This window comes from Flavobacterium sp. PL002, assembly GCF_054165825.1.
Genome location: NZ_CM135110.1, coordinates 463872 through 521542 on the forward strand (window position 1 = coordinate 463872; position 57671 = coordinate 521542).

47 protein-coding genes (2 of these 47 cut by a window edge) are annotated in these 57671 nt (G+C 32.7%); 24 read left to right on the forward strand and 23 right to left on the reverse strand.

Going from position 1 to position 57671, the window contains the following annotated elements; genetic code table 11:
• The 13 genes from ACVEGE_RS01945 to ACVEGE_RS02005 all read right to left on the reverse strand — a co-directional run.
• Positions 1–324, reverse strand: the 5' portion of a protein-coding gene (locus tag ACVEGE_RS01945) for a GNAT family N-acetyltransferase (RefSeq protein ID WP_370566949.1). The gene continues 66 nt to the left of window position 1, outside the view; only the first 324 of its 390 coding nucleotides appear in the window; the start codon lies at positions 322–324; its stop codon lies off the left edge, out of view.
• 124 nt (positions 325–448) lie between these two features.
• Positions 449–805: a hypothetical protein gene (locus ACVEGE_RS01950; protein WP_173856343.1), complete on the reverse strand. Its 357-nt coding sequence runs from the start codon at positions 803–805 to the stop codon at positions 449–451.
• A gap of 130 nt (positions 806–935) precedes the next feature.
• Positions 936–2114, reverse strand: a complete 1179-nt coding sequence (locus tag ACVEGE_RS01955) for an AIR synthase related protein (RefSeq protein ID WP_173854098.1) — start codon at positions 2112–2114, stop codon at positions 936–938.
• Between the two features lie 186 nt (positions 2115–2300).
• Positions 2301–3797 carry a carboxypeptidase regulatory-like domain-containing protein gene (locus ACVEGE_RS01960; RefSeq protein WP_225738069.1) on the reverse strand — a complete coding sequence of 499 codons (1497 nt, stop codon included), beginning with the start codon at positions 3795–3797 and terminating at the stop codon, positions 2301–2303.
• Positions 3798–3848: 51 nt separating this feature from the next.
• On the reverse strand, positions 3849–5225 hold the full coding sequence (locus tag ACVEGE_RS01965) for a CsgG/HfaB family protein (RefSeq protein ID WP_192500131.1): 1377 nt from the start codon (positions 5223–5225) through the stop codon (positions 3849–3851).
• A 1-nt stretch (position 5226) separates the two neighbouring features.
• Positions 5227–5628, reverse strand: a complete 402-nt coding sequence (locus ACVEGE_RS01970; protein WP_173854100.1) for a curli production assembly/transport component CsgF — start codon at positions 5626–5628, stop codon at positions 5227–5229.
• A 15-nt stretch (positions 5629–5643) separates the two neighbouring features.
• Positions 5644–5958 carry a CsgE family curli-type amyloid fiber assembly protein gene (locus ACVEGE_RS01975; RefSeq protein WP_370566951.1) on the reverse strand — a complete coding sequence of 105 codons (315 nt, stop codon included), beginning with the start codon at positions 5956–5958 and terminating at the stop codon, positions 5644–5646.
• An 11-nt stretch (positions 5959–5969) separates the two neighbouring features.
• Positions 5970–6368, reverse strand: coding sequence for a curli-like amyloid fiber formation chaperone CsgH (csgH, locus tag ACVEGE_RS01980; protein WP_173856341.1), 399 nt, complete (start codon positions 6366–6368; stop codon positions 5970–5972).
• 7 nt (positions 6369–6375) lie between these two features.
• Entirely contained in the window at positions 6376–6912 is a 537-nt protein-coding gene (locus tag ACVEGE_RS01985) for a hypothetical protein (RefSeq protein WP_173856340.1), read from the reverse strand.
• Between the two features lie 64 nt (positions 6913–6976).
• Positions 6977–7831 carry a hypothetical protein gene (locus tag ACVEGE_RS01990; protein ID WP_173854104.1) on the reverse strand — a complete coding sequence of 285 codons (855 nt, stop codon included), beginning with the start codon at positions 7829–7831 and terminating at the stop codon, positions 6977–6979.
• A 598-nt stretch (positions 7832–8429) separates the two neighbouring features.
• Positions 8430–10619 (reverse strand): glutamine synthetase III family protein, encoded by a 2190-nt coding sequence (locus ACVEGE_RS01995; protein ID WP_173856339.1) that lies wholly within the window; start codon positions 10617–10619, stop codon positions 8430–8432.
• Between the two features lie 415 nt (positions 10620–11034).
• The gene (locus tag ACVEGE_RS02000) at positions 11035–11565 is read right to left on the reverse strand and encodes a hypothetical protein (protein WP_173856338.1); all 531 of its coding nucleotides are present in this window, start codon (positions 11563–11565) and stop codon (positions 11035–11037) included.
• A gap of 93 nt (positions 11566–11658) precedes the next feature.
• On the reverse strand, positions 11659–12144 hold the full coding sequence (locus ACVEGE_RS02005; protein WP_192501911.1) for a hypothetical protein: 486 nt from the start codon (positions 12142–12144) through the stop codon (positions 11659–11661).
• Positions 12145–12538: 394 nt separating this feature from the next.
• On the opposite strand from ACVEGE_RS02005, the gene ACVEGE_RS02010 reads away from it, so the two are divergent.
• Positions 12539–13072: a type 1 glutamine amidotransferase domain-containing protein gene (locus ACVEGE_RS02010; RefSeq protein ID WP_173856336.1), complete on the forward strand. Its 534-nt coding sequence runs from the start codon at positions 12539–12541 to the stop codon at positions 13070–13072.
• A 146-nt stretch (positions 13073–13218) separates the two neighbouring features.
• Here ACVEGE_RS02010 and ACVEGE_RS02015 read toward each other — a convergent pair whose 3' ends face one another.
• Complete coding sequence (locus ACVEGE_RS02015; RefSeq protein WP_192501910.1) at positions 13219–16659, reverse strand: methylmalonyl-CoA mutase family protein; 3441 nt, start codon at positions 16657–16659, stop codon at positions 13219–13221.
• A gap of 279 nt (positions 16660–16938) precedes the next feature.
• Here ACVEGE_RS02015 and ACVEGE_RS02020 point away from each other — a divergent pair, with 279 nt between their 5' ends.
• The 3 genes from ACVEGE_RS02020 to ACVEGE_RS02030 all read left to right on the forward strand — a co-directional run bounded on the left by ACVEGE_RS02020 (position 16939) and on the right by ACVEGE_RS02030 (position 19452).
• Positions 16939–17646 (forward strand): DUF4197 domain-containing protein, encoded by a 708-nt coding sequence (locus tag ACVEGE_RS02020; RefSeq protein WP_192501909.1) that lies wholly within the window; start codon positions 16939–16941, stop codon positions 17644–17646.
• Between the two features lie 32 nt (positions 17647–17678).
• Positions 17679–18533 (forward strand): formyltetrahydrofolate deformylase, encoded by an 855-nt coding sequence (gene purU, locus ACVEGE_RS02025; RefSeq protein WP_192501908.1) that lies wholly within the window; start codon positions 17679–17681, stop codon positions 18531–18533.
• A 196-nt stretch (positions 18534–18729) separates the two neighbouring features.
• The gene (locus tag ACVEGE_RS02030; protein ID WP_192501907.1) at positions 18730–19452 is read left to right on the forward strand and encodes a DUF4197 domain-containing protein; all 723 of its coding nucleotides are present in this window, start codon (positions 18730–18732) and stop codon (positions 19450–19452) included.
• 172 nt (positions 19453–19624) lie between these two features.
• Here ACVEGE_RS02030 and ACVEGE_RS02035 read toward each other — a convergent pair whose 3' ends face one another.
• From ACVEGE_RS02035 to ACVEGE_RS02045, 3 genes are all read right to left on the reverse strand, one after another.
• Positions 19625–20410 carry an alpha/beta fold hydrolase gene (locus tag ACVEGE_RS02035; protein ID WP_173854113.1) on the reverse strand — a complete coding sequence of 262 codons (786 nt, stop codon included), beginning with the start codon at positions 20408–20410 and terminating at the stop codon, positions 19625–19627.
• A 112-nt stretch (positions 20411–20522) separates the two neighbouring features.
• Positions 20523–21923: a di-heme oxidoreductase family protein gene (locus tag ACVEGE_RS02040; RefSeq protein ID WP_173856332.1), complete on the reverse strand. Its 1401-nt coding sequence runs from the start codon at positions 21921–21923 to the stop codon at positions 20523–20525.
• Positions 21924–21986: 63 nt separating this feature from the next.
• Positions 21987–23165 carry an imelysin family protein gene (locus ACVEGE_RS02045; protein ID WP_192501906.1) on the reverse strand — a complete coding sequence of 393 codons (1179 nt, stop codon included), beginning with the start codon at positions 23163–23165 and terminating at the stop codon, positions 21987–21989.
• A 244-nt stretch (positions 23166–23409) separates the two neighbouring features.
• Between ACVEGE_RS02045 and ACVEGE_RS02050 the strand changes: the two genes are divergently transcribed.
• Genes ACVEGE_RS02050 through ACVEGE_RS02065 form a run of 4 tightly spaced genes read left to right on the forward strand, consistent with a single transcriptional unit; the run spans position 23410 to position 29614 of the window.
• Positions 23410–24612, forward strand: a complete 1203-nt coding sequence (locus ACVEGE_RS02050) for a DUF4856 domain-containing protein (RefSeq protein WP_192501905.1) — start codon at positions 23410–23412, stop codon at positions 24610–24612.
• 59 nt (positions 24613–24671) lie between these two features.
• On the forward strand, positions 24672–25793 hold the full coding sequence (locus ACVEGE_RS02055) for an imelysin family protein (RefSeq protein ID WP_192501904.1): 1122 nt from the start codon (positions 24672–24674) through the stop codon (positions 25791–25793).
• 46 nt (positions 25794–25839) lie between these two features.
• The gene (locus ACVEGE_RS02060) at positions 25840–27198 is read left to right on the forward strand and encodes an HTTM domain-containing protein (protein ID WP_192501903.1); all 1359 of its coding nucleotides are present in this window, start codon (positions 25840–25842) and stop codon (positions 27196–27198) included.
• Entirely contained in the window at positions 27137–29614 is a 2478-nt protein-coding gene (locus ACVEGE_RS02065) for a TonB-dependent receptor domain-containing protein (protein WP_370567004.1), read from the forward strand. The genes ACVEGE_RS02060 and ACVEGE_RS02065 overlap by 62 nt, the downstream gene beginning before the upstream one ends.
• A gap of 108 nt (positions 29615–29722) precedes the next feature.
• Here the strand turns inward: ACVEGE_RS02065 and ACVEGE_RS02070 are convergent, their stop codons facing one another.
• The 4 genes from ACVEGE_RS02070 to prfA all read right to left on the reverse strand — a co-directional run bounded on the left by ACVEGE_RS02070 (position 29723) and on the right by prfA (position 35109).
• A complete protein-coding gene (locus ACVEGE_RS02070; RefSeq protein ID WP_192501902.1) occupies positions 29723–30529 on the reverse strand; it encodes an ABC transporter substrate-binding protein in 807 nt (268 codons plus the stop codon).
• Positions 30530–30661: 132 nt separating this feature from the next.
• Positions 30662–31489 (reverse strand): orotidine-5'-phosphate decarboxylase, encoded by an 828-nt coding sequence (gene pyrF / locus ACVEGE_RS02075; RefSeq protein WP_192501901.1) that lies wholly within the window; start codon positions 31487–31489, stop codon positions 30662–30664.
• Positions 31490–31791: 302 nt separating this feature from the next.
• A complete protein-coding gene (locus ACVEGE_RS02080) occupies positions 31792–33813 on the reverse strand; it encodes a DUF5723 family protein (protein ID WP_192501900.1) in 2022 nt (673 codons plus the stop codon).
• Positions 33814–34032: 219 nt separating this feature from the next.
• The gene (prfA, locus tag ACVEGE_RS02085) at positions 34033–35109 is read right to left on the reverse strand and encodes a peptide chain release factor 1 (RefSeq protein WP_173854123.1); all 1077 of its coding nucleotides are present in this window, start codon (positions 35107–35109) and stop codon (positions 34033–34035) included.
• Positions 35110–35346: 237 nt separating this feature from the next.
• Here prfA and ACVEGE_RS02090 point away from each other — a divergent pair, with 237 nt between their 5' ends.
• The 16 genes from ACVEGE_RS02090 to ACVEGE_RS02165 all read left to right on the forward strand — a co-directional run bounded on the left by ACVEGE_RS02090 (position 35347) and on the right by ACVEGE_RS02165 (position 56370).
• Entirely contained in the window at positions 35347–35841 is a 495-nt protein-coding gene (locus tag ACVEGE_RS02090) for a DUF6265 family protein (RefSeq protein ID WP_192501899.1), read from the forward strand.
• Positions 35842–36055: 214 nt separating this feature from the next.
• Positions 36056–36898, forward strand: coding sequence for a DUF4328 domain-containing protein (locus ACVEGE_RS02095; protein WP_192501898.1), 843 nt, complete (start codon positions 36056–36058; stop codon positions 36896–36898).
• A gap of 190 nt (positions 36899–37088) precedes the next feature.
• On the forward strand, positions 37089–37271 hold the full coding sequence (locus tag ACVEGE_RS02100; RefSeq protein WP_458008646.1) for a DUF805 domain-containing protein: 183 nt from the start codon (positions 37089–37091) through the stop codon (positions 37269–37271).
• Positions 37272–37582: 311 nt separating this feature from the next.
• Positions 37583–38089, forward strand: coding sequence for a hypothetical protein (locus ACVEGE_RS02105; RefSeq protein WP_192501897.1), 507 nt, complete (start codon positions 37583–37585; stop codon positions 38087–38089).
• 183 nt (positions 38090–38272) lie between these two features.
• Positions 38273–39118, forward strand: coding sequence for a formate/nitrite transporter family protein (locus ACVEGE_RS02110; protein WP_173856320.1), 846 nt, complete (start codon positions 38273–38275; stop codon positions 39116–39118).
• A gap of 202 nt (positions 39119–39320) precedes the next feature.
• Positions 39321–40022, forward strand: coding sequence for a hypothetical protein (locus ACVEGE_RS02115; protein ID WP_192501896.1), 702 nt, complete (start codon positions 39321–39323; stop codon positions 40020–40022).
• A 237-nt stretch (positions 40023–40259) separates the two neighbouring features.
• Entirely contained in the window at positions 40260–41675 is a 1416-nt protein-coding gene (locus ACVEGE_RS02120) for a carbon starvation CstA family protein (protein WP_173856319.1), read from the forward strand.
• A gap of 196 nt (positions 41676–41871) precedes the next feature.
• Positions 41872–44184: a type IA DNA topoisomerase gene (locus tag ACVEGE_RS02125; protein ID WP_173856318.1), complete on the forward strand. Its 2313-nt coding sequence runs from the start codon at positions 41872–41874 to the stop codon at positions 44182–44184.
• A 141-nt stretch (positions 44185–44325) separates the two neighbouring features.
• Positions 44326–45264: an alpha/beta fold hydrolase gene (locus tag ACVEGE_RS02130; RefSeq protein WP_192501895.1), complete on the forward strand. Its 939-nt coding sequence runs from the start codon at positions 44326–44328 to the stop codon at positions 45262–45264.
• 213 nt (positions 45265–45477) lie between these two features.
• The gene (locus tag ACVEGE_RS02135) at positions 45478–46698 is read left to right on the forward strand and encodes an IS4 family transposase (protein WP_192501455.1); all 1221 of its coding nucleotides are present in this window, start codon (positions 45478–45480) and stop codon (positions 46696–46698) included.
• A gap of 101 nt (positions 46699–46799) precedes the next feature.
• Entirely contained in the window at positions 46800–47813 is a 1014-nt protein-coding gene (locus ACVEGE_RS02140) for an IS30 family transposase (protein ID WP_173854735.1), read from the forward strand.
• A gap of 526 nt (positions 47814–48339) precedes the next feature.
• A complete protein-coding gene (locus tag ACVEGE_RS02145) occupies positions 48340–49002 on the forward strand; it encodes a DUF2306 domain-containing protein (protein ID WP_192501924.1) in 663 nt (220 codons plus the stop codon).
• Positions 49003–49026: 24 nt separating this feature from the next.
• Positions 49027–49905 carry a class A beta-lactamase, subclass A2 gene (gene bla / locus ACVEGE_RS02150; RefSeq protein ID WP_192501923.1) on the forward strand — a complete coding sequence of 293 codons (879 nt, stop codon included), beginning with the start codon at positions 49027–49029 and terminating at the stop codon, positions 49903–49905.
• 417 nt (positions 49906–50322) lie between these two features.
• A complete protein-coding gene (locus tag ACVEGE_RS02155; protein ID WP_225738188.1) occupies positions 50323–52632 on the forward strand; it encodes a TonB-dependent receptor in 2310 nt (769 codons plus the stop codon).
• A 75-nt stretch (positions 52633–52707) separates the two neighbouring features.
• A complete protein-coding gene (locus ACVEGE_RS02160; protein WP_173856313.1) occupies positions 52708–53829 on the forward strand; it encodes a PepSY-associated TM helix domain-containing protein in 1122 nt (373 codons plus the stop codon).
• A 318-nt stretch (positions 53830–54147) separates the two neighbouring features.
• The gene (locus tag ACVEGE_RS02165; protein WP_192501921.1) at positions 54148–56370 is read left to right on the forward strand and encodes a TonB-dependent siderophore receptor; all 2223 of its coding nucleotides are present in this window, start codon (positions 54148–54150) and stop codon (positions 56368–56370) included.
• Between the two features lie 123 nt (positions 56371–56493).
• On the opposite strand, the gene ACVEGE_RS02170 is transcribed toward ACVEGE_RS02165, so the two are convergent.
• Together ACVEGE_RS02170 and ACVEGE_RS02175 are read right to left on the reverse strand one after the other, a co-directional pair.
• The gene (locus ACVEGE_RS02170; RefSeq protein ID WP_173852981.1) at positions 56494–56880 is read right to left on the reverse strand and encodes a hypothetical protein; all 387 of its coding nucleotides are present in this window, start codon (positions 56878–56880) and stop codon (positions 56494–56496) included.
• A 255-nt stretch (positions 56881–57135) separates the two neighbouring features.
• Positions 57136–57671: the end of a valine--tRNA ligase gene (locus tag ACVEGE_RS02175; protein ID WP_192501920.1), read on the reverse strand. 2098 nt of this gene lie beyond the right edge of the window; 536 of the gene's 2634 nt are visible here — the last part of the coding sequence; its start codon lies beyond the right edge, outside the window; it ends in the stop codon at positions 57136–57138.

A 57671-nucleotide genomic window follows, 5' to 3' on the forward strand; every position in this document is an offset into this window, starting at 1 on the left:
TTGTTCGCCATACCAAGTAAAACCTAAAAGCAATGTTTTATACTGAAAATTAATCTCATAAAACCGCGTGCTTCCTGCGTAGGAATTTGTTCTTTTATCAAAAACAATAAAAGGAAACTCACTTTCATTGTCTCTTCCTTGTACAGCTGATTTTAAATATTGTGTTAAATTTTCTTTACCGTTTGCTCTAACTAAAGAATAAAACCACGTATCAGGTTCGTTTATAGAAAAAGGAAGCAGATTATCAAAGTCGGTTTCTTGAAGCGGACGTAGTATAACCACATCGTCCTCAAGAATAGTGTTTTGCATGAAATTAAAATCCATTTTATATATTGTTTAGTTTTACAATAATACTCATTTTTATCAATAGCATTAAAGAAAAAAAGAGACACTAAAGGAATAAATTACTTTATTCACCTAATGTCTCTTTCTACATAAATAAAACTAACTATTCGCTCATTTCATCATATCGTTCTGGAACTTGTGGATCGTATAAAGGACATTTAAATTCGTCCATGATATCTACCAATTTGTCCATTGTTTTGCCTTCAGTTCCATAGCAATCAATCTGTATACTTTGCGGTGTAGTTCTTACATGAAATGCACCTACTCCAGCTGTATTTTTCCAACTCGTATCATCTACTTTTTCCCATTTAGAAAAAACAGAAGCTATTCTATTTAAAATCACTTGAACAGGTAGTGCTTCTAAACCTTCAATTGTAGGTTCGACTTCTAATGCTTCATAAACCTCTTGATGATTGAGATAAACTCCTTCAAGGTATTTCCAAAAAAGTAATTCGTACATGGGTTTTATTTTTTAGCCCCGGTAGTAGCGGCATCCTTTTTATCTTGAATATTTTTCAGGATTCTGAAACATATTCAAGATAAAAAGATATAGCGTATAACGGGATTAGCTCCTAAAAATATAGCTGTTATTAATATTCAAAAGTACCGTATTCACTTGTTATCGTTAATTTCTTAGCATCGGCTGCTGCGACTCTTCCTACGATTTGAGCATCAACATTAAATGATTTTGAAATAGCGATAATATCCTGCGCAATCTGCTCTGGTACGTAAAGTTCCATACGGTGCCCGCAATTGAATACTTGGTACATTTCTTTCCAATCAGTTTTTGATTGCTCCTGAATTAACTGAAACAAAGGCGGGACTGGAAATAAATTATCTTTTATGATGTGTAACTTTTCTACAAAATGTAAAATTTTTGTTTGTGCTCCACCACTACAATGCACCATTCCGTGAATTGATTCTGAGTTATATTTATCTAAAATTTTCTTGATAATAGGCGCATAAGTTCTAGTAGGCGAAAGTACCAATTGACCTGCATCAATAGGACTATTAGGCACGGCATCAGTCAATTTTACCTGACCTGAATAAATTAATTCTTCAGGAACAGCTGCATCAAAACTTTCTGGGTATTTAGTAGCCAAATATTTCTCAAAAACATCGTGACGTGCCGATGTTAAGCCGTTACTACCCATTCCGCCATTATAGCTTTTCTCATAAGTTGCTTGACCAAAAGAGGCCAAACCTACAATAACATCACCTGCTTTAATGTTAGCATTATCAATCACTTTAGAACGTTTCATGCGTGCAGTAACGGTAGAGTCTACTATTATTGTGCGAACAATATCTCCTACATCAGCTGTTTCTCCTCCTGTTGAATGTATGCTTACGCCAAAGGAATCTAATTCTTTTATTAACTCCTCGGTACCATTGATAATGGCAGAAATAACCTCAGCGGTAATTAGGTTTTTATTTCGACCAATTGTTGATGATAGTAAAATATTATCTGTAGCACCTACACACAATAAGTCATCAATATTCATAATCAATGCATCTTGCGCAATTCCTTTCCATACTGAAACGTCTCCTGTTTCTTTCCAATACATATAAGCTAAAGATGATTTTGTACCTGCACCATCAGCATGCATAATAAGACAGTAATCCTCATCCTGGGTAAGGTAGTCTGGAACTATTTTACAAAAGGCTTGAGGAAACAATCCTTTGTCAATGTTTTTTATGGCATTATGCACATCTTCTTTTGATGCCGACACACCTCTAAGTGCATATCGTTTGCTAGTATCTGAACTCATTTAGTATAGTTGTGTAAGTCGCTAATCAGCAACTGGGTTGTTTGGCAAAGGTAAATATTTTTTTTGGGTTATTAAGCATTGCTTATCTGTAAGAATTGGGGTTTAATACTATAAATAAGTGCTATATAATATAAAAAGCACCTGTTTAAATAGGTGCTTTTAGGTATTCTTGACAATTTTTATTTATTATTCCCAATCAGGCATACTTGCATCTGTAAATAATATAGTCCTTGAAGCTCCTGAGCTATTGACTGATGGTGTAAATTTGATAATATTTTTTGTTGATAATCCATCATTTGAAGTATTCATAAAAATTAATTCTGCTTCATTAGGAGAATAACGCACATCTAAATCTACTGTTCCTATAGGTTTTTCTATTCCTATTTCAGTTGTTACTCCGCTACTGAATTCATATTGAAACACTCGAGTATCTAACTGTCTGTAATTAGCATTTTCATATCCTGACACATCTCTAGTGTAAATTACTTTTTGTCCCGTTACTGAAAAATTTAAACCTCCTACAGCTCCAAGAAAATTTGAAAGTACTTGATCAACCACAACACCTGAAGTATTTATCACAAAGACTTCAACATTATAACCACTTGCATCATTAACTTTCAAAGCAATTTTAGTTCCATCATTACTCCAGTCACATTCTGATATAAATTTTCCGCTTGTAGTTTGGTAAATCTTAGTTAAACCACTACCGTCTTTATTAATACGGTACAATTTATCAAAAGATGGATATATAATTTGACTCCCCGAAGTATTCCATGAAAAATTAAGCAACTCAGAGTTAAAACCTGCAATAGGAACCGAGTTTGTAATTTTTAAAACCCCTGATCCATCTGGATTCATAGTATAAATATGATTTTGAGCACCGCTAGATCTAATAAATGCTACTTTATTGGCTTGATTATTTTTCCTTGGTCTCCAGCTGTTCAAACTTAAACTAGTTAGTTGTTGTTTATTGCCATTATCATCACCCGAATAAATAACGTTATTATCATTAATTTTCTTTACAAATAGAAAACGAGTATTTGGAAAAGCAAGTGTCGTAAAAGATTGTACTGCACTTAAAACTGGAGGATTTATTCCATCAGTTGCTGAAACTTGCCAATAGTACTTTGTATTATAGGACAGTTCTTTTAGAGTATAACTTGTATCTGTAATATCCGAATATACGATTACTTCATCACTGCTACTTTTCCTTAGTGTAATTTCATACTTTAAGACATCTTTATCAGGATCAGTTGCTGTCCAACTTAAACCTAATTCTAACGCCTGATTGTTCACATTATCTAGTGGAGCAACAAGCGCAGGTGCAACCGGTGGTTTATTATTTGTTGTTGATAATTTTAATTCGAATACAACATTAGTTGTTTTGTCAACATTGATAGTAGCCGATTCAAATTTTGACAAATAGCCTTCTTTTTGTGCTTCAAAAGAATAATCACCAACTTTTATATTAGGAATTGAAAATTTGCCTTCTTCATTTGTAAAAACAATACTAGAATTTGGACTTGAAAAAACCTTTACATTAGCAATAGGCAGAAAATCTACAGCGCTAACCACCTTACCTTCTATAGCACCAAATTCTTCACCAGCAAATTTTTCCTCGCTACAAGAGCAAATTATTAATAAAAGAAAGCAACTAATTTTAAGATAAATATTTTTCATCATTTTTAATTATTGTTTATTGAAAAGGCTATGTTTTTGAGAATTATATTCTATTTATTTCCCAGAAACTGTATTCTTTTTATTTGGAAAATAATAAGTTAAACCCAAACCAAATCTGTAATAAAAATCATCTCTTACTCCTCTTTTTATATAATCTATATTGTCACTAAAATTCAAATTATGTTCTCCATAAATTTTAATTCCTATATTATCCGAAGCCATATATTCAAAACCTCCTCCATACTGCACTTTTACATGTTGATTTTCGAATTTGCGATTCATTCCATAACCTCCTCCTGCAAAAATATATGGTGTAAGTTTGTCTTTTGGCAAGAAAATAAATTCGGCATTAAGATCAAACGTTGCGTATCCTACATCTATAAGGTTTTTATTAGCAAGTTCTATAACATTTGTAGAAGCACTCAAATTAAATGAAGGTGAAAAAAAATATTTCAAAGCACCACGCCCCATAGGTCGCACTAACGGACTTTCATAATCTCCATCCATTAACGTTGCTCCTCCTGCAATTTCTATAGCGAAACGCGATCTCCTCTCTTTTAATTCTCTATTATATATTGCCGTTACATCAGCTTCTTTATTTTCTTCTTCATATTTTAAAAGCAAAGAGTCAATCTCAGGTTTAGGGGCATCTGCTTCCCAAATTCCTTCCTTAATTCCTTCTAAAACTAAAGTAGCAACTGCTTTTTCTATAGCCTCTGTAACTGCCATTTGTACGGGTTCATTAGTTGTATATCCAGTTTCGACTTCTAATAATCTTTTAAAACTCACATATTTAAAAAGACTCTGATCAATAGCTTGTGAAAGTATTGTTTTTGAAATATAAACTGATTTCAAAATTTTACCATTGGCAGTAGAAACCATTCTTAGATAAATAGTAACTCGGTCTTGCCTGTATTTTATAGCACCACCCGTACCAAAATATCTTGCTCCAAAACCTCCTGTAATAATATTAGTATCGTACGAAATAATTCCGCCTTCAAGCAAAACTCCAGCATAAAGCAAAGGAGTTATTTGCGGTACATTAGGATCAGCGTCTTTTGTATATTCTTGTCTTGTAGAGCGAATCAAATTTCTTTCTTGCAGAAGGTTTCCTATATTTTCCCTTTCGATAGGTACAAACCATTTTGAATCCTCTAGAGCTTTAATTAATATCGAAGTAGCCCCTTGCGTTACCGCAGTGCTAAAATTACTTCCATTTTCAGAAGGCTTATACTGTCCTGTTTGATCCCTAAATTTATAAAGTCCTACAACAATAGGCTCTTTAGGTTTAGGCAATTCTTTTAGTAATGTTGTTGCAGGTGTACTCTCGCCAATAACCGCTTTTTCAACTCCTGTAGGTTGATTATAGTAAGCTCCGCAACTAGAAATAATAAAAAATAGCAATAGGATAAAGTAGTTATATAATCTCATATTATTGATTTGGTATGATTACTTGTGTTTGCTCACCCGTTTTGGTATCTAATATATCAACTGTTAATCCTCCCGAAGAAGGATAAACCTCTACAGAAAGGCTTCCAAAAACGTAACTCCCAGCAGATATTCCTTCTGTTCCAAATTGTTGTGTGAATAAAGACCTTGAAACGGAACTCAGTAACTGTGAATTCAAATCCTTTGTGAACTGCTCTAATTCAGTCAGCTCTGTAGCTTGAGTGCTTGTATCTTTAAATTTATTTTGAGATTCTGCTGAACTAATCATCCACTGATAATTGAAGGTATCACCTCCAAAAGCTGGATTTTTAGGTTTATAAACTAAATCCTGAGCAAATATTGATAGTGAGAATAAAAATATTGATAAAGAAAATAAGAGTTTCATAATTTCTATGTTTAATTAGTATTGAGTGAAATATTCACTTTTCTTTTCTAAATCTTTTAAATGCAGGTAGGTTTCATAAATTGCTTTTTTAGCCATTGTATCAAGATAATCCTCATCAGGCCGAGATAAAAATTCATAAACAAGCTCATTGTTTATACTTATCATAATTTTTGTATTCCTTGAAAAGCTGAATTCTTCATTTACTGCAACTATTTCTTTAGAATTTATTCTATATTCATTATAGAGATAATAATACAAATCATAGAAATCTTTACCCATTCTAGTTTTTGTCTCATCTGAAACGATTCCTCTGAGCTCAAAGCCATCAATTGGTAGTACTTCTACTTTTTTTTTTCATCACCAAAAACTACTCTATCTTTTCCAATGAGTTTTTTATTTTCATCATAAAAAAGTAACAACACAATTACTTCATCTCCATTACTCAAATTTACCTGAGTTGTAGATAGGTTTTTATATTCATTAGCCTTTAAACTAAACAAACCTTCTTGTACGTTATTAGAGGAATTGTTATTAGAATTATTTTTTTTTATAACTGTCGAAGTATAAGAAACACTTTGTACTATTTCGGTCAAATTTTCAGCTGTTCCAGTTATTTTAATAACCCCATCATTTTCTTCAAATTCTATTTTAGCTTTTACTTTTGTATTTGTCGTTTGAGAATAACACATTACCGTAAATAGAAAAACTACAATTCCATTAAATAAATTACTCCATTTCATTATTCATTTATTTATGATTAAAAATAAAAACAGCTGCTCCGTCCCCTTTTTGTATAACCTTCATATCTTTTGAAATGGAATTTTCTCCGTAGTTATGGATAGTCTGGTTATTTCCTTTTTGAATAAACTCTGTATTTACATCATTACTAGTCCTATATAGAGAAATATCTTTAATCGTATTATTTTGTCCCTCTTGAATCACTTTTTGTTTCAAGTCGTTAACTTGTTTATCTAATTGTAATCTATTTTCATCTCCTTTTTGTAAAACATCAAGAGCTAAAACTTTAGCCGATATTTTTACATTAATAGAGTTATAGCTACCGATTTGATTAATATTTAAATTTTCGTTTTGATAATAATCCTTTTGTAGATTATTTTTTTCATTTTTAAAATTAATCTGGGATATCAAATGAAACCTCATTTCTTTAGAAAAGTCACTTAAGGAACTTGTCTTTTCACTACCTATACCCTCCAAACTATTCTGACTAATAGCCATTTGAGAAAATGAAAACACAATTAAAAGTATGTATATTTTAGTTTTCATAATATTAGTTTAAAAAAAAAGAGGTAGTTCATTACTAAACTACCTCTTTTATATATTTAATTAATTAGTCTTGATGAACGTTTACTGAATTACTGTTTCCTGTTTGAGAAACAATACTCATTTGCAATCCGTTTTCTTGTACAACTCTACCAAAGTTATTATCACCAAGTTGAGCAATAGTAGACCAGTTATCATTTCCAGATTGTCTAGTTATAGCCTCATTTTTGTCTCCTGTTTGTGTAGCCCAAGCTTTGTTACGATTACCGTCCTGACTAGTTATTGCGCTATTTTTATCACCTGTTTGAGTAGACCAAGCTTTATTTAAATTACCTGTTTGAGTAGTTTTAGCATAATTATCCTCCCCATTTTGAGTTTGTCTAGCCATATTTCTGTTACCATCTTGACGAATAATAGCTTCACTTCCTTTAGCTAAGTTAGACAAAGTGCTTTGAGTTTGAAAAGCGGTGTTTTTATCCCCATCTTGTTTAACAAAAGCTGTGTTTCTATCAAAGCGTTGTGTTTGAGTAGACTCATTTTTAGAACCATCTTGTTTAGCAGTAGCTTCGTTTTTTTCAGCATAGCCTACACCTTGGTCAATTGTAGCTAAATTGAATTCATCTTTTTGCACAACTGTAGCAATATTTTTATCACCATGTGATCCAATAATAGCTTTTTGATTATCTCCAGACTGCTTAACATATGCCTCGTTTTTAAAACCTCCAAAACCAAAATTCATTCCGTCTTGAGTTACTTCAGAAACATGTTTGTCTCCTGTTTGCATAATGTTTGCTGAATTGCTGTTACCTGTTTCTGTAACAATACTGTAATTTGCTGCATAGGTAGAAACTGGAGCTCCTTGAGCCAAAACCATTGCCGATCCGAATAGCATCGCTGAGACGCTTAAAATTACTTTTTTCATAATAAATATATTTAATTGGTTATTAATACAAGTTATTATGTAGGTTTTAAAAAAGTTGTGGGGAAACTTTTTTATTTAATGTAGGCCTAAAAAAGTGATTTGGGAATCTCTCTCATTAATATCTCGTAAAACATTAAACATAATGATTAACTTTTTCCGAATTATTACATTTCAAAGATATAAAAGTATTCCAGAAAAGACACCCGTATAAATACTTGTTTTTCAAATAATTAACTATTTTTCGATAAAAAGCAATTCTAATCCGATGAAATGCATTTATTTAAAAATCATGTATAAGAAAACAATTACCTATCTACTATTGAGCAATAAAAACAAAGTTTATCACAACATTTACAATAAAAAAAATAAACATACTGCAATCATTATCACTATTAAACAAGTTATTGCCATTTAAACAAAAAATATAATCAATAATAATTATGTCTTAAACTACATTAAGATTCCCTTATGCATCAACCCGTAAATTTTTATAATAGTGAGCTAATATTAAGCAAATTAATTCCTAAAACTGATTTTATTAAAAACAAAAAAACCGCCTCAATAATGAAGCGGTTAAAATTATAAAGCTGTTTAAGAATTATTTTGTAAACAACAATTCTCTATATTTAGTTAAAGTCCATAATTCATTATCAACTAAAAGTTCTAATTTATCACAGTGCTCTCTAATTATTTCAAAGTAAGGCTTAACATTATCACAATAAGCCTCAGCCATTTCCTGAGCATCTGTTAAAACATTTGCTTTCTTTCTTTCATTAGTCATTTCAAGAACCTTAGAATTGATTCCTTCAATATGTTTAGAAATAGATTTTATGATTATGATTTGCTCTTTAGCAATTTTTTCAAAATCATCTCCAAAGATATCTTTCAATCCTTTTACGTTTTCAATTAGTGTGTTTTGGTAACGAATTGCTGTTGGTATTACATGATTTGTAGCAATGTCTCCTAAAACTCTTCCTTCAATTTGAATTTTCTTAGTGTACTCTTCTAATTCAATTTCATAACGAGCTTCAACCTCTATATGATTCATGATTCCCATACTAGAAAATAAATCTAAAGCTTGTTTTGATGCTCTTGCTTTCAAAGCTTGTGGAGTAGTTTTAAAATTACTCAAGCCTCTTTTAGCAGCTTCAATTTCCCAAGCTTCACTATATCCATCTCCTTCAAAAAGAATTTTCTTAGAATGCTTGATATACTCTCTTAAAACGTTGAAGATAGCATCATCTTTCTTCATGTCTTTTGTTTCGATCAATGAATCTACTTCTTTTTTAAAGTCTTTTAATTGTTTTGCAACAATAGTATTTAAAGTAGTCATCGCGTTAGAACAGTTTGCAGTAGAACCTACCGCTCTAAACTCAAATTTATTTCCTGTAAAAGCAAATGGTGACGTTCTATTTCTATCTGTATTATCGAGAATTACTTCTGGAATTTTACCAACTACATTTAGTTTTAGATCTGTTTTTTCTTCAGGAGATAATTTACCTGTAGTAACACCTTCTAACTCTTCTAATACTTTAGTCAATTGTGCTCCAATAAAAACAGAGATAATTGCAGGTGGCGCTTCATTAGCTCCTAATCTATGATCATTACTTGCTGTAGCAATTGCTGCTCTTAACAACGCTTCGTGATCATTTACCGCTTTAATTGTGTTAATAAAGAAAGCTAAAAACTGTAAATTAGTCATTGGTGTCTTACTCGGACTCAACAAATTTACACCAGTATCAGTAGCCAGCGACCAGTTATTATGTTTTCCTGAACCATTAACTCCTTTAAATGGTTTTTCATGAAGTAATACTTTTAAATCATGACGTTCAGCCACTTTTTGCATTACATCCATCAATAGACAGTTGTGATCCACAGCTAGATTTGTCTCTTCAAAAATAGGTGCAAACTCAAACTGGTTTGGCGCTACTTCATTATGACGTGTTTTAACTGGAATTCCAAGTAACATACATTCTTGTTCAAGATCTCTCATGTACGTTAACGCACGAGTAGGAATTGAACCAAAGTAATGGTCATCTAACTGTTGTCCTTTTGCAGATGTGTGTCCTAATAATGTTCTTCCAGTCATCATTAAGTCAGGACGAGACTCTGCTAACGATCTATCGATTAAGAAATATTCTTGCTCCCATCCTAGAGTTGCAGTAACTTTCTTTACATTTTTATCAAAATATTTACAAACATCAGTAGCTGCTTCATCAATTGCAGATAATGCTCTTAATAATGGAATTTTATTATCTAATGCTTCTCCTGTATAAGAAATAAAAACAGTAGGAATACATAAAGTTGTACCATATATAAACGCAGGAGATGTTGGATCCCAAGCGGTATACCCTCTTGCTTCAAATGTATTTCTAATTCCACCATTTGGAAAACTAGAAGCATCTGGTTCTTGTTGTACTAATTGTGCTCCACCAAATTTTTCTACTGGATCACTACCATCATAAGATGTTTCAAAAAAAGCATCGTGCTTTTCAGCTGTAGCACCTGTCAATGGTTGAAACCAGTGTGTATAATGAGTAACACCTTTTGCAAGTGCCCATTCTTTCATACCCATTGCGATATAATCAGCTAATTTTCTGTCAATTTTTGTTCCGTGCTGAATAGCACCTTGAACTCCTTTAAGAGCATCTGAAGTCAAATATTGCTTCATGGCCTTTTCATTAAAAACATTTGAACCGAAAATAGCAGATTTCCTGCCTGTTTCTTCAAATTGTACTGGTTTTCTAGTTGAAGCTTCTCTTAAAGCTTGGAAACGTATTGTTGACATAATTTTTTTTTTAATTAAACCCCCGTTAATAGAGTGCAAATATAGAATAATTATCACTTTAGATGAAATTTACCTCCTTTTTTTAAGGGTACATCTTCTAAAATTACACATTTATCAAAAACAACCGTCTTAATTACCAACCTACTCAATTTTATAGCTAAATTTTGCAATTATCGTATTCTGCTAATAATCAGAGTTAATTACTTGTCACGTATTAACTGTTCTAAGAATTATTTAGAAATTAGGAGTAAAAAATAATTTGTTTTTATAAATTACACAAGGATTTTATTGCTAATCAAAGGTAAATTTAAAACTAAAAAAAAAGGAATCAGGTTTTAATAAGGGGCGTAATTGCTCTAAATAAAAAAAGGAAATCTCACGATTTCCTTTTTTTATATTACATAATCCAAAAGTATTAAAAATTAATTGCCTTAACTTGGCTTTCATTAATATTTAAAGAGGAAACAACATCTAGATAATTATTTTTATCAATTGTTGTTGACATAGTCCCTGGTACAATTACAATTCTAAACGTTTGATTATTAATGTAGGCTGGTGTCAAAGCTAAATCATAAGTAGCGCTAACATAAATACTAAAATCTTCTTTACTAAAATCAAAATCATATTTCACTTCACCCTGTGTTGCATTTATTGTATTAGGAATCAGGCGCCAAATAGGATCATTTGATGTCGTAGTTCCTGTTTTTCTATAAATCAATATATTTTCCGAAGACAATATAACTGGAGTGAATTTTTGATAAATTGTGTAACCAACTACAGGATCTTTCACAAAATCAAAATTATTAAGTTGAAAAACTTCACTATCCAATCCATTAAGTCCATCCAATCCATCTTGACCGTCAAAACCTGGAGCACCATCTGATCCACTACATCCAGAAACGATTACCATCCCTACTAACATTACAAGTGTCATTATTTTTTTCATAAGTATAAAATTTAAAAGGTTCTTTTTTATTTTAATCAACCAAAGTTAAACATAAAAAAAGGAGATATGCATACCTCCTCTTCAACTATATTTTTAAAAATTAATCGTTTTGATTTGGTCGTCTTTTAGATTCAAAGCAGTAACCACATCTACGTAATTCTTTTTATTTATTGATTTCGCAAAACTATCTGGGATAATTACGACACGCAAAATTTGGTCTAATCTAAAATTTGTTGGAACTGTTTTTAAATTACTACCCGTTAAGTACACTGTTACATCCCTATTTGTGTAATCAAATTCATATCCAAAATCAAAACTTCCATCATTAAAATAATGTGATTCTGGTAATAATTCCCAAACATTGCTACCCGACAAACGGTACACTAAAACCTCATCAGAAGAATAAATATTAGGGTTAAAAACGATTTGTTTACTATAATTGTTAGCCGCTACAAAAGAAGTTGGTACTTCAAAAACTTCAGTTCTAGGAGTGTTATCAATGTAAACTTCCTCTGAAACTGTACAACTCTGCAAACTTAAAACAGCCACAAAGGCTAATAAGGTAAATATCTTTTTCATAATCTTTTTATTTAAATGGTTACTTTTTGATAGTATTCATTAACTGTGCCAAAAAATAGTATACGCTCTATTCAAAGCTTCAAATCACACAAAACAAATAACAATTATAGCAGCATATTATAGGCTTTACGCCAAAAAATAAAAAAAATCAATACCAACAATTTATTTTATAAAATTTCCTGTACCATCAAATAAAACAATATTATTATTCATAAATCTTGGCTTAGAGCCAAAGTAAAAAAAACTGTTGTATCTTATTTACTCTACCATAAACATATACACACTTTTCTTTTAACAAAGATTAATTCTTTTTTAATAACCTATTATGATTTGTTTCTTAAAGTGATTTGTAATTTTATATCAAACAAAATAATAACACACAAATTATACTATTATGAGTAAGAAAATAGCAATTTTAGCGACAAACGGATTTGAAGAAGTAGAGTTAAGTTCACCAAAAGAATATTTAGAAAAACAAGGTTGGCAAGCAGATGTAGTAAGTCCAGAAAGTGGAAGCATAAAATCATGGGCATCTACTGATTGGGGGAAAGATTACAAAGTAGACCAAGAGTTAAAAAATGTAAAAGCTACTGATTACGATGCATTAGTTTTGCCTGGTGGAGTTATCAATCCAGACAAATTAAGAACTGATGAAAATGCTTTATCATTCATTAAAGATTTCTTTGAAGCAGGAAAACCTGTAGCAGCCATTTGCCATGGACCTCAAATTTTAATTAGTGCTGGTTTAGTTAAAGGTAGAAAAATGACCTCTTATCCATCTATTAAAATTGATTTAATTAATGCAGGAGCAGACTGGCATGATCAAGAAGTGGTTGTAGACAAAGGATTAGTGACTAGTCGAAATCCTGACGATTTACCAGCATTTAATAAAAAAATGGTAGAAGAAATTAAAGAAGGAAAGCACTAACAACAAGTGTAATTCTCAATTAATGCAATAAAAAAATGCGGAAAGTGATTTCCGCATTTTTTTGTTTTAATATTTCTTATATATCCCGATAAAAATCGGGATAAACGATTCACACGCTTTTTGCTTTGCAAAAAGCGGTTCTCTGCTTACATATTTCTTCTATATTGTCCTCCTACTTCAAACAAAGCAGCTGTTATTTGTCCTAGCGTACACACTTTTGTCACTTCCATTAAATGATCAAATAAATTTTCGTTTTTAATAGCCGCATCTTGAATATTTTCCAATTGCACTTGCACTTGTTTGGCATTTGCTTTATGCAAATTCTCTAAAGTATGAATTTGGAATTGTTTCTCTTCTTCTGTTGCACGAATTACCTCAGCCGGTATAACTGTTGGAGATCCTTTTGAACTTAAAAAGGTATTTACTCCAATAATTGGGAATTCACCCGTGTGTTTCAAAGTTTCATAATACAAACTTTCCTCTTGAATTTTTGATCTTTGGTACATTGTTTCCATGGCGCCAAGAACTCCTCCACGCTCTGTAATTCTATCAAATTCTAATAAAACAGCCGCTTCTACCAAGTCTGTTAATTCTTCGATAATAAACGAACCTTGAATTGGGTTTTCGTTTTTGGCTAGACCTAACTCCTTATTAATAATCAACTGAATTGCCATTGCACGACGTACAGATTCTTCTGTAGGCGTTGTAATCGCTTCGTCATACGCATTAGTGTGCAACGAGTTACAGTTGTCATAAATAGCGTATAAGGCTTGTAATGTTGTACGGATATCATTGAAATCAATTTCTTGCGCATGTAAAGAACGTCCTGATGTTTGAATATGGTATTTCAACATTTGGGCTCTTTCGTTAGCACCGTATTTTGTTTTCATGGCTTTCGCCCAAATCTTCCTAGCCACACGACCTATAACCGCATACTCAGGATCTACTCCATTTGAAAAGAAGAAGGATAAATTAGGTCCAAAATCGTTAATACTCATTCCGCGACTCAAATAGTATTCTACATACGTAAATCCATTAGAAAGCGTAAATGCCAATTGCGTGATTGGGTTGGCACCCGCCTCTGCAATATGATATCCTGAAATGGATACCGAATAAAAGTTTCTTACGTTATTAGTAATAAAATACTCTTGAACGTCACCCATTAAACGTAGGGCAAATTCTGTTGAAAAAATACAAGTGTTTTGCGCTTGATCTTCTTTCAAAATATCTGCTTGAACCGTTCCACGTACTTGTGAAAGCGTTCTCACCTTTATTTCATTATATACATCCGCAGGTAAAACTTGATCACCCGTAACTCCTAGAAGATACAATCCTAAACCATCATTTCCTGCAGGTAAATCACCGTTGTAAACCGGGCGAGTCACTCCTTTTTCTTTATAAATCGCTTTTATTTTGGCTTCAACCTCTTTCTCTAATCCGTTTGCTTTGATGTACAATTCACATTGTTGATCAATTGCGGCATTCATAAAGAAGCCAAGCAACATGGGTGCTGGTCCGTTGATGGTCATACTTACCGAAGTTAACGCATGAACCAAATCAAAACCAGAGTATAATTTTTTAGCATCGTCTAGACAACAAATAGAAACTCCGGCATTACCAATTTTTCCATAAATATCTGGACGTACATGCGGATCATTACCATATAAAGTCACACTATCAAAGGCTGTTGACAAACGTTTTGCTGGCAATCCAGCACTTACATAATGAAAACGCTTGTTAGTACGTTCTGGCCCACCTTCACCCGCAAACATACGAGAAGGATCTTCGCCTTCTCTTTTAAAAGGATACAATCCTGAAGTAAAAGGGAATTCTCCTGGAACATTTTCTTGCAAGCACCATCTCAAAATATCACCCCAAGCTTCGTATTTAGGCAAGGCTATTTTCGGAATTTGAGAGTGTGATAATGATTCTGAATGCGTTTTTATTTCGATTACCTTATCTCTAACTTTAAACGAGTAAATAGGATCTTTATATTTATTTACTTTTTCGTCCCAAGTCAAAATTACTTCCCAGTTGTAGGGGTCTAAATCCATTTTTACTTTATCAAATTGATTCAGTAATAGGTTTAGGAAAATGTTATTTTCATCTTGTTCCTTAATAGCTGATGGATAAACTGATGTATCATCAATTCCCACTTTATTAATAACAGGAACATTACCTGAAACGGATTCTATCGTTTTGAAAATACCGTATAATTTTTGAGCAACTTTTTGTTGGCTCACAGCTGTTTCATCATATTTACGGTTACTCTCAGCAATTTCAGACAAGTAACGTGTTCTATGCGGTGGAATCACAAATATCTTCTCACTCATCTCACGAGTTACCTCAAAAGTAGATTTCAAGTCGGAACTTGTTTTTTCTACTACTTTATCCATAATCGATTTGTACAGCGTATTCATTCCAGGATCATTGAACTGCGAAGCAATGGTTCCAAAAACAGGCATCTCATCAGGATTTATATCCCATAAATTATGATTGCGTTGGTATTGTTTTTTAACGTCGCGAATGGCATCTAAAGCACCACGTTTGTCAAACTTATTTAGTGCTACTAAATCAGCAAAATCAAGCATGTCGATTTTCTCTAATTGAGTTGCAGCTCCAAACTCAGGTGTCATTACATATAATGAAACATCTGAATGGTCCATAATCTCTGTATCTGACTGCCCAATTCCAGAAGTTTCTAGAATGATAATGTCGTATTTTGCTGCTTTGATTACTTGAATCGCATCGGCAACATATTTAGACAAAGCCAAATTAGATTGACGCGTTGCCAAAGAACGCATATAAACACGAGGATTATTGATCGCATTCATACGGATTCTATCTCCTAAAAGCGCTCCTCCTGTTTTTCTTTTTGATGGATCCACAGAAATTAAACCAATTGTTTTTTCTGGAAAATCAATTAAAAAACGACGAACTAATTCATCGACCAATGACGATTTTCCTGACCCACCAGTACCTGTAATCCCTAGAACTGGAGTTTTACAGTTTTCATTCATTTTATGAATAGCTTCTAAAGCTGGCTTAGCAACCTCTGGGAAATTCTCAGCCGCAGAAATAATTCTTGCGATAGCTGTTGGATTTTTTGAGGCTAATTGCGCCACTTCATCTGTTAGTTTATTACCTGTAGGAAAATCAGAACGTTCTACCAAATCATTTATCATTCCTTGTAATCCCATAGAACGACCATCATCTGGAGCGTAAATACGTGTGATTCCGTAGGCTTGCAATTCAGCAATTTCAGAAGGTAAGATTACTCCACCTCCACCACCGAAGATTTTAATATGACCCGCTCCTTTTTCTTTCAGCAAATCATACATGTATTTAAAATACTCATTGTGCCCTCCTTGGTAGGAAGTCAGAGCAATTGCGTTGGCGTCTTCTTGAATGGCAGTATTTACTACTTCTTCAACGCTACGGTCATGCCCAAGATGAATTACCTCTACTCCTGTAGATTGAATAATTCGTCTCATTATATTTATAGCTGCATCGTGGCCATCAAATAAAGAGGCTGCAGTTACTATTCTTACTTTATTCTTAGGAATATACGGTGTTTGTGGATTCATTTTGAGAATATGATAATTTTAAGAGTGCAATTTACAAAAATTTTTAATGATTGTAGAATCTTCCTTTGAGATGTTGATAAAAAAGCAGAAAACGTGATAATTAGCCCTGATGGAAGTGGCATCCCGCTTTGTAATTGCTGGTGTTCAGCAATTGCAAAGTGGATATAACGTACAGCAGGACAACTGCTCCTAAATATAACATAAAGTTACTGCTTCTAAAGAAAAATATGCTTCTCGGTATGATATAAATAGTATTTTTGAAAAATAAAATAAAGAAACATGAAAAAAGTATTGATTTTAGTTGTCGTATTTACCCTTTCTAGCTGTGCCGAATTACAACAAATCGCCACACAATACCCTGGATTAGGAACTATTGGCACAGTAGATATTTCGGGCGGACTAAAAGAAGCCTTGAATAACGGAATCACGAAACAAGTAACAAAATTGACCGCTACGGATGGTTTTTATAAAAATGCAGCAGTAAAAATTCTTTTACCTGAAGAATTACGAAAAGTAGATTCGGGTTTAAGAAGCATTGGTTTAAGTTCACTTGCTGACGAAGGGCTAAAAGTACTCAACCGCGCTGCCGAAGATGCAGTAAAAGAAGCTACTCCTATATTTGTGAGCGCGATTACAAACATGAATTTTACTGACGCAAAAACCATTTTACTAGGAAATAACATGGCAGCAACGACTTATTTACAAAATAGTACATCGACTGCTTTGTATGCTAAATTTAATCCGGTGATTAAAAACTCATTTAGCAAAGTAGGCGCAGATAAAGTATGGACAAACATCATCAATAAATACAATAGTATACCGCTTGTAAACAAAGTGAATCCTGATTTGAATGACTATGTTACTACTCAAGCGATGAATGGCGTTTTTAAAATGATTGCTGTTGAAGAGAAAAATATTCGGACTAATATTACTTCTAGAACTTCTCCTTTATTACAATCGGTTTTTGCTATGCAAGACAATAAATAATTAACACCTATTACCAAAAAACAACCAACCAAATGCAAAAAATCACTTTACTTATTCATTGCAAAGACCAAAAAGGAATTATTGCCGCAGTGACAAATTTTATAGTAAAAGTAGAAGGAAATATTACCTACATTGACCAACATGTTGATGTGGAGCAAAATGTTTTTTTCATGCGACTTGAAAGTGAACTGACTAATAGTACTATTTCTTTGGCTTCGATAAAAGAAGATTTTAAAAAAACTATTGCACACGATTTTAATATGCAATGGGATTTTTACAACAAGGATTTAAAACCAAAAATGGCTTTGTTTGTATCTAAATACAACCATTGCTTGTATGATATTCTAGGGCGTTATAGCGCTGGAGAATTAAATATCGAAATTCCTCTGATTATAAGCAATCATATCGATTTAAAACCAATTGCAGACCAATTTAATATTCCGTTTTTCCATGTTCCTTTTACTAAAGACAATAAAGAGGCAGGAGAGCAAAAACAGATCGAGTTACTGCAAGAGTACGAAGTAAATTTTGTGGTTTTGGCTCGTTATATGCAAATCATAACACCAAAATTGATTGGCTTATACAAGAATAAAATCATCAATATTCACCATTCTTTTTTGCCTGCATTTCCTGGTGCAAAACCGTACCATTCGGCTTTTAAACGTGGAGTAAAAATAATAGGTGCTACTAGTCATTATGTGACCGAAGAACTTGATGAGGGACCAATTATTGAACAAGATATTACTAGAGTTTCTCATATTAACTCCGTAGAGCATTTTATTATGAAAGGACGAGATTTAGAACGAATCGTATTGGCAAGAGCCATAAAATTACATGCCGAAAGAAAAGTAATGACATATAGCAATAAAACAGTAATATTTTCTTAGAAATAGACGCTAATTAAAGCAGCTAATTTCGGTTTCACCACTTACTGAATAGTTAAAACTGAGTTACAAAAAAAAGCAAAAACTAATCACCAATAATAGTATTCTAAACTTATTAATTAGTGGTTCAAAAAAATATTAAATCAAAATGTATTAAAAAGGCATAGTTTTAGATTATACCTATACAAAAATATTAAAAATGAAAAAATTACTACTATTACTATTGTTTATTCCTTTAATTAGTTCCGCACAATTCAAAGATTTGCTTAAAAAAGCGACTGATAAAGTTACCGAAATTAGCGGGCCAAATTCGGGATTGGATATTGCTGCTGGATTAAAAGAAGCCTTGAACAAAGGAGTTACAGAACAAGTTTCTAAATTAACAGAGGCGGACGGATTTTATAAAAATGAGGCCGTAAAGATTTTAATGCCCGAAGAATTAGTCAAGGTTGACAAGGCTTTACGTAAAATGGGAATGAGTAGTTTAGCTGACGACGGAATAAAAGCACTAAATCGTGCTGCCGAAGATGCTGTAAAAGAAGCGACACCTATTTTTGTTTCTGCAATACAAAACATGAGCATTACAGATGCAAAAAGTATTTTACTGGGTGCTGATAATTCTGCAACTAGTTATTTACAAAATTCTACAACCACTGCATTGTATGCGAAGTTCAATCCCGTAGTACAAACCTCGATTGGTAAAGTAGGTGCTGATGTAGTTTGGGGAAATATTATAAATAAATACAATACCTTGCCATTTGTTTCTAAAGTAAATCCAGATATTACAGATTACATTACTAACAAAGCGCTTGATGGTGTATTTAAAATGATTACTGTAGAGGAAAAAGACATTAGAAGTAACTTAAATGCAAGAACTTCTGACGTTCTTAAAAAAGTATTTGCTTTGCAAGATAAAAAGTAAAAAAACCAAAAAGTTGAAATCAAATCTTAACGTATAAACAACAAACTAATAACACAATATTAACAGCAATAGGTAAGCTTATGGTTTAACTTTGCAGGAGTAATAAACTGGTTATTTATTATTTGGTTTTGGTTAGTTAAATGTGCCAGCATCTTCTAGATGCTGGCATTTTTTATTGGGTATTACCCATAAATTGTAAAACTGCTTTATTGAAGATTACAGGCTGTTCTACATTCACAACATGCCCAGAGTTTTTTACCACAAATAGCTGTGATGTTTTATAATGACTAGCAACAACTTTACGTACTGAAGGTAGGAACATATAATCCTCTTCACCCATAACATAAAGTGTAGGAATATTAAGTTCTACTTGTCTAAACCATTTTAATATGGGGTTTATCTCTGTGGTTAGTTTGAACCACTTTATAAACTCTTTCTGATACATTTTTTTAGCTTCGTTTATAAAGAGAATTCTGGATTGCTTATGATTTTTCTTGGGCATAATCACAAAAGCAAAAAACCGATATAAAACTAAATAGGGCATGACATTTTTAAAAGCATTACCAAGACGCATCAAAATTTGAGACCTGAAATTCATCTTTAAAATTGCTCCCCCCATAATCATACTCTGCACACGTTCAGGATACATTTCGGCCAATTGCCTAATGAGAATTGTTCCTAATGAGATGCCTACAAAATGGGACTTCTCGATGTTTAAATGGTCTAATACTTCCCGAATATCATTGGCTAAAGCCGAAAAAGTATATTTTTGTTTAAAAGCTGCTTTTAGCGTATTTTTAGAGTTTCCATGACCGCGTAAGTCTAATAATAAAACATTGTACTGTTTTTTAAAATCTCTAATTTGCCTGAACCATATAGAAGAACTCCCTCCTGCACCATGCACAAAAGTAACCCATTGGGCATTTTTATTGTTTTCGTATAGGGTATAACTAATCACGCTTTTTTTTTGCAAAAATAGCATAATATTTCCAATTACTACTGTTCCTTTTTTTACACAAAAAAAGGGACCGTTAAATCAGGTCCCTTTTAGTAGTATCTTATTAATTGTTTTACAACGAATTTATAAATTCTAAGAGTTTATTTCTATCCGTTGCCGAAAGTTTTTTAAAGCTACTTTTAGATTGTTGGGCTTCACCACCATGCCATAAAATAGCTTCGGTTACATTTCTAGCCCTTCCATCGTGCATTAAATTTGTATGCTTATTTACTGTATTAATTAAACCAATTCCCCATAAAGGCTGCGTTCTCCACTCAGTTCCCGAAGCTTCAAAATCCGGAGCGTTATCTGCTAAACCTTCTCCCATATCATGCAATAATAAATCAGTATACGGTCTAATAATTTGATTACGTAAGGCTGTAATAGCATGCGTATTTCCAGTTTGGACCTTAGCAATATGGCAACTCGTGCAATTAATTGTTTCGAATATTTTTTTCCCCTCTAAAACATTTTGCTCCGTATAATTTCTTCTGGCAGGAACTGCAAGCGTACTAGAGTATAAGGCAACTCTGTTTAAATTAAGATCCGTGATTTCAGGAGCGCCTCCGTTAGGAATTGCATCACAATCTACACCAGGCGGACAGTTTTCATCAGGAAATAAACTCGATGTTATTCCGATATCTCCAGAAAAAGCTGCTGCTACCTGTTGACGCACATTTGGTTGGTTAGCTTTCCAGCCAAAACGACCTATTTTTTTAGAATTAGAGGCAATATCATAGACATAGTTAAGTTTTCCTGAGATTCCGTCATTATTACTATCATTAGGGTCTGCCCATTTTAATAATGTACTTTCATCAATTGCTTCTAAAAGCCCTAAACCTATCATTTGATTGGCTACTCTAGGAGATACTTTTATAGCTGAAGCAAATGCACCATACCCCAAACTATTAAAGATATAATTCGGTTTTTGAAGTACTACCGTAGTTCCATCCTCAAAAGTCTCGGTGACATCCTGATAAACAATATTAAACTTTCCTTTTACGGTTTGACCTAAAACAGCGTTGTCTTGCAATTGACCACCATAAATAGGGTCGGGAAAATAACTTCCGTTAGCATTAACACCTGAAATACTTAAACGAAGTAATAAACCATGCGCTGTTTCACCATCTACTAAAGGCGGTCTTCCTCTACCATCCTTAAAATGGCATCCAGAACAGGAAACGGCATTAAAAAAAGGTCCTAAACCATCTCTAGCAGTGGTAGAAGAAGGAGCAGTAACCCAACTTTGACGGAAAAAGGAATTCCCTATCCCGAAATCACCTTCTTCCTCAAAAGTCAAATTAGGAGCTGAGAAACCAAATGCCTCTTCAGTAGCATTAAAAAAGGTAGTCTCACCACCTGAAAATTGCTCTCCTTCTTCAGCAGTAAGCGGAATGTATTTATCATCACTACTACTGCAGCTAAGAAATTGAAAGCTAATCAACAAAACCAAAATTTTTACATTATTCTTCATTGCTTTAAACAGAAAAAAGTGTCCTAAAAAAAAGGACACTTTAGTTATACATATTTTATTAAATTATCCGTTAACGGTAATTCCAATTTTTGAAGCTCCAGCTAATAAATTAGCGCCTAAACTTTTAAGAGCGATAACTGCCGCGTTAACTTTAGCACCTTCTACAGAGTCGATTCCACCGGAAATGGCTAAATCGAATGGCGTCAAAATTGCACTTACTTTAGTCAATGAAGCATTAACAGCAACATCAGTATCATTGTAGACATCAACATTAACTTGTTTTACTAAATCTTCTAACGAAGCACCATCAATTGTACCATATTTACCTTGGTAAACATTGATAACACCTTGTAAGTTTAGTGCAATATCTCTATGCGTATTGTCACTAAAACAAGAATGTTCATCTTCTTGATCTGCATTTCCTAAAGCCACATACATGCGCTCAACAGGTAATTCAGCTGAAACAAGAGTTGTCATCCCTAAGTATATATTTTTGATTGCTTGATCATCTGATAATGCTAAGAAAGTATTTCTATAAACACCATCTACTTTCCATTGGTTAACCATATATTCTAGATTATCAGTCAATAAATCAGCACATACTTTTAAATAAGCCGCTCTACGAAGTTGATTTGCAGCTGTTCCATTTATTCCTACAACATAATCAGTATAAGGTCTTAATCCAGCTTTTTTCTCAGAAGGGGCAGTTAAATCCTGTCCCCAAAGTAAAAATTCAATCGCATGATATCCTACACTAATATTCTTTTCTCCACCATTTTCATTTTCAACTTCTAAAAATGCTTTATCGATAATAGGAAAAGTAATAGGATCGTTAATGATTCCTGAAGCACTTGCTCCATCTACATAATCAATGTAATTTTCATCTAATGGCCAAGCATTCATCAAGCTTTCTGGTCCGTTTTCATCATCGATAGGTCCATTTGCAAAACGGAAAGCTTCTGTTGTACCGTAGCTTTCTCTTGATTGTTTCCATTTAGATTTTGCTGCTTCAAAATTAGCTTGCGTTGGCGAATCTGTAAAAGCATTTATAGCAGTCTCTAAAACTACAGCGTCATCATAAGCTTGTTTATAATTTGCGTAAGCAATATTCGCATAGTTTGCTACAACCTCCTTTTTGGTTACAGTTGTAATATTGTCAGCATTATCATCTGTACTATTACAAGAGAAAGTAAAAGTCGCAAGTAATAAAAATAAGGATGTCCTTAGAACTACTTTTTTCATATTATTGTTATTTAGAATAATTAAATTTAAGGCAAAAATATATGGTTTGTTTGAATTGACAAAGCTAATTTAGATTTATTTTAAATAAATTTTTAGATTAAATTAAGGTATCGTTATTTGGATTTTTTTAGCATTAATAATGATTGTTTAAAAGTTATTTAGAAATAATCTAAACAAAACTTGCCTATCAATAACTACTTTATATCTTTGCGGAAATTATTTTTATTTAATCTTAATAACCAATATGAAATATTCTAAATTAATTTTCGCTTCGGCAATTGTTGCATCATTATCTATTACATCTTGTTCAAATGACAATGATGATACCACTGTAAATTATACTATTCCGGCAACCTATACTTTCGAGAGAAATAGCGTTACCTCTGTTGATTATTCTGGTCAATCTAGTAGATTATTGATGTTAGAAGAAATGGGGAATTATATTAAAACAGCTGCAACTGCAGGAACTATTGTAGACAATGCAGTTCTATCTAACATGTACAGCAATACTAACAATCCGTTTTCTACAACTGAATTAAATACTTCAGGTAAGCAATTAAAAAACAAAACTGCAGCGTCAAAAGATTATTTTGAATTATTCCTAGGCGGCGGAAGCACGGTAGAAAAAACAAATGTTCAAGCTTTTTTTGAAACACAATTAACACTCGCTAACCAAGCTAGTTTAGGTACTGTAGCTTCGGCTGGTGTAGCAGGATCTTACCTTGATGGTTCAAGTTCAAGATTATTTGCCGCAAATGGATTAGAGCCGCAACAAGTTCTTTTAAAAGGAATGATGGGTGCTGGTTTTATGGATCAAGTTGTAAACAATTATTTAAGTAAAAATAAACTAGACGAAGCGAGTAATAAAATCAATAATACTAATAAAGTACTTGAAGAAGACAAGGAATACACAACAATGGAGCATGCTTGGGATGAAGCTTACGGTTACATTTATGGTGCAGATGGCACAAAATACTGGAGTAGTTATATTTCACAAGTAAATGCTGATAGTGATTTTAATACCTTAAAAACAGATATTGATTTGGCTTTCCGTACTGGTAGAGCTGCAATTGTTGCTAATGATTACACCACTCGTGATGCGCAAATTGATATTATCAAAGCAAAACTAGCTTTAGTTCCTGCAGTAAGAGCGGTTTATTATTTACAAGATGGTAAAGGAAAACTAACTACTGATGGTGGGGCAAAAGCTTTCCACGCACTTTCTGAAGCTTACGGTTTTATTATTTCATTACGTTATACAAACAAACCAGGTACTAACAATCCTTACTTATCAAAAACGGAAGTTGATGCTATGTTAGCCTCAATGGTTAGTGGTACAAATGGATTATGGGATATTGATACTTTAGGTGCTAAACTAGACACCCTTTCTACACAAATCGCAACAACATTTGGTTTTACAGTGGAGCAAGCTGCTACAGTAAATTAATTTAGAATAAATACAGATAAGTACAATTGGTTTTGTATTTTTGCCAAAAATAAGACAACATGAAGAAGAAACTATTTATATTTTTTAGTGCATTACTTACTATTGCAGCTTGTTCATCTAGCGATAGCACCGATGAAACAACAGCATCAAGCAATTTTGATAGAAAAACGCTTTTAACAAATTGGGCTGACAACATTATCATCCCTAGCTATACTAACTATCAAGCTAAATTACAAATCTTAGCAACTGATATTACCAATTTTAACGCAACTGCAAACGAAGTTAATCTTGCAACAGTAAGAACTTCTTGGTTAGAAGCGTATAAAGCATATCAATATGTAGCCATTTATAGTTTTGGGAAATCAGAAGATCTTAATTTAAAAGAAAGTGCCAATACCTACCCTACTAATGCTGCTGAAATTGAAAGCAACATTATGTCTGGTGGATATAACCTCTCATTATTATCTCAATTTGACAAACAAGGTTTTCCTGCTTTAGATTATTTAATCAACGGTTTAGGAACTACTGATGCTGAGATTGTGACTTTTTATAGCACTAATGCAAATGCTGGCAAATACCAAAAATATTTAACTGATGTTACTTCAAGATTAAAAACAACAGCCGATGCCGTTTTGACTGACTGGAACTCATCTTACAGAAGTACTTACATTGCAAATAGTGGAACTTCAGTAAGTGGATCTGTAAATATCTCAACAAACGTATTTGTCAAAAATTTAGAAAAGGATGTACGTTCTGGAAAAATTGGTATCCCTGCAGGTGTTTTCTCTACCGGTACGGCTCTTCCTGAAAAAGTAGAAGCCTTCTATAAAAAAGATGTTTCAAGAGAGTTGCTAAATACAGCAGTACAAGCATCACAAGATTTCTTTAACGGAAAACACTTTAACAACACTACAACTGGTGAAGGTTTAAAATCTTACCTAGATTTTGTAAATGCTATGCGAAGTGGCCAAAAGCTAAGCACTATTATTAATGATCAGTATGTAGCAATAATTGCTTCAAACAACACATTAAACGCTAACTTTTTTACTCAGATAACTACTGATAAAGCTAAAATTCTTGTTGCTTACGACGTTTTACAACAAAATGTTGTTTATACAAAACTAGATATGATGCAAGCATTAAATATCACTATTGATTATGTTGATGGTGACGGAGATTAATAAAGTCTAAAATACAACAGACTTTTGATAATTAGCACTCCCAATAATGATACACAATTATTTCAAACAATATACTTCAGCCGCAACGCTAGCCTTTTACAGGCTAGCGTTTGGTTTAATGATGCTATTGAGTTTGATTCGTTTTGCGAGTTATGGTTGGATTCAAAAATTCTACATTACGCCCAACTTCCATTTTACCTATTATGGCTTTGAATGGGTCAAACCTATTGGTAATTACACCTATTTCATATTTATAATTGCTGGGATTTCAGCACTATTTGTAGCTATTGGTTACAAATACAAATGGTCAATACTCGCCTTTTTTTTGAGTTTTACCTACATTGAATTAATGGATAAAACCACTTATCTCAATCATTATTATTTTATCACAATAATCAGCTTTGTATTATTATTTTTACCCGCAAACTGTTATTTTTCTGTTGATGCGTATAAAAATGAGAAGATACGTTTTGAAAAAATCCCAACTTGGAACATTGATATTCTAAAACTATTATTAGCCATCGTCTATTTTTATGCGGGACTGGCTAAACTTAATTCAGACTGGCTTATCAGCGCTATGCCATTAAAAATTTGGCTGCCTAATAACTCAAATCTTCCTTTTCTAGGATCGTTATTGAATCAAAACTGGGTGCATTACGCTTTTAGCTGGACAGGCGCAATATATGATCTTGGAATCGTATTTTTATTACTCTATAAAAGAACGCGATTATTTGGTTTTATTTTAGTTGTGGTATTCCATATCTTAACTAAAATATTATTCCCAATTGGCGTTTTTCCTTATGTAATGATCATTAGTTCATTGATTTTCTTTAGCCCTGATTTGCATAAAAAAATACTCAATTCCATTTCAAAAGTAGGTTCTAGCAGCATTGCCATCTATGAAAATGGAAAAGAAAAAATACAAGAATTTAATTTTTTGGCTAAAGCCAAATTAACATTTATTGGCTGTTTTGTATTCTTGCAATTACTGTTTCCATTTAGATATTTTTGCTATCCTAATGAATTATTCTGGACCGAAGAAGGTTTTCGTTTCTCTTGGCGCGTCATGCTAATAGAGAAAGCAGGTTACGCAACATTTACCGTAAGAGATGCCATTACTAAAAAGGAAATCATTGTTAACAACAGTCACTTTTTAACTACTTTTCAAGAAAAACAAATGGCTTTTCAGCCTGATTTTATTTTAGAGTATGCACATTATCTACACAATTACTATCAACAACAAGGCATTAATAATCCCGAAGTTTATGTAGAAAGCTACGTAGCACTAAACGGAAGATTAAGTCAGAAATATATAGATTCAAAAATAAATTTAGCGAACGAAAATGAAAGTTTCAAACACAAAACCTGGATACTCCCTTTTAATGACAACATTAAAGGATTTTAGTCTGTTTTTATTCTTATTACTTCCCATATTGACTTTTGCACAGAATAAAATTTCTGGCGTAGTCACAGATGGTAACGGAGTAAAATTGTCCGGAGTAGAAGTATTTAATAGGTCTACAAATACTAAATTATTTACAGACACAAATGGATCTTTTGAAATAGAACAAAAGAAATCAGCTAGTTTTGATTTTGTCTTTTTTAAAGAAGGCTACAGCATTGTAGAGCAAAACAGTATTTCTACAGGAAGTACAATCAAAATTGTTTTAGTCAAGATAAACAAGCTTACCGAAGTTATTATAAAAAAACAAAATCAAAAATTACAAGCTATTCACAAGCTTAAAGACATTGAAGGAACAGCGATTTATGCTGGTAAAAAAACCGAGGTAATTGCCATTGACAATTTAACAGTTAATAAAGCAATAAATAATGCACGTCAAATATTTGCACAAGTTGTAGGTATAACAATTAACGAAAGCTCAGATGGTGGTTTGCAATTGAGCATTGGAGGACGTGGACTAGATCCCAACAGAACTTCTAATTTCAATACCCGCCAAAATGGTTACGATATAAGTGCCGACGTTTTAGGATATCCTGAAAGTTATTATGCACCTCCTACCGAAGCTTTGGATGAAATCCAAGTAATTCGTGGAGCGGCTTCTTTACAATACGGAACTCAGTTTGGTGGTTTAGTGAACTTTAAATTAAAGTCTCCAACAACTAAACCTTTTGAATTAGTAACGAGAAACACTTTAGGTTCTTATGGTTTGTTTACTAATTTCACTTCTTTAAGTGGTACAAACGGAAAATTCAGCTATTATACTTTCTTCAATTATAAAAAAGGTGATGGTTTTAGACCTAATTCTGAGTTTGAGAGTAAGAACTATTTTGCCAATTTAAATTATAAATTCAACGACAAAACAGCACTACATTTTGATTACACCTATTTCAACTACTTAGCACAACAAGGTGGTGGACTAACAGATGCTATGTTTAATGAAAATCCAAGACAAAGTAATCGTGCTAGAAACTGGTTTGCTGTAGACTGGAATTTATTTGCTTTAAAACTTGAACACAAATTCAACAACAGTGCTGATTTCTCATTACAATTATTTGGTTTAAATGCAAGCCGAAAAACAGTAGGTTTCCGTTCTAATCGTGTTTCTAGTATAGATACTGATGGAACTGTAAGGGATTTAATTAAAGGTGATTTTGTAAATTGGGGTGCCGAAGCGAGGTATTTAAAACGATACAATCTAAGAGGAAACAGCAGTGCATTTTTAATTGGTGCTAAATATTACCAATCCAAAAACACTGGAATTCAAGGTCCTGGAAGTAAAGGAAGTGATGCTAATTTTAACTTAGCAGCTACTGAATTTCCTTCCTATGCAAATCAATCTAACTATACTTTCCCAAATTTAAACTTAGCAGTTTTTGGAGAAAATATTTTTAAAATCACTTCTAACTTTTCGATTACGCCTGGGTTTAGATTCGAAAAAATAAAAACGCAAGCCAAAGGTTCTTACAGAAAAATAAATCTTGATTTAGCTGGAAATGTAATTCTTGATGATGAACAATTTGAGAATAATATTAAGGACAGAGATTTTGTTTTATTAGGTGTGGGTTTAAGCTATAAACCAACAAACAAAATAGAAATGTATGGAAACGTATCTCAAAATTACCGATCAGTTACTTTTAATGATATCCGTACGGTAAGTCCTAGTAATGTGATTGATCCCGATATAAGTGATGAAAAAGGTTTTACTTCAGACATTGGTGTGCGTGGTCAATTAGGGAACAACGTAACATTTGACGCAAGTGTTTACGGCTTGTATTACAACGATAAAATTGGTGAATATGAAACCCGTAATCCCAATGGAGCTGCAGCTGTGGTTCGTTACCGCTCTAACATAGGAACAGCAGTTACCTATGGTTTCGAGAGTATGTTTGACTGGAGTTTGAGTAAAACATTCTTTAAAGATAATGAGAACTTTACTTGGAATGCTTTTTCGAATATTGCCGTTACCAACTCAGAATATTTAAAATCTGACGCTCCTAATATTGAAGGAAATAAAGTAGAATTTGTTCCGCTTTTTAATATCAAAACTGGAACTGGAATAGGATATAAAAACTTCATGACGAGCTTACAACTTACTTATGTCTCGTCACAATTTACAGAGGCTAATAATAGTATTACAGATAACAATGATAACACTTACGGGATATTTGGAGAAATACCTTCGTACTACGTAGCAGATGTTTCATGCTCATACAAATGGAAAAATTGGAAATTAGAAGCTGGAGTAACGAATTTCACCAACCACAGTTATTTTACAAGAAGAGCAACAGGATATCCTGGCCCAGGAATTATCCCATCAGATAATAGGTCGTTTTACACCACTTTAGAATTTTTGTTTTAGACCTAAAAAAAACATTCTATAATTTAAAAACCATTTAGAAATTAAGTATGTCGAACTTAATTTCTAAATGGTTTTTTTATAAGGTAACGCTTTTGCGAAAGCAAAAAACTAATTACTAATATTACGATGCAACATTTTAAAGTATTCAAATGCTTTTATCAAGCGGCTACCATACCAAGAAAACATTTCACCATCTACTAAAACAGTTTGCGCTTTCTTGGTATAATTACTAATCTCGTAACCATCTTCTTTTTTAAACGGAAAAGGTTCTGAGGATAGAAATATAAAATCAGGATCGCCATCTTCTACTATATTTTCAATAGCTACTTCAGGATAACGACCTTTATATTTATATATATTTTCAAAGTGATTTAGTTGTAATAATGCAGTAATAAAATTATCAGAACCGGCTACCATGTAGGGCTTTTTCCATATAAAATAGGCCACTTTCTTAACTGGAATAGTTGCTATAAAATTTTTAAAATCGCTTAAAGCAAAAGCGAGTTTATCATTCCACTTTCTGGCTTCGGTACGCGCATTAAAAAGTTGCCCAAAATCAGTTATCATTTGGAAATTATCTTCGATGCTGTGAATATCAGTTACCCAAACAGGGCAAATTTCGCGTAAGCGTTCTACTATTTCTAGAGTATTCTCTTCCTTATTGCAAATTATAATATCAGGTTGCAGTTCTTTTATCTTTCGATAATTAACTTTTTTAGTACCACCAACAAGCGTTTTGGTTGATTTGAAATGATACGGATGTACACAAAACTTGGTGATACCAATAATTTTATCTTCTAATCCTAAATCATACAGCAATTCTGTTTGAGATGGAACTAGAGAAATGATACGCTTAGGCGAAGTCTGAAAAGTGTGTGTTGTTCCGAGCTGGTCTGTTAGGGTTTTTTGTTTCAAAAGAGAAAAGTTTAATTTGTTTAAGGTTTAAAAAAGCTTAAAGTTTAACCGCGGAGAATACAAGATCACTACTTTTAATCCGTGCCAATTCGTGCAATTCGTGTCTAAAATTTTTACATAATCCAATAAACTTTAAACCTTAAACTTTAAACTAACGATCTCTTCCATTTCTTGTTGCATTTTCAAAGCTTCTACTCTTGCTTTTTGAGCAAAATCAGTTTCTTTTGAAGCATAAATGATGGCTCTTGATGAGTTTATTAATAGCCCTATGTTATTGTTCATTCCGTATTTACATACTTCTGCTAAACTCCCTCCTTGTGCTCCTACTCCAGGAACTAGTAAAAAAGAATCAGGAACAATTTTACGAACTTCTGTAAAGTATTCTGCTTTTGTAGCCCCTACAACGTACATTAGATTTTCGCTGTTTTTCCAAGATTTAGAAGTTTCTAAAACCTGCTTATACAATTCTTTTCCGTCTACTAAAAGCGTTTGAAAATCAAATGCTCCTTCGTTTGATGTTAAAGCCAGCATAATCGTATGTTTGTTTTCGAAGGCTAAAAAGGGTTCCACTGAATCTTTCCCCATGTAAGGAGCAACGGTAACGCTATCAAAGTTCAAATCTTCAAAAAATGCTTTAGCATACATTGATGATGTGTTTCCTATATCGCCGCGTTTTGCATCGGCAATTGTAAAAATATCAGGGTAGTTGTCGTTGATATAATTGATCGTTTTTTGCAATGCCATCCATCCTTTAATTCCGTATGCTTCAAAGAAAGCAATGTTGGGTTTGTAGGCTACGCATAAATCATGTGTAGCATCAATAATGGCTTTATTAAACTCAAAAATAGGATCTTCAAGTTGTAATAAATGTTGCGGAATTTTTTCTAAATCAACGTCTAGACCTACAGCCAGAAATGATTTTTTAATTTTAATTTGCTCAATAAGTTGTTGTGTAGTCATGTGTAGTTTGCTTGTTCAGCAAATTTACAAACTTGAATTCAATTAATTTGGAAATATCTGTGATTCCTGAAAAAATGTGTGAGCATGGTATTTAATTAAAACCAATGCAATTTATAAAACGAGTAAAATATAAGTTCGAGCAAAATCTAGAATCTTTATTGCATCTCAACTATACTCGATATGAAAGAAATATGATTGGACAATGCTCTCTTTTGATGCAAATCATATCAGTTGCTGGTTTTAAACAAAAAAAGAGGCCTATTCAGACCTCTTTTATAAAATATAACTATTGTTTTTATGATTTATTTCACTAATACAATTTCAACTCTTCTATTTAATCCTCTTCCTACTACAGTTTTATTAGAAGCAATTGGCTTAATAATTCCGTATCCTTCTGACGAAAGTCTATCAGCGCTAATTCCTTTAGCAACCAAATAATCCTTTACCGCTGCAGCTCTTTCTTTTGATAATTGTAAATTTCTAGCTACTGAACCAGTACTATCAGTGTATCCTTCTAACATAAAGTTAGCAGTATTAAATTCATTCATCACTTTTAAAATTTCTTCTAATTTAGCATTTGACTCTGTTCTAATTGTAGCTTTTCCAGAGTTAAACAATACCGCTTTAGAGAAAGTATTTAATTTTATAATTACTTCAGCAGTAACTTCAGGACAACCATTGTTTGCCACAGTACCTTTTACAGTAGGACATTTATCATCTTTATCAGCAACTCCATCTTCATCACTATCTACCCATGGACATCCATTATTTTCTGTTGGACCTGCAACTGTAGGACATTTATCATCCTTGTCTAATGTTCCATCATTATCACTATCAGGATAAGGACAACCTTTGTTATCAGCAGGACCTACAATATCAATACAAGCATCATCTTTATCAATCACACCGTCTCCATCACTATCCGGAGCAAGTGCAGTCTCTTCAATCATTACCTCTGTCACTTCAACAATAGCGTCTTTCTTTTGATAAATAGGGATTTTTAAACCTAAATGGAAATCAACTGCTCTTGAATTATCAGAAATAAGATTAGAAATTGCAGAACCAGATCCTATAAAGAAAACACCAGTACGTAAACCAACACCCACTTGTGCTTGTTTGCTGTAATCCATATAAGAAATAGGAACATAGAAACTAAACCATTTTGACTCAAAACGAGGCGTCAAACTCACTCTATTAGCAATACTATTTTGACTTAGTTTGTTTTTATCAACAACATTAAAATCTCCATTTACGTTCAAATAGAATTTTCTATGAATATTCCAATCCACATCTGCGTGTAAAGCCGTTGGCAAGTATGATTTTACTGAACCATTGATTACTGTATTTGCATAATTGTTTTTCATGAATTCATCAAAATTATCTGCATCTTGATAATTTGCTGCAGTAATAGTTTTATTCAAATCATAACTATTCAAAATTCCCTTGTCATATTTCATTGAACCTATATCAGTCACCGAAACACCAAAACGAATTTTGTATTTGTTCTCATCTCTTAGATTATTAATATCTGTTCTTGAAGCATCATAATCAGGTCTCCATTCATAAACCAAACCTAAATCAAAACCAAAACCTCTTGATTTAGAATCAATATCAATGTTGTCATTTGTAGCAAAATCTTGACTTGATCCATAAACTGCAGTACCAGTAGTGGTATAAGTATCTATTAGCGGATTTCCTCTATCATCATAACGTACCGTTACATTATTACCTTGTAATTGGTAATTAGCGACACCTTGTAAATATTTAGCTGTTACACCTCCTTTTAAAAAATGTTGCCCATTTTGCATAATAACAGCTGCATAAGAAATTCCCAGCTCTCCCCATGAATTCCCAATAGCATTAGGACTTCCTAATGTACCTGTAGGAAAACTAACATTAGCATCTTTAGTGATATCATTTACCACTTCTCCGTTTACATTAAGCACATTTGCAAATGCTCTCGCTCTAGTAAAAATTGCCAAAGAATGTTTTGGAGCAATGTTAAACATGAACGATGGCCCCATAATATCCGTATTGAAAGCCAAGTTATTATTATTCGAAAATGACTTTCTTGCTTGTGTGTCAAAATCATAATCTGATTTTAAAGCGTCAGATAAACTTACTCCATAAGCATCATTATTAATAGAAGTACTTATAGAAAACAAATTGATATCTGTTTTAAAACGAGAATCAACAATAGATGCCGGATTAAACAACACTCCTTGAACTCCCGCATAATTATCATGGGTGTACCCAAGGTAAGACTGCGCATTTGCAGATGCAAAACTTGCAAAAACAAGAATAGACAATAAACTTTTTTTCATTTTCTTTCGAATTAGATTCTTTTAATTAATCTTATAATTGTGGCAAAAATAAGAAAAATTTAAGAACAACTTTCCTGTTATTACTAAGTTAACATTATGATTATTTAAAAAAAATGCCATACTAAATAATTAGTATGGCATTTTCAACTTATTTATTCTGTACACAAGATTATTTATTCCATTCTCTTGATGCATTATTTTGAGTACTGTTTATTTTAATTAATAAACTTCACTAGCTTCTTTCAATTTTTCCATGTTGTTCACTAAGGCTAGTTCTTCAACAATTTTCTGGATGTCACCATTCATGATATTTCCTAGATCATATAATGTCAATCCTACACGGTGATCAGTTACACGACCTTGTGCATAATTGTACGTACGAATCTTAGCTGAACGGTCACCTGAACTTACCTGAGAAGTACGTGTAGTAGCATCTTCGGCTTGTTTTTTAGCTAATTCTTGTTCGTATAAACGAGAACGCAATACAATAAACGCTTTATCTTTATTCTTGTGTTGTGATTTTTGATCCTGACATTGCGCCACTAAACCCGTAGGAACGTGTGTTAAACGTACCGCTGATTTCGTTGTGTTTACAGATTGTCCTCCAGGTCCTGACGAACAAAAGAAATCCACACGAACGTCATTCATATCAATTTGCACATCAAATTCTTCTGCTTCTGGCAAAACCATTACAGTAGCAGCTGATGTATGCACACGCCCTTGTGTTTCTGTTTGGGGCACACGTTGTACACGGTGAACACCCGCTTCAAACTTCAACGTTCCATAAACATCCTCACCAGTAACCTCAAAGATAACCTCTTTAAAACCACCTGATGTACCTTCATTCATATCCACTACAGATGTTCTCCATCCGCGGTTTTCACAATATTTAGTGTACATACGGAACAAATCTCCTGCAAAAATACTCGCTTCATCCCCACCTGTTCCGGCACGAATTTCCACCATAACATTCTTAGCATCCTCAGGATCTTTAGGAATCAACATGAACTTAATTTCTTCCTCTAATTCCGGTAATCTTTCCTTAGCCTCATCTAGTTGCATCTTGGCCATTTCGGTCATATCCGCATCACTACCATCGGTAATTATTTCGTTTGCCTCATCAATATTCGCCATTAAGATCACGTATTCGTCTCTTTTTTCAGCTAATGCTTTCAGGTCTTTATACTCTTTATTCAATTGCACATAACGCTTCTGATCAGAGATGACATCCGGCTGGATAATCAAATCCGAAATCTCATCGAAACGTTGTTTAACTATTTGAAGTCTATCTAACATAATCTTAGTCCTTATATTTGGAGTGCAAAATTACGAAAAATAGTTTACAGTTAACAGTTGTTAGCATACAGTTTTTTTAGGAGCTATTTCCAGCTAGCCGCTATATCTTTTTATCCCGAAAGCAATTCCATATCCAGAACAATTTTCAGGATAAAAAGGATGCCGCTTTTATCTGGGCTAGTTGCGTTTATTTTTCATAAATTTGTTGTGTTCAATTCCATCATAAATCAAATTATTATGTACAAAAAAATTACCCTATTACTACTTATCACACTCGTTTTTTCCTGTAAAAAATCAGAAGAAATAGGAACTAATGACAACGAAAAAGACAAAATAAAAACCGCTCGCTTAATGCTAGGAAACTGGGAAAATAAATCAGAAGACGGCACACTATCAGAATCTTGGAAAAAAGTAAATGACAGTACTTACACAGGAACTTCTTACTTCTTAAAAGGAAAAGATACCATCCATAACGAGACCATTGAACTAACGCAATTAGGAGAAAACCTTAGCTACAACGCAACCGTAATGGGGCAAAATGACGACAAAGCCGTTGCTTTCCCATTAACAAAAACTACCGATAAGTCGCTGGTTTTTGAAAACCCAACGCACAATTATCCACAAAAAATCACCTATACTTTGGTTTCTAAAGATAGCTTAGTAACTGAAATATCTGGAACGCAACAAGGCAAACCAAGCAGTGAAAAATTTATTCTGATTAGAACAAAATAAAATAACCAAATTACTTATTTCTAAACCTTGCATCACGCAAGGTTTTTTTTTGGTTTAAACCAAAAAATAAAAGCAATTATCAATCAATTAATTTTAATAATTATAGCCAAAATAGTATATATTTGAATTGTGAGATCGCTATTAATTTATTACGAATAGTATTGGCTTTCATAAAAAACAACCAGCAACCAGTTATTAAAAACCGAACTTAAAAATGACTACAGAACAATTCGATAATTGCAAACAATGTTTGAATCGAAAAAAAGGAGTAAGCGAAGAAGAAAATATTTGTAATCTAAAAGGAAAAAACATCGAGTTCGAAAATACTTGTAAAGACTTTGCTTTGGATAATGACATTGTTTTAGGCTTTCAAAATAAGATTAATGCAATTAAACCAAATTTACAAAGAGCAAATCGCGCTCAATTATTAATCTGGTTGGTTTCGGCTGTTGATATTATTTCAGTATATTCATTTTATTTACAATACGAATTACTCTGTTCATTACAAAATAATGAATACGTTAGCGATCAAATAATAAGTGCAAATGATACAAGAGTTCAAATAATAGGAATTATTTATTTAATAGTTTTCTTTATTTCTGCATTTACTTTTATTCAATGGTTTAGACGTGCTTATTATAACCTCAACATAAGAGCAAACTGTAATCATTCTGAAAGTTGGGCCGCAGGTAGTTGGTTTGTTCCAATAATATCCTTTTTTCGTCCTTACCAAATCATGAAAGAAATGCATCATAAAACTACTGCTCTAATAAAATCAAATACAGATGAAATATTAGACAATAGCAATTCGGGAATTGGAGTATGGTGGGGTCTATGGATTATAACTAGCTATTTTGGGAACTATATCTTAAAATCATCTTTTAAAGCAGAAACAATCGAAGATTACTTGAATAACACCATTGCGCAAATTGTAATATCAATATTTGGAATACTATTAGCCGTCATAACTGTTATGATGATTAAATCATACTCACTGAAAGAGGAGAAAATTTCTGAATTGGAAAAAAGAAAAAAAACACCTGAAAATCTTGATTAATTTCATAAAAAAAACAAACATTTAAAACTATTTGCGTTTAAGTATTTTTGGTCTAAAACAATTATTATTAAAAAGGAAAGTTAAAAATGATGCGATATTTTAAAAATACTTTGTTTTTAATTCCTTCTTTTTCTGAAAAACCTACAAGTACTGAATTTCGAATTTATTACTATCACAAGTAGCAATACTTATTTTATTATCAGAAATGAGTTTAGATAATGAAACAATTTTTAATTTATTTTATATAAATATAATTATCCTGCCAACTTTTGTACCCATACAAGCTATAGCAACAAGAAGGCTAAGGGACTTAAATATCAACCTCTCTTATGTTTTTATAAATATGACCCCAATTTTAAGCTTATTATTTTAAAATCTATTTATCATTTGCAACAGGAAATAAAAATTCAAACAAACTATAATAAAACACGGAATGATATGCGCAATACAACTTATAACTTTGTATCTAGTTAACTTTGCTTTACTGTAATCTTCTAAAGACAAAACCCATTATAAGATTGCATTATCAATATTCCAGCTTTAAATAGTAACATTAAAATGCTTTTACTCTTTTATGAGCTATTACAATTAAATTTGTTGCTATCAATAATATTCTTAAATTGAGATTTTAAAAAAATACTTGACGCAGCAATATTTTGCTGCTCTATAAAGCGACATTACATTATGGAAAAATATTTACGTCAACTGATTTCGATTGAGTTTGAAGATAAGAAAGACATTTTTACCGGTTTTTTAATTGACTGGACAGAAGACTGGATTTTACTTAAAAATAATCCTGTTGATTTTATAATTGATGGTTTTACTATTTTAAAAAACAAAAACGTAAAAGCAATTATTCAGGATAAGGATCACGAGTTTACAGAGAAAGTAATTAAACTTAAGGGACTAAAAACAAGTGCTGAAGAAATTATTCCTTTGACCAATTTAGCGTCAATTATTTATTTTTTGGCTAATAAGTACCCCGTTTTTCAAGTTGCTAAAAAATCAGATAAGGCGGTTTACTTAGGTAAGTTAATGGAATTCACAGATAAGGAATTGGTCATGGACTTCTTGAGTCCAGAGGGTGAATTTGAGGGTGTGATGAGTTTCAAGCACAGTAAAGTAAGAGTAATCGAATTTGATACTGATTATATCAATTCTCTAAAATTACTTGTTGACGAGAACGACTAGTTAGCAGTTCTCTTTATGTTTTATTAAAAGTAAAAAACAGACTCCCCTAGCCCTGATGGCAGCGGTATCGCCTGATTTAGTAAACAAGGCATTTTTGCCGTAGTTTACTTATCAGGAATAAAGCGTACAGCAGGACGGATGGTTTTTAAAATCACAGTAGTTCTGCTACTAATAAATAGTCTTATGAAAACTGAAGAAAAAGAACAAGAAAAATATCAGGAAGAATTAGAGCAAACATCAAAAGAAGTAGATGGTGTAAATGAATATCGCGAAATATTAAGTCGGGTGATTCATGAAGGCGAAGAGATATTCCAAATTAAAAATAAAGCCATTACATTAAGTGCTATTATTGCAGGACTTGAAATAGGTTTCAGTTACTTCATGATTTGTACCTTATACTATTTACTAGAAGGCACTTTAGCCGAAAATACAATTTTTAAGTTATTTAGTTTGGTCTACCCTATAGGGTTCATTCTTGTTGTTTTAGGCAAGTCGGCTCTTTTTACTGAACAAACTTCTGTTCTAACATTACCTGTTCTTAATGGGCAACGATCAATAAGAGAATTGCTTCGTATTTGGGGTTTGGTAATATTAGGCAATATTGTTGGTGGAATTATTTTTACATTATTTATTGGTTTATTAGCCCCACAATTAAACTTATTCACACATGAAACAATGGTGAAAATAGGGTCTCACGTAGTCCATCATGATGCTTGGGTACTCTTTTTAAGTGCAATAGTTGCTGGATGGTTAATGGGCTTGCTAAATTGGTTATTGAATAGCGCCAAGAATTCACTAACACGAATATTTCTAATTTTTATGATTACTGCTGTTATTGGTTTTGGAGGGTTTCATCACAGTATTGTAGGTAATATTGAGGTATTTGCTGCCTTCCTGTTTTCAGACACAGTTAGCTTTTTTGATTATTTATGGTTTTTAATTCTGGCCTTGTTGGGTAACGGTATTGGAGGCGCCATAGTCGTAGGCCTTTTTAAATATCGAATTTTCGAATCAAACTATGCTAAATAACTTTCAAAACAAGCATTACTCTAATTCGCATTTTATTATAATTGAAGTATCCTAGCATTTAATACAAGTGATAGAACCTAAAACGTTCACACTGATAATATAATACCTGTTTTTTACGTTTCTAAATTTAGTTTTAGAGTAGTTTAAATACTCCTAAACGATTCTTTCATTCTAATAAAACTTTATAATTGATTGAAAATTTATGGAAAAAATATTTAAAAATACGATCAAGACTGTAATTCTGGCAATAGGTTTTTCCTCTTTTGGACAAGGGAGTATTAAGGATTCTGTTTTTATAAAAAAAGTTAGCGTTGATGATACAGCGCTCTCAATTACTTTGATTGACAACCCAAATAATTCTTATTATGATCGCATCAATAATTGGGATTTTAGTCCCACTGATGATGTAAGCTATCAGTTTTCAATTGATTATTTGAAAGAAAACGAATCTCCGCTTATTAAAAAAACACCTATTATTGCACAAACAAAATGGTTGCCTATAAAACAATACCAAGGTAAATTTTACACCTACTATCCTTGTGACTTTTATACCTATTTTAAGGTTTCAATTGATGATAACGAATTTATTGATTGGACTGGCGAAGGTCCTTTTGCAAGTAAAATTATCGAACAGAATAAAATTGACAACGCTACGTTCGAATTCAAACTAACTGGCGTAACCCAAAAAGACAAAAAACTGATTATTCATATTATTGATAACGAAAAGGGAATTGCCGTTTTTGAAGAAATCAATACCGATATGAATTACTACTACTTAATGGTTGCATCTGATAAAATAAAAAGCCTTCCGTTAATTGTAAATAATTGCGAAACTAATAAGCAAACAGAACTACTGTTTGACGAACCTAATTTTGACGAACTGTTAAAACAGTCCAAACTTTAAAGTATTCTATCTGGAAATATCCCATTTAAGAATACAGCATTTACCATCCAAAAAAAAACACTACATTATTAAACACAGCAATTTATAATCGCAAAAACCCGTTTTTGGCTTACAAGATTGTTTTATTCTCAATGAATTTCACAAAAAACGAATAACAATTTAAAAGCTATATTTATTTACCAATAAAATATTATATTTAAAGAATAGTAGCATTATTCATAATAAAAATAGCTAAATATGATCACATTCATTATCTCCCTTATTTTATTACTTTTAGGATATCTTATTTATGGAAAGTTTGTCGACAAGACATTCAAGTCTGATCCTAATAAAACAACTCCCGCTCATACTCTTGAAGATGGAGTTGATTTTGTTCCCATGAATAGCAACAAAAATGCTTTTATCCAGATTTTGAATATCGCAGGCGTAGGACCTATATTTGGCCCAATTCTAGGTGCACTTTACGGCCCTTCTGCTTTTTTATGGATTGTTTTTGGTTCTATATTCGCTGGTGGCGTGCACGATTACCTTACTGGAATGATTTCATTACGGTACGGTGGTGCTCATTTACCTGCATTAGCTTCTCGTTTTTTAGGCAAATATTTTAGCCACATAGTCAACTTTTTCACGCTATTATTGCTTCTTTTAGTGGGGACTGTTTTTGTCACTGCGCCCGCTAAAATGATTGATGATTTAATTGGTGATGACTCCAGCCTCCTGAGTATAATTGTATTGTGTATATTTATCTATTACATCATTGCTACGGTTTTACCTATTGATAAAGTCATTGGGAAAATCTATCCTGTACTTGGATTTATGCTACTCGTTAGTGCTGTAGGAATTTGTATTGGAATGTTTATGTACGGAAACCCAATACCCGAATTAACGCTTGAAAATTTGCACCCAAAAAATATCCCCTACTATCCAGTTATATTTTTAACCATTTCTTGTGGTGCATTATCGGGGTTTCATGCTACCCAATCTCCTATTATTTCTCGTACAATAGATAATGAAAGAGATGGTCGAAAAATATTTTACGGAATGATGATTCTTGAAGCAGTTATTGCCATGATTTGGGCAGCAGCAGCAATGAGCTTAATGAATGGGGATGATCTAAGTATGCTTTTAGCAAATGGTGGTCCCGCTGCAGTAGTGAACAAAATTGCAATTGTATTTTTAGGAACTGTTGGAGGCACTATTGCTGTACTTGGGGTTATTGTTTTACCTATTACATCAGGAGATACATCTTTTAGAGCGGCGCGCATGATTATTGCTGACTACTTAAAAATAGATCAAAAAGAATTAAAAAATCGTTTTATGGTTGCTATTCCGTTATTCGTAATTTCTTATATTCTTACTAATATGGACTTTCAGTTATTGTGGAGGTATTTCTCTTGGGCGAATCAAGTAACTGCAGCAATCGCTTTATGGATTGGCGCTGTTTATTTGTACCAAAAGAAAACACACTATATCATTGCACTAGCACCTGCTTTCTTTATCACTTCAGTAATAGGTTCTTATTTATTTTATGACCCTACAATTGGTTTTGGTCTTGATGTAGCTACTTCAAACTGGATTGGTTTAGTAATCACTGTTCTAATCACAATCTCATTTTTTGTAATAATGAAAAAAAGAAAAGAGGTTATGGAATAACTGATAATTAAAATATTTAAAACTACAGCCTTAACAAGTTGTAGTTTTTTTTTGGAGTTTTAAATCACTATTTATAATTTTCAAAAACAACCTTGTTAATCTTAAGCCCTATTCAATTCGTTCATAACTCCTGAAGATTTCATTTCCATACCAACTTCTAAATTCCTAATTTGCGCCCTCAAAACAAGTAGTAAAAATGAAGGTCTGTATTGCCGAAAAACCAAGTGTAGCACGAGAAATAGCATCCGTATTAGGAGCTAACACTAAGCATGATGGCTACTATGAAGGTAATGGCTACGCAGTCACCTACACGTTTGGACATTTGTGTACTTTAAAAGAACCTAACGATTACAAAACCTATTGGAAAAGTTGGGATTTGAACAACTTACCCATGCTTCCTGAAAAATTTGAAACTAAAGTAGTGGAGAATTCAGGTATTCAAAAGCAATTTAGGATCATAAAAGGATTATTCGATAAAGCTACTTTAGTAATTAATTGTGGGGATGCTGGACAAGAAGGAGAGTTAATTCAGCGCTGGGTTATGAATGAAGCCAACTACAAAGGAGAAGTACAACGCCTTTGGATTTCATCCTTAACTACAGAGGCAATTAGAGAGGGTTTTGACAACTTAAAACCATCTGCAAATTATGATAACTTGTACTATGCGGGTTTTTCTAGAGCCATTGGCGACTGGTTACTTGGTATGAACGCTACTCGTTTATACACCGTAAAACACGGTGGCTACAAACAAGTTTTATCTATTGGTCGCGTACAAACGCCAACATTAGCTATGGTGGTTGATCGCTGGAAAGAAATTGAAAATTTTAAACCGCAGCCCTACTGGGAACTGCAAACGTTATATAGAGAAACGCTTTTTAGTTATGAGGACGGCCGCTTTTTGAAAAAAGAAGACGGAGAACGCTTAGCTAATAAAGTTAAAGAAAGTGATTTTGAGATTGTTTCTATCGAAAAAAAGAAAGGAAATGAGTTTGCACCAAAGCTTTTTGACCTAACGGGCTTACAAGTATATTGCAATACAAAATTTGGTTTTTCAGCAGATGAAACTTTAAAAATTGTACAAACATTATACGAGCAAAAAGTAGTGACCTACCCCAGAGTAGACACCACCTTTTTACCCAATGATATTTATCCAAAAGTGCCTGGAATTCTACAAAAGCTAACGAATTATGCCGCATTAACAGAACCTCTTTTAGGAAAGAAAATAAAAAAATCAACAAAAGTTTTTAATGATAAAAAAGTAACGGATCACCACGCAATTATCCCAACAGGAATCCAGAGCAATTTACAATTCAATCAACAGCAGGTTTACGACATTATTACCAAACGCTTTATAGCCGTATTTTATGATGATTGTTCAGTTGCGAATACTACAGTAATAGGTAAAGCTGCAGATGTTTTATTTAAAACTACTGGTAAAGTGATTCTCAAAAAAGGATGGCGTATTGTTTTTGAAAATGCTAATGCAAAAGAGAAAGAAACTGACCTACTTCCAGATTTTGTTGAGGGAGAAAAAGGCCCGCACCAACCATCATTTTTAGAAAAAGAAACCAAAGCTCCCAATCAATTTACTGAGGCAACTTTACTGCGTGCTATGGAAACCGCAGGAAAACAAGTTGATGATGAAGACCTACGCGAATTAATGAAAGAAAACGGTATAGGTCGTCCGTCAACGCGAGCGAATATTATTGAAACCCTTTTTAAACGCCAATATATCGTTAGGAATAAAAAACAAGTTTTACCCACTCCTACCGGAATTCAACTAATAGATACTATTCAAAATGATTTAGTGAAATCAGCTGAACTTACTGGATCTTGGGAAAAGCAATTGAAAGACATAGAAAAAGGAACATTTAGTGCTGCGGCGTTTATCAACAACATGAAGCGCATGGTAGATGCTTTAGTGTATGAAGTTCGAAGTGAAACTACCCGTGCTAATATTTCGCATGCTGGCACTGCTCAAAAACAAGAAGCAAAAGTCGAAAAAAAGAAAGCAGCAGGAATCGCGGCAGAAATTTGTCCGAAATGTAAAAAAACAACACTTTTAAAAGGGAAATCGGCTTACGGTTGTGCCAATTATAAAGTGGGTTGCGACTTTGTATTGCCATTTACTTTTGCAGATAAAAAAATATCAGAGAATCAGTACCTGCGTTTACTACAAAAAGGATCTACAGTAAATTTAAAAGATTTTAAAACGGATACCGGTACAGTAGAAGGATTACTTCGTTTTGACGAAAACTTCAAAATTATATTGGAACCTAAAAAATCAGCTTCACCTACTCCATCAACAGAGAGCAAAACTGCTGCTGATGCATTAGCTTGTCCAAAATGTCAAAAAGGTACGGTTATCAAGGGAAATACTGCTTACGGTTGCAGCGATTATAAATCAGGTTGTGCTTTTAAAGTATCTTTTGATGTCGTTAGAGAAAAATTAAAAGATCAAAAACCAACTAAAGAAGTAGTGTACAGCATTTTGAAAGAGAATAGTTAGAAATCTACGTAACAACAATTTGTTAAGTAGCTTTTGAAATCAACATTCATTAAAAGTATAATTATATAATTTTTACATGAAATTCTAAAACTTTAAAATAAGTTTATAAAGTACCTTTGACACCAATTGAATTTTATCATTATGTCAAAATTATTACTCAAATTCGCCTTCTTATTTTTAGTTGCTGGTTGTGCTTCCTCAAAAAAAGTAAAGTTTGATGATTACGTTTTTCAATCAAAAAAAGAAAAAACTACTTATATTAAATCTTATAATCGTTCCTTAAAACTTTGGGGAATTCCTTATTCGCAAGAAAATATTAAAACTAGATTTGGAACAGCGCATATCGTATTAGCAGGTCCTAAAAACGGAAAAAAATTAGTACTCTTACATGGCATGGATGCCAGCTCTACAATGTGGTATCCCAATATAAAAGCTTTAGCAAAAACCCATCGTATTTATGCCATCGATTTTTTAGAAGAACCAGGCAAATCAACTTTAACATCAAAATCCCTTTCAGCTGATGATATTGTTATTTGGTACAATGATATTTTTAATTACTACAAATTAAAGCAATTTGATATTATTGGAGCTTCTCGTGGCGGTTGGATTGCTACCTTATTAGCAACTCAAAAGAATAATTCTATAAACAAAATGATTTTATTAAGTCCGGCACAAACATTCGAATTTGTTGATAAAATTGGGAAAACAACAACGGCATTGTTTTTAAAACTTTTTCCCAGTCAGAAAAAATTTGATAAAACAATGGAAATATTCTCAACACATCCTGAAAACATCAGCCCAGTATATAACAAACAGTTTTATTTGGCCAATAAATATGCTAAATCAAATACAGGGATGCTTAAAATGCAGCCTTTTTCCGATGATGATTTAAAATTAATTACTCATCCTGTTCTTGTTTTAATTGGTGATCATGATGTTATTAATTCTGAAAAAAGTTTAGTAAAAGTTCAAAACATTTTAGTAAAAGGGCAATCAAAAATAATAAAAGATGCAGGACACTTTTTAAGCATTGACCAGTCTAAAGCTGTTAACGAGGACATGGTTACCTTTTTAAAATAGAAACTCTTCTATTTCTTAATACTATTTGTATAATAATACTTAATTAAATTAAAAATCACAATTGTATTCTGACTCCGCTTGAATTGATAAAAATTAGTTTGAAAAATGATCCACTTTTTTAGTTTAAAATTCATTGTTGTCCGATAAAAAAAGAAGCCAAATTAATGGCTTCTTAAAATAATCGTAATTTAGAGTTGCAAAATTCAAATAACGATGGGTAAAAATAAGTATTTTTCGACTAAGTCTGTTTTCGGACAGCTAATTTCTTTAATAGATGACTCCATGATTCAGAAAGCTGTTGAGAAATATAATTCAGACCGATATGTAAAACGTTTCAAGAGTCAAGATCATCTATTTAGTATGATATTTTGTTGCATAGAAAAGTGCAACTCTTTACGAGAAGTATCTGGAGGAATGCTTGGTTTGTCAGGTAAGGAAGAAACTGTTAGAATCAACTCTCTTCCCAAAAAGAGTACTTTGGCGGATGCCAACAAGGGACGTAAGGTTGAGTTTTTTGAAGAAATTTATACCAATTTACTTCAGAAATATAGCTTCGTTTTATCGGACAGTCGAATTAAAGAAGCTTTGAAGAAGAATGTTAAGATTGTAGATAGCACCACAATAAGCTTGTTTAAAGATATATTAAAATGTGTTGGTAGAAAGTCTGTTGACGGAAAAAGTAAAGGAGGAATTAAATCGCATAGTGTGATAAATGCCGATGAAAAAGTACCAAGTTTAGTTTGGTTCACATCAGCCATAACGCATGATCATCAGTTTTTGAAAAGACTAAAATGCGATGAACATACCGTTTATATATTCGATAAAGGATACAATGATTACAAAGCTTTTGAGCATTTTACAGCTCAAAAAACAGGTTTTGTAACGAGAATAAAAGAGAATGCAAAATATGAAGTAACACAAACAAATGACATTCCAAGGAACATTCACTGCGGTGTTTTATCGGACGAAATAATTGAAGTTGAAGTCAATAAGGAAGGCGTAAAAACCAAATTGAAATTAAGGAAAATAATGTACTATGACAGAGAACACAAAAGAAGATTTGAGTTTATTAGTAATTTGTTTGACTTTAGAGCAGACACAATAGCTGCACTTTATAAAATACGTTGGCAAATAGAGCTTTTGTTCAAACAAATCAAGCAAAATTTTCCTCTAAAATATTTTTTAGGAGACAATGAAAACGCTATTAAAATCCAAATTTACTGTGTTCTAATAGTAAATCTATTGCTAGGCGTGATAAAGAAAAGCTTGAAACGACAATGGTCTTTCTCGAATTTAATTAGTTTTTGTAGAATTCATTTATTCAATTACATTCACCTAACTAAATTCTTAGAAAGTCCTGAAAAAGACTGGGAATTAGATCATATAAAAGATGGTCAAATAGGTTTATTTGATGATTATTTAGCAACTGGATAAAATTCGATATAACAAACCAAAAATTATATTTTTTAGTACATCGAATTCGGAGAATTCAAGAACCTAACGCAACAAATGATAAATTTTATCTTTGTTGAATTATGGAAAAAAAGTACAAAAGATTATCCTTCGAAGAACGTATTATAATTGAGACTTTACTCAAGGAAAATAAGTCCAAAAGCTACATTGCAAAACAAGTAAACCGAAATAGATCCACCATTACCAAAGAAGTGAAACTTTGGATATTAAAGCCAACCGACATCTACAAGGCTGATTTAGCACATTGGTATGCTTTAGAAAACAATAAAATCAAAAGAACTCAAGATAAAATAAACTCACATCCCAGACTTAAAATGTTCATTTATAGAAGTTTATTAAAGGGGACGAGCCCTGAATTAATGGCTGGACAAATCAAGGTATTATACCCAAATGACCCTATTATGTCCATTTCTTACGAATCTATTTATAAGCATATTTATAGATTTAGACAATCTACGTTGGGTAAAAAACTAATCAAACTTCTACCCTATCATCATCACAAAAGACGGGACAAAAGGAAATATGGTATAAAAAAAACTCGAATCAAAGACCAAGTCAGTATTGATGATAGACCTAAATATATCGAGGAACGCCTTGAAGCTGGACATTTAGAAGGAGATTTAATGATTGGTGTAGCACACAAAAGTGCTATTGGAACCATTGTAGATAGAAAAACTAGATTTTTAATTATTGTAAAAATCAACAACAGAAAATCCAAAACAGTAACTCACGAATTTGCAAAGCTCTTAAATAAACAACCTCAATACCTCAGAAAAACAATGACTTACGATAACGGAATAGAAATGGCTAATCATAAATGGCTCTCAGAAAAAACTGGAATGGATATTTATTTTGCACATCCATACTCCTCATGGGAAAGAGGAACAAATGAAAATACTAATGGACTAATTAGAAGGTTTTTACCCAAAGGAACCGACTTTAACACAATAACTATTGAAGAACTAAAACGAATAGAAAACAACCTAAATAACAGACCTAGAAAGGTTTTAGGTTTCAAGACACCTAATGAAATGAGAAGCGAGGAAATCAACAAAATGAATCAAGCAACGGCTTAAGTTTGGAAATAACTTTTGGCTCCTTAAAAAGCCAAAAAAGTTATTCTAAAATTAAGCACATTATCTAAGAAAAATACTAAATTTGATTAATTAAAAAAAACTAACACTGTTGCGCTAGACCCTTGAATCCGCCTTCTCAAGATAGTACTCGAAAACAAGCTGAACTAGGTTAAAACCTCGTCAAGCCTTGCAAAATAAAGAAAAAATAACTTTCAAATTATTTTTACCGGACAACAATGTTTAAAATTAAAGACTAGTAACGGATAGTCATGAAAATTAACATTATCTCTTTAAAATTAAAGTACTGATTAAAAAAAATATTTAAGAACTACACACAGCATTTTAAAACTCATGCCCTACTATTATATTTTTATGTTTCATTAAAATATAATAACGCCCAATAAAAAAACGAATTATTACCTTCATTTAACAACTCAACCATAATAATCTACAGTTGGGTAATTACTATTTTATTAAATCACTTTATAATACGAGGTTTGAACCACAGTAACTAAATAAAGTTAAAATGGAACAAACTATAAAAATCTTAATTTACATTCATGCCTTTTTTGGCGGAATTGGATTAATAACCGGTGTAGGAAGTATAATCTCTAAAAAGGGAACTAACACCCATCAAAAATTAGGAAAATTATTCTCAGTAGGAATGCTTACAAGTTCTGTACTATCATTACTAATTTGCTGGATACCAAAACATCATAACTTATTTTTATTTCTAATTGGAATATTTACTATCTATCTAGTGGTATCAGGTAATCGTGCGATAAAATTTAAGTCTAAAAATAAAGCTGATTTATTTGATAAAATTATATCAGGGACAATGCTTCTTTTGTCGCTAGTAATGATTCTAATTGGAATTTATTGTGTTTTGAATAACATTACTAACGGAATCTTATTTGTCTTTTTTGGTAGTTTAGGATTATTTATGACAGTAAAAGACTTTCTATTCTTTAAAAATGTTTCAAAAAATAAAAATAATTGGCTTCAAAAACACATCGGGAAAATGATTGGCGCTTTAATCGCCTCCATTACTGCTTTCATAGTTGCAGGATTAGGAATTGGGAATTTGATTACTTGGATTACGCCATCAATAATTGGAGCCCTTTACATTATTTACTGGAATCAAAAAACGAATTATAAAAAAATATCCGATAAAAAAGCAGATCTTTAGGCAAAAAGAGTAACACCACTAAACATGAAAAAACTTTTTATAATAAGTTCCCTTTTACTGCTTTCTTCTCAACTTTTTGCACAAAAGTCAAGCGAATTAAAATCTCAGATAGAGCACTTAATTTCCTCAAAACAAGTTACAGTTGGCGTATCTATTTTAGATTTAGAAAGCGGCGACACTCTAAGTATTAACGGAAACAAGTTGTTTCCTATGTTGAGTGTTTTTAAGTTTCATATTGCACTAACGGTATTAAATAAAGTAGATAAAGGCGAATTGACCTTAAACGACAAACTCTTTATTAATAAAACCGAATTACTTGCTGACACTTGGAGTCCGTTTAGAGATAAATATCCTGATGGAAATGTTTCTATAACTATACAAGAAGCCTTGCAGTATACCGTTTCTCAAAGTGACAACAATTTATGTGATGTTTTATTAAGAAGAATTGGTGGAGTCAAAGTAGTTGAAAGTTTTATTAACAATCCCAATTTTATTATTCATAATGATGAAGAAGCAATGCATCAAAGTTGGAATGCACAACTAGTAAATACAACAACACCTAATTATTCCGTTGCGCTATTGAGAAAATTATATCAAAATAAAATATTGACCGCTAAGTCTTGTGAGTTTCTTTATAATGCAATGCTGGTAACCTCAGTAGCGCAAAATAGAATAAAAGGCAAGCTACCTCTAGGTGCAGAAGTAGCCCATAGACCCGGAACTTCAGGTACAAATAGTGATGGCCTAACAGCTGCAATAAACGATATTGGAATTGTAAAACTACCCAATAGCAAACACTTTATATTAGCTATATTTCTACAAAATACTACGGAAACGTTTAAAGAAAGTGAAGAGATAATAGCTGATATTTCGAAATTAACATGGGATTTTTATTCTAAATAGCACCAAAAATTTTTATAAACAGTACAATTACCATATTAAGCATATTCGAAAAATACGATTACATACGACTATTCTCAATGTGACAAAACTAAACTAAGCTATATTGTACTCGGTTTTGATAAAAATATTAAAATTTATTAAGTGCTTCTTTAAAATTACAGTATTCTACTAAATTAGCCTAGCCTTCCAGCTAGGTTTTTTTTATTTATAAAACACTGTATTACATTTCGTTAATAACTTTATTTTTATTTAATCTAAATAACTATTGTTGAATAAAAATTAAAATATAGATTTGCACTATTATTATTAAATCTAAATAATAATTAAACACATTTAACCTTAATTAATTTTAACATGTACTATTTCAATAAACAACTACCACTCTACCTATTCTTACTCTGTTTTTCCTTGTTTTCAATGAATACTTTTGGTCAGCAACAAACAGCGGCTATAAAAGGAATTGTTTACAGCAGTGGAAATAAAGCTGCAGAAGGAGTAACAATAACCTTAAAAGGAAAAAACAAAACAACCATAACAGACAATGACGGTACTTTTATAATTAAAAATCTAGCCGAAGGAGACTATACTTTAGTAGTTACCCTAATAGGGAACAACGACGTTGAAAGAGCTGTAACGTTAACTAATAATGAAACCACTACTGTAGACATCACGCTTACTTTATCCAGTAATGAATTAAATCAAGTTGTTATTTTAAGTAACAAAAGTGCTTTTAAAACCAATCGAATTTCGTCTTCACTTCGTTTACAGTCTCCTATTATTGAGATTCCGCAAAACATTCAGGTGATCACTGGAAAATTAATCAATGATCAACAAATTTTCAATATGCTCGAAGGGGTTACTCGTAACGTTAGTGGTGCAACCAGAGTAGAACACTGGGACAATTATGCTAATATCACCATGAGAGGGAGTCAAGTTGCCGCTTTTAGGAACGGTATGAATATCAGTTCAACATGGGGCCCACTTACGGAAGACATGAGCATGGTGGAACGTATCGAATTTGTAAAAGGTCCTGCCGGCTTTATGTTGGCTAACGGAAACCCAAGTGGTTTTTACAATGTAGTGACTAAAAAACCTAGCGGACGTACTAAAGGAGAAGCAAGTTTGACTTTAGGAAGTTTTGATATGTATAGAGGTACACTAGATTTTGACGGAAAATTAACTAACAACGGAAAATTACTGTACAGAATTAATGTGATGGGCGAAAAGAAAGGCAGCTACCGTGATTTTGATTTTAATGACCGCTATAGCTTTGCTCCTGTATTAAAATATCTATTTTCAGACAAGACAGCAGTAACATTAGAATACACACAACAATTCTCTAAAGTAAATGCAGTGGGTTCTAACTATTCTTATTCACATAAAGGATATGCTGATTTGCCTCGAAGCTTCTCCACATCTGAAGCTAATTTAGATCCTACAAAAATGACAGAAAAAAATATTCTTGCCATTGTAGAACACAAAATAAATGAGAACTGGAAATTTACAGCCCAATCTTCTTACCTAAACTACAAACAAGAAGGGCTTTCATTGTGGCCTAATGGTTTTGATAGTACTAATGAAGCTATTCTTAAACGTGCTGGAAACATTTGGGATATTCTAGGAAAAATTTATGTGGGACAAGCGTATGTAAATGGTGAAGTTAAAACAGGAGCCGTTTCTCACAAAATTTTATCTGGGGTTGATCTAAGCGATAAAACCTTTTATCACGATTGGATGCAGTCCTTCAGCATGCCTGATTTAGACATCTATAATCCGGTACACGGAACCTTAGCCGCCTCCCCTACTTTTGACAGAAGTACAAATATTGAAGACCGAGGTATAAAATACCAAAACAATTATAAAGCACTTTATGTACAAGATGAATTAGGTTTCTTTGACAATAACTTGCGATTGACATTAGCAGGAAGATATACTGTGCTTAAAGCAGCTAACTATTACGCTGGAGATACTAAAAACAGTAGGTTTACACCAAGGGTGGGCTTAAGTTATTCCTTTAATAAAAATACATCAGCCTATTTTGTAAACGATCAATCTTTTAATGAAAACTACGGCGCTGACTGGCAAGGAAATTCTTTTAATCCTGAGACCGGTGGAAATATCGAATTTGGTTTAAAAAGAGACTGGTTGAACGGAAAATGGAATTCAGTTGTTTCTGCCTACCAAATCACAAAAAACAACGTACTAACTGCTGATGCAGAACATTCTACTTCAGCTATGCAATATAGTAGAGAAAGCGGACAGCAAAAAGTAAAAGGTCTTGAGGTAGATATTAGAGGTGAAATCTTTAATAATTTAGATCTTATCCTAAACTATGCCTTCACCGAAGGAAAAACAACTAAAGATAGTGATGCTTCTCTCGTAGGAACGCAAGTTCCAGGAAGCACTAAGCACATTCAAAACGCTTGGTTAAATTACAAAATAGATAAAGGAGCTTTAAACGGAGTTGGTGTTTCATTAGGATACCAATATCAGGTAAAAAGAGCACCTTGGTTTATTTCGAATGGAAATACTGCTAGCTTACCTAATTACTTTAGAGTAGATGGAGGCTTATCGTATCAAAGGAAAAAAGTAACTATAAACCTTACTGTCAATAATATCTTGAATAAATATTTATACTCGGGAGGTTATTACAGCTATACTGACATGTACTACTGGCAAGCAGAGGCAGGTACCAATGCTAGAGTTACTGTAGCCTACAAATTCTAATTTTAGAGACAATCTATCACCCAATAACTCCGCATATTTTAAGCGGAGTTATTATAATTTTTACACCACATGAAAATGACATTCAAAAAAACTGTTGGCGTAGTACACCTCTGGTTGGGTTTATCCTCTGGAATAATTGTTTTTATCGTTGCCATAACTGGTTGTTTATATGCCTTTCAAGAAGAAATTCAGAACTTAACTGAAGATTATCGATTTGTAATAGAACAGCAATCCCCTTTTTTGCCCCCTTCAAAATTACTTCCAATTGCCCAGGAACAGCTTCCTGGAAAAACCTTACACGCCTTAAAATACAATACAAAAACAGATGCCGTAGAAGCTATATTTTTTCATTATGAACCCAGTTATTATTACACTAGCTATTTAAATCCCTACACGGGTAAAGTGATTAAAACGGTCAATAATGAAGAAGGATTCTTTCATTTTATCTTAGATGGTCACTTTTATTTATGGTTGCCAGACGCTATTGGTCAAGTTGTAGTAGCAAGTGCCACATTGCTGTTTTTACTTCTAATTATCTCTGGGTTTATACTTTGGTATCCAAAAAATAAAAACGCCGCCAAACAACGCTTTTCATTTAAGTGGAAAAAAGGCATGAAATGGAAAAGAAAAAATTATGACTTACATAATATTACCGGTTTCTATGTTTTGATTATTGCTTTTATTTTTGCCGTAACAGGCTTAGTTTGGGGTTTTCAATGGTTTGCTTATTCTTATTATACCATAATGGGAGGCGAAAAATCATTAATTTATGAAGAACCAACTTCAAAAATAAACTCTTTAAATCCCAAGGTTGAAAATCCGTTAGATTTTGTTTATAAAAAAATGGTTCATGATTATCCAACGGCCGAATCGATAGAAGTTCATCCACCAGAAACCCCTACTGCAGCGATTGCCGCAAATGCGAATGACAATAAAACTACTTATGGGACAATGGATTACCGCTATTTTGATCAATTTACACTAAAAGAAATTGAAGTAAATCATATTTGGGGAAGACTGAAAAATGATACTACTGCCGATAAATTGCTAAAACTAAATTATGACATTCACACTGGTGGCATCTTTGGCTTAGCCGGAAAAATATTTGCATTTTTCATAAGTCTGTTTATTGCAAGCTTACCTGTTACCGGAACTTTGATTTGGTGGGGCCGAAATAAAAAGAAGTCAGAAAAATAACTACCACACTTTAAAAGTATCCCCATCTTCTCAATTTGTATTTTATTTTTATGGACTATCCACTACTTGGTCTCTATTATATAGGCACGCAGTTTTAATAGATTTTCCCTAAATAATCATAATAGATTTGCTAATATCTTTAAAATTTGTGTGCCAATTTTTCAGCACTCAAAACGGAAAGTCATATTCTTTTAATTGTAAAGCATTGGAAAACAAAAAAATAAACAAATTATTAATAATAAGTCTAAATAAGCTTTGCACATGTCAAAAAAGCGTGTAAATTTGCATCGTTATTTTAAATAAATCTAAATAAACAACATGAAATCCATATTATTCCCTACAATAGCTTTACTATTTAGTATTTCTAGCCAAGCGCAAGAAATAGCTAGCACGTCAGGACTCAGCCCAAATAAAGCGTTTTACACTGTACAAAAAGACACTGTTAAAAACAAAAAAGGAGAAGCCCTTAATGAAGTAGTTATCAAAGCTAATCAATATAAAAAAAATGTATCAGTAGTACGTTCTGGCTTAAAGCCAATGGACATTCCACAGAGTGTACAAGTGATCAGCAGTGAAGTTATTAAGCAACAGCAAGCAGTACGCTTAAGTGATGTTATTAAAAACGCAAATGGTGTTTACGTAGGATCTGCAAGAGGAGGTTCCCAAGAAACTTTCTGGTCTAGAGGGTACGATATGTCTAGCAATAATATGTTTAAAAATGGATTCCGTTTTACAAATGGCTCTATTCCTGAAGTGTCTTCGCTAGAACGTGTTGAATTATTAAAAGGAAGTGCTGCATTATTATTTGGTAACGTGGCACCTGGAGGAATATTGAATATGGTAACTAAAAAACCTACGTTTGATAAAGGTGGAGAAATTAGCATGCAAATGGGGAGCAATGCTTTCTACAAACCTTCTATTGATATTTATGGTCCTCTAAACAATGCTATTGCCTACCGAATTATTGGTTCTTACGAAAACTCCGAAAGCTACAGAGATGTAGTAAAAAAAGAACGTTATTACATTAATCCCTCTTTTTTATTTAAAGTAAGCGATAAAACAGATATCACGTTACAAGGAGATTATTTACACGATGATTGGACGCCTGATTTTGGGACAGGAATTATTGGTAAAGTAACTGCTGCTGTTCCAAGAAACACCTATTTAGGTGCGACATGGTCAAACGGACAAACAAAACAAGCTAGTGTTTCCGCTTTAGTAAATCATGAGTTTAACCAAAACTGGAAATTAAACTTCAACTCTTCTTTCCAGGATTACAACCGAACTTCTAAAGGAACAGAACGTATTCAGCCTGCTGCAGATGGTTCTTGGAGCCGACCGTTAGGACAAAATAAAAATCAAGAACAAATCCTATCAGAACAATTAAGCTTCATAGGGAATTTTAATACTGGTAAAATTAAACACCAAATTTTTACTGGAGTAGATTTTGAGAACTCCTTTGTTCAGGCATACACTTTTAAATTTACCCCTTCTACTTATGGTAGCGGAAACATCTTTGATTTTGATAATTTTGACCAAGGAGGTAGTATTCCTGATGCTGCAATTACTAAAATTGTAAAAACAGAAACAAACCGTTTTGGCGTTTACGCACAAGATTTAATTTCACTTACTGAAAAATTCAAAGTTTTAGCAGGAATACGTTGGTCATGGCAAGAAGCGCAAGTAAACACGGAAGATTTGACCACTACGCCTACTAAAATTACAGATGACGCAAACCGTGTAGACCAAGCCTTTACTTCAAAAGTAGGACTAGTTTATCAACCTACAACTGCACTGTCCTTATTTGCTAGCTACGCAAATTCATTTACACCTAATTCAGGAACAACAGTTGATTTAAAAGCAATCAAACCATCAGTAATTGATCAATATGAAATAGGTATCAAAAAAGATTTCTGGAACGGAATAGTTTCAACAAATTTTACTGTTTACCAAATAGAAAACAGCAACTTAGCTCAAACAGCAGAGTTCAAAGCAGATGGATCGAATAATAGTGATTCAAGCATCAAAGTATTAAGTGGAGCAACAAAAAGTAAAGGAGTTGAAATCGATATTACAGCAAGGCCAGCTGAAGGTTTGAGCATCATTGCAGGTTATAGTTATAATGACATGCGCTACACTAAAACTTCTGGTTTAAACGGTAGTTTCATAGTAGGTGATCGTTTAGCTAGAACACCGTCAAACACCGCTAATTTAAGCTTCTTTTACACATTGCCTTCTGGTATATTAAAAGGACTATCATTGGGATCATCTGCTAATTACATTGGTAATCGAGTAGCGGGATGGAACAATCAAATTGTAATAGATGCAACTACTGGAGTAACTAGCATTAATGATCGTGAAGTACCTATTGACGGATACACAACAGTAGATGTATCTGCAGGATATACTTGGAAAAAAATAGCAATCCTTTGCAAATTATCTAACGTTGGTAATACCTTAAATTATACTGTTCATGAAAATTACAGCGCTAACCCTATTGCTCCTAGACAAGTAATGACTTCATTAACGTACCAGTTTTAATCTAAACTTTAATTAATTTATAGTTTCAAAATACTTTTAAACGATAAAAATTAGACCTAAAAAAATCCGTAATAGTGCATGCATTATTACGGATTTTTGTTTTTTAAAACTATTTAAAAATAACTATTGGTGGGCCAAGCTCATTTCAATATTATTAGCATTAAGTAATGCCTCTAAAATTAAATTTTGTTCTGGCTCGTATTTCTCCACACCACTTTGATACCATTGTGAAATTATATTAATCTGAAAAACAGTGTAACCCTCAGCATCAATATCAAAGCCAAACATACCTGCAATAAGGAAGTCTTCTAAAATTTTTTCAGTGATAATGCGTTGTGGGATTCCGTAACAAATTAAACCATTCATATTTTCGTAATCTAAGCGGCCCGACTTAAAACCGGTTACAAATGCTTTACTTTTTTTACCCTCTAAAGATAAGAGCGGATTAGAACCTATAGCATAACCATCGAAATAGTTTTTACTATAAGTAGAACTAAATAATTTTTTCATGGGGAATTATTGTGGTATTGTTGTGGTATTTCACTAATAAGCAACAAAAGTAATAAACTAATAAATTGAAAGAATACATCTATCGATTAAAGGAATAAAAACCCTATGAAATACATTAGCCTTGTCGTTTATCGGTAAAACCCTGAAAAATAGCATTCAAAGCTTGCAAAATTGAGCTTCGTAACCTACATAAAAACATAAGCCCCATCTTATTTTTCTTTAAGATGGGGCTTTGCAATACTATAATTATGGTTATTATTTTAAACCAGCCAAACTTTGCTCGATTGTTTCAATTTTTGCTAAAGCATCGGCTTCTTTTTGTCTTTCGTTTGCCAAAACTTTTTCAGGAGCTCCGTTTACAAATTTCTCGTTAGACAATTTATTTTGAACTGATTTCAAAAATCCTTTTGTATACTCTAATTCTGTTGTCAGTTTTCCAATTTCTTCTTCTACATTTATACTTCCCGTAATAGGAATAAAATATTCATTCGAATTTACACGATACGATAATGCGCCATCTACTTTTTCAGTAACATATTCTAATGCTGTGATGTTCCCCAATTTGGTTACAACCGAATCAAAATAAGTAGATACATTGTCATTATTAATCACTTTTAATTCAATCGCATCTTTAAACGGAATGTTCTTGTCTTTACGAATCGTTCTCACTCCAGAAATCACTTCCATTGTGTTTTCAAAATCGGTAATTAAAGCCACGTTAAAAGGTTTTAATTCAGGCCAAGTAGAAACGATCAAAGCTTCTTCTTTTGTTCTTGGAGCTAATATTTGCC

Excerpts from the sequence above, each read along its gene's own strand:
- ACVEGE_RS02095 (WP_192501898.1), top strand. The coding sequence starts at position 36,056 with ATGACTACAGAACAATTCGATAATTGCAAACAATGTTTGAATCGAAAA.
- pyrF (WP_192501901.1), bottom strand. The coding sequence starts at position 31,489 with ATGACTACACAACAACTTATTGAGCAAATTAAAATTAAAAAATCATTT.
- ACVEGE_RS02115 (WP_192501896.1), top strand. The coding sequence starts at position 39,321 with ATGGAAAAAATATTTAAAAATACGATCAAGACTGTAATTCTGGCAATA.
- ACVEGE_RS02010 (WP_173856336.1), top strand. The coding sequence starts at position 12,539 with ATGAGTAAGAAAATAGCAATTTTAGCGACAAACGGATTTGAAGAAGTA.
- ACVEGE_RS01990 (WP_173854104.1), bottom strand. The coding sequence starts at position 7,831 with ATGAAAAAAGTAATTTTAAGCGTCTCAGCGATGCTATTCGGATCGGCA.
- ACVEGE_RS01970 (WP_173854100.1), bottom strand. The coding sequence starts at position 5,628 with ATGAAACTCTTATTTTCTTTATCAATATTTTTATTCTCACTATCAATA.
- prfA (WP_173854123.1), bottom strand. The coding sequence starts at position 35,109 with ATGTTAGATAGACTTCAAATAGTTAAACAACGTTTCGATGAGATTTCG.
- ACVEGE_RS02040 (WP_173856332.1), bottom strand. The coding sequence starts at position 21,923 with ATGAAGAATAATGTAAAAATTTTGGTTTTGTTGATTAGCTTTCAATTT.
- ACVEGE_RS02055 (WP_192501904.1), top strand. The coding sequence starts at position 24,672 with ATGAAGAAGAAACTATTTATATTTTTTAGTGCATTACTTACTATTGCA.
- purU (WP_192501908.1), top strand. The coding sequence starts at position 17,679 with ATGCAAAAAATCACTTTACTTATTCATTGCAAAGACCAAAAAGGAATT.
- ACVEGE_RS02080 (WP_192501900.1), bottom strand. The coding sequence starts at position 33,813 with ATGAAAAAAAGTTTATTGTCTATTCTTGTTTTTGCAAGTTTTGCATCT.
- bla (WP_192501923.1), top strand. The coding sequence starts at position 49,027 with ATGAAAAAACTTTTTATAATAAGTTCCCTTTTACTGCTTTCTTCTCAA.
- ACVEGE_RS02160 (WP_173856313.1), top strand. The coding sequence starts at position 52,708 with ATGACATTCAAAAAAACTGTTGGCGTAGTACACCTCTGGTTGGGTTTA.
- ACVEGE_RS02130 (WP_192501895.1), top strand. The coding sequence starts at position 44,326 with ATGTCAAAATTATTACTCAAATTCGCCTTCTTATTTTTAGTTGCTGGT.
- ACVEGE_RS02015 (WP_192501910.1), bottom strand. The coding sequence starts at position 16,659 with ATGAATCCACAAACACCGTATATTCCTAAGAATAAAGTAAGAATAGTA.
- ACVEGE_RS02170 (WP_173852981.1), bottom strand. The coding sequence starts at position 56,880 with ATGAAAAAATTATTTAGTTCTACTTATAGTAAAAACTATTTCGATGGT.
- ACVEGE_RS01995 (WP_173856339.1), bottom strand. The coding sequence starts at position 10,619 with ATGTCAACAATACGTTTCCAAGCTTTAAGAGAAGCTTCAACTAGAAAA.
- csgH (WP_173856341.1), bottom strand. The coding sequence starts at position 6,368 with ATGAAATGGAGTAATTTATTTAATGGAATTGTAGTTTTTCTATTTACG.
- ACVEGE_RS02120 (WP_173856319.1), top strand. The coding sequence starts at position 40,260 with ATGATCACATTCATTATCTCCCTTATTTTATTACTTTTAGGATATCTT.
- ACVEGE_RS02020 (WP_192501909.1), top strand. The coding sequence starts at position 16,939 with ATGAAAAAAGTATTGATTTTAGTTGTCGTATTTACCCTTTCTAGCTGT.
- ACVEGE_RS02165 (WP_192501921.1), top strand. The coding sequence starts at position 54,148 with ATGAAATCCATATTATTCCCTACAATAGCTTTACTATTTAGTATTTCT.
- ACVEGE_RS02105 (WP_192501897.1), top strand. The coding sequence starts at position 37,583 with ATGGAAAAATATTTACGTCAACTGATTTCGATTGAGTTTGAAGATAAG.
- ACVEGE_RS02005 (WP_192501911.1), bottom strand. The coding sequence starts at position 12,144 with ATGAAAAAGATATTTACCTTATTAGCCTTTGTGGCTGTTTTAAGTTTG.
- ACVEGE_RS02125 (WP_173856318.1), top strand. The coding sequence starts at position 41,872 with ATGAAGGTCTGTATTGCCGAAAAACCAAGTGTAGCACGAGAAATAGCA.
- ACVEGE_RS02045 (WP_192501906.1), bottom strand. The coding sequence starts at position 23,165 with ATGAAAAAAGTAGTTCTAAGGACATCCTTATTTTTATTACTTGCGACT.
- ACVEGE_RS02000 (WP_173856338.1), bottom strand. The coding sequence starts at position 11,565 with ATGAAAAAAATAATGACACTTGTAATGTTAGTAGGGATGGTAATCGTT.
- ACVEGE_RS01960 (WP_225738069.1), bottom strand. The coding sequence starts at position 3,797 with ATGATGAAAAATATTTATCTTAAAATTAGTTGCTTTCTTTTATTAATA.
- ACVEGE_RS01965 (WP_192500131.1), bottom strand. The coding sequence starts at position 5,225 with ATGAGATTATATAACTACTTTATCCTATTGCTATTTTTTATTATTTCT.
- ACVEGE_RS02155 (WP_225738188.1), top strand. The coding sequence starts at position 50,323 with ATGAATACTTTTGGTCAGCAACAAACAGCGGCTATAAAAGGAATTGTT.
- ACVEGE_RS01985 (WP_173856340.1), bottom strand. The coding sequence starts at position 6,912 with ATGAAAACTAAAATATACATACTTTTAATTGTGTTTTCATTTTCTCAA.
- ACVEGE_RS01955 (WP_173854098.1), bottom strand. The coding sequence starts at position 2,114 with ATGAGTTCAGATACTAGCAAACGATATGCACTTAGAGGTGTGTCGGCA.
- ACVEGE_RS02135 (WP_192501455.1), top strand. The coding sequence starts at position 45,478 with ATGGGTAAAAATAAGTATTTTTCGACTAAGTCTGTTTTCGGACAGCTA.
- ACVEGE_RS02065 (WP_370567004.1), top strand. The coding sequence starts at position 27,137 with ATGAAAGTTTCAAACACAAAACCTGGATACTCCCTTTTAATGACAACA.
- ACVEGE_RS02060 (WP_192501903.1), top strand. The coding sequence starts at position 25,840 with ATGATACACAATTATTTCAAACAATATACTTCAGCCGCAACGCTAGCC.
- ACVEGE_RS02140 (WP_173854735.1), top strand. The coding sequence starts at position 46,800 with ATGGAAAAAAAGTACAAAAGATTATCCTTCGAAGAACGTATTATAATT.
- ACVEGE_RS02090 (WP_192501899.1), top strand. The coding sequence starts at position 35,347 with ATGTACAAAAAAATTACCCTATTACTACTTATCACACTCGTTTTTTCC.
- ACVEGE_RS02030 (WP_192501907.1), top strand. The coding sequence starts at position 18,730 with ATGAAAAAATTACTACTATTACTATTGTTTATTCCTTTAATTAGTTCC.
- ACVEGE_RS02050 (WP_192501905.1), top strand. The coding sequence starts at position 23,410 with ATGAAATATTCTAAATTAATTTTCGCTTCGGCAATTGTTGCATCATTA.
- ACVEGE_RS02145 (WP_192501924.1), top strand. The coding sequence starts at position 48,340 with ATGGAACAAACTATAAAAATCTTAATTTACATTCATGCCTTTTTTGGC.
- ACVEGE_RS01950 (WP_173856343.1), bottom strand. The coding sequence starts at position 805 with ATGTACGAATTACTTTTTTGGAAATACCTTGAAGGAGTTTATCTCAAT.
- ACVEGE_RS02110 (WP_173856320.1), top strand. The coding sequence starts at position 38,273 with ATGAAAACTGAAGAAAAAGAACAAGAAAAATATCAGGAAGAATTAGAG.